This is a genomic window from Alphaproteobacteria bacterium, assembly GCA_033762625.1.
Taxonomy (GTDB): Bacteria; Pseudomonadota; Alphaproteobacteria; order UBA9219; family RGZA01; genus RGZA01.
Window position 1 is genome coordinate 1 of sequence record JANRLI010000019.1, and the last position, 57671, is coordinate 57671.

At 49.9% G+C, this 57671-nt stretch carries 43 protein-coding genes (1 of these 43 running past the window's edge); 32 read left to right on the forward strand and 11 right to left on the reverse strand.

What is annotated here, in order from left to right:
* The first annotated feature begins 145 nt into the window (after positions 1-145).
* From SFW65_08865 to trxA, 13 genes are all read left to right on the forward strand, one after another.
* Complete coding sequence (locus tag SFW65_08865; protein MDX1923224.1) at positions 146-571, forward strand: HPr kinase/phosphatase C-terminal domain-containing protein; 426 nt, start codon at positions 146-148, stop codon at positions 569-571.
* Entirely contained in the window at positions 564-1466 is a 903-nt protein-coding gene (gene rapZ, locus SFW65_08870; protein MDX1923225.1) for an RNase adapter RapZ, read from the forward strand. The genes SFW65_08865 and rapZ overlap by 8 nt, the downstream gene beginning before the upstream one ends.
* A 13-nt stretch (positions 1467-1479) precedes the next feature.
* On the forward strand, positions 1480-1887 hold the full coding sequence (locus SFW65_08875) for a PTS sugar transporter subunit IIA (protein ID MDX1923226.1): 408 nt from the start codon (positions 1480-1482) through the stop codon (positions 1885-1887).
* 11 nt (positions 1888-1898) lie between these two features.
* Positions 1899-2183 (forward strand): HPr family phosphocarrier protein, encoded by a 285-nt coding sequence (locus tag SFW65_08880; GenBank protein ID MDX1923227.1) that lies wholly within the window; start codon positions 1899-1901, stop codon positions 2181-2183.
* Positions 2176-3921 carry a phosphoenolpyruvate--protein phosphotransferase gene (ptsP, locus tag SFW65_08885; GenBank protein MDX1923228.1) on the forward strand — a complete coding sequence of 582 codons (1746 nt, stop codon included), beginning with the start codon at positions 2176-2178 and terminating at the stop codon, positions 3919-3921. Before SFW65_08880 ends, ptsP begins: the two co-directional genes overlap by 8 nt.
* A gap of 126 nt (positions 3922-4047) precedes the next feature.
* Positions 4048-5361, forward strand: a complete 1314-nt coding sequence (gene ahcY, locus SFW65_08890; GenBank protein MDX1923229.1) for an adenosylhomocysteinase — start codon at positions 4048-4050, stop codon at positions 5359-5361.
* An 84-nt stretch (positions 5362-5445) separates the two neighbouring features.
* A complete protein-coding gene (locus tag SFW65_08895) occupies positions 5446-7917 on the forward strand; it encodes a PAS-domain containing protein (protein ID MDX1923230.1) in 2472 nt (823 codons plus the stop codon).
* A gap of 1 nt (position 7918) precedes the next feature.
* Entirely contained in the window at positions 7919-8377 is a 459-nt protein-coding gene (gene tsaE / locus SFW65_08900; protein MDX1923231.1) for a tRNA (adenosine(37)-N6)-threonylcarbamoyltransferase complex ATPase subunit type 1 TsaE, read from the forward strand.
* Positions 8344-9354 (forward strand): phosphotransferase, encoded by a 1011-nt coding sequence (locus SFW65_08905; GenBank protein MDX1923232.1) that lies wholly within the window; start codon positions 8344-8346, stop codon positions 9352-9354. Before tsaE ends, SFW65_08905 begins: the two co-directional genes overlap by 34 nt.
* The gene (locus tag SFW65_08910) at positions 9351-10076 is read left to right on the forward strand and encodes a nucleotidyltransferase family protein (GenBank protein MDX1923233.1); all 726 of its coding nucleotides are present in this window, start codon (positions 9351-9353) and stop codon (positions 10074-10076) included. The genes SFW65_08905 and SFW65_08910 overlap by 4 nt, the downstream gene beginning before the upstream one ends.
* A gap of 1 nt (position 10077) precedes the next feature.
* Positions 10078-12996: a PD-(D/E)XK nuclease family protein gene (locus SFW65_08915; GenBank protein MDX1923234.1), complete on the forward strand. Its 2919-nt coding sequence runs from the start codon at positions 10078-10080 to the stop codon at positions 12994-12996.
* Positions 12993-16472, forward strand: coding sequence for a double-strand break repair helicase AddA (addA, locus tag SFW65_08920; GenBank protein MDX1923235.1), 3480 nt, complete (start codon positions 12993-12995; stop codon positions 16470-16472). The genes SFW65_08915 and addA overlap by 4 nt, the downstream gene beginning before the upstream one ends.
* Positions 16473-16550: 78 nt before the next feature.
* Positions 16551-16880, forward strand: coding sequence for a thioredoxin (trxA, locus tag SFW65_08925; protein MDX1923236.1), 330 nt, complete (start codon positions 16551-16553; stop codon positions 16878-16880).
* A 6-nt stretch (positions 16881-16886) separates the two neighbouring features.
* On the opposite strand, the gene SFW65_08930 is transcribed toward trxA, so the two are convergent.
* From SFW65_08930 to trpB, 5 genes are all read right to left on the reverse strand, one after another.
* Entirely contained in the window at positions 16887-17498 is a 612-nt protein-coding gene (locus SFW65_08930; GenBank protein ID MDX1923237.1) for a hypothetical protein, read from the reverse strand.
* Between the two features lie 93 nt (positions 17499-17591).
* Positions 17592-18893 (reverse strand): folylpolyglutamate synthase/dihydrofolate synthase family protein, encoded by a 1302-nt coding sequence (locus SFW65_08935; GenBank protein MDX1923238.1) that lies wholly within the window; start codon positions 18891-18893, stop codon positions 17592-17594.
* Entirely contained in the window at positions 18894-19787 is an 894-nt protein-coding gene (gene accD / locus SFW65_08940; protein MDX1923239.1) for an acetyl-CoA carboxylase, carboxyltransferase subunit beta, read from the reverse strand.
* 16 nt (positions 19788-19803) lie between these two features.
* Positions 19804-20631, reverse strand: a complete 828-nt coding sequence (gene trpA / locus SFW65_08945) for a tryptophan synthase subunit alpha (GenBank protein MDX1923240.1) — start codon at positions 20629-20631, stop codon at positions 19804-19806.
* Positions 20628-21845, reverse strand: a complete 1218-nt coding sequence (trpB, locus tag SFW65_08950; protein MDX1923241.1) for a tryptophan synthase subunit beta — start codon at positions 21843-21845, stop codon at positions 20628-20630. Before trpB ends, trpA begins: the two co-directional genes overlap by 4 nt.
* Before the next feature lie 227 nt (positions 21846-22072).
* Between trpB and hrcA the strand changes: the two genes are divergently transcribed.
* The 6 genes from hrcA (at position 22073) to dapB (ending at position 29039) form a co-directional block, all read left to right on the forward strand.
* Positions 22073-23128, forward strand: coding sequence for a heat-inducible transcriptional repressor HrcA (gene hrcA, locus SFW65_08955; GenBank protein MDX1923242.1), 1056 nt, complete (start codon positions 22073-22075; stop codon positions 23126-23128).
* A gap of 15 nt (positions 23129-23143) precedes the next feature.
* Positions 23144-23746 carry a nucleotide exchange factor GrpE gene (gene grpE / locus SFW65_08960; GenBank protein ID MDX1923243.1) on the forward strand — a complete coding sequence of 201 codons (603 nt, stop codon included), beginning with the start codon at positions 23144-23146 and terminating at the stop codon, positions 23744-23746.
* Positions 23747-23758: 12 nt separating this feature from the next.
* Complete coding sequence (locus SFW65_08965; GenBank protein MDX1923244.1) at positions 23759-24802, forward strand: NADP(H)-dependent aldo-keto reductase; 1044 nt, start codon at positions 23759-23761, stop codon at positions 24800-24802.
* A gap of 193 nt (positions 24803-24995) precedes the next feature.
* Positions 24996-26906, forward strand: a complete 1911-nt coding sequence (gene dnaK, locus SFW65_08970) for a molecular chaperone DnaK (protein MDX1923245.1) — start codon at positions 24996-24998, stop codon at positions 26904-26906.
* Between the two features lie 63 nt (positions 26907-26969).
* Complete coding sequence (gene dnaJ, locus SFW65_08975) at positions 26970-28193, forward strand: molecular chaperone DnaJ (protein ID MDX1923246.1); 1224 nt, start codon at positions 26970-26972, stop codon at positions 28191-28193.
* Between the two features lie 27 nt (positions 28194-28220).
* On the forward strand, positions 28221-29039 hold the full coding sequence (gene dapB, locus SFW65_08980; GenBank protein ID MDX1923247.1) for a 4-hydroxy-tetrahydrodipicolinate reductase: 819 nt from the start codon (positions 28221-28223) through the stop codon (positions 29037-29039).
* Here dapB and SFW65_08985 read toward each other — a convergent pair.
* Positions 29036-29455, reverse strand: a complete 420-nt coding sequence (locus tag SFW65_08985) for a hypothetical protein (GenBank protein ID MDX1923248.1) — start codon at positions 29453-29455, stop codon at positions 29036-29038. The genes dapB and SFW65_08985 overlap by 4 nt on opposite strands.
* A 91-nt stretch (positions 29456-29546) precedes the next feature.
* Here SFW65_08985 and nth point away from each other — a divergent pair, with 91 nt between their 5' ends.
* Positions 29547-30182, forward strand: coding sequence for an endonuclease III (gene nth / locus SFW65_08990; protein MDX1923249.1), 636 nt, complete (start codon positions 29547-29549; stop codon positions 30180-30182).
* On the opposite strand, the gene SFW65_08995 is transcribed toward nth, so the two are convergent.
* On the reverse strand, positions 30183-30830 hold the full coding sequence (locus SFW65_08995) for a polymer-forming cytoskeletal protein (GenBank protein MDX1923250.1): 648 nt from the start codon (positions 30828-30830) through the stop codon (positions 30183-30185).
* A gap of 158 nt (positions 30831-30988) precedes the next feature.
* Between SFW65_08995 and SFW65_09000 the strand changes: the two genes are divergently transcribed.
* Complete coding sequence (locus SFW65_09000) at positions 30989-32002, forward strand: adenosine kinase (GenBank protein ID MDX1923251.1); 1014 nt, start codon at positions 30989-30991, stop codon at positions 32000-32002.
* Positions 32003-32011: 9 nt separating this feature from the next.
* Here the strand turns inward: SFW65_09000 and SFW65_09005 are convergent, their stop codons facing one another.
* Genes SFW65_09005 through SFW65_09015 form a run of 3 tightly spaced genes read right to left on the reverse strand, consistent with a single transcriptional unit; the run spans position 32012 to position 35292 of the window.
* The gene (locus SFW65_09005; GenBank protein MDX1923252.1) at positions 32012-32923 is read right to left on the reverse strand and encodes an AAA family ATPase; all 912 of its coding nucleotides are present in this window, start codon (positions 32921-32923) and stop codon (positions 32012-32014) included.
* 58 nt (positions 32924-32981) lie between these two features.
* Positions 32982-34787, reverse strand: coding sequence for an extracellular solute-binding protein (locus tag SFW65_09010; GenBank protein ID MDX1923253.1), 1806 nt, complete (start codon positions 34785-34787; stop codon positions 32982-32984).
* Complete coding sequence (locus SFW65_09015) at positions 34777-35292, reverse strand: adenine phosphoribosyltransferase (protein MDX1923254.1); 516 nt, start codon at positions 35290-35292, stop codon at positions 34777-34779. Before SFW65_09015 ends, SFW65_09010 begins: the two co-directional genes overlap by 11 nt.
* A 96-nt stretch (positions 35293-35388) precedes the next feature.
* Here SFW65_09015 and SFW65_09020 point away from each other — a divergent pair, with 96 nt between their 5' ends.
* The 7 genes from SFW65_09020 to SFW65_09050 all read left to right on the forward strand — a co-directional run bounded on the left by SFW65_09020 (position 35389) and on the right by SFW65_09050 (position 51337).
* Positions 35389-36495: a DUF2336 domain-containing protein gene (locus tag SFW65_09020; GenBank protein ID MDX1923255.1), complete on the forward strand. Its 1107-nt coding sequence runs from the start codon at positions 35389-35391 to the stop codon at positions 36493-36495.
* A gap of 27 nt (positions 36496-36522) precedes the next feature.
* Complete coding sequence (locus tag SFW65_09025; GenBank protein ID MDX1923256.1) at positions 36523-37323, forward strand: undecaprenyl-diphosphate phosphatase; 801 nt, start codon at positions 36523-36525, stop codon at positions 37321-37323.
* 186 nt (positions 37324-37509) lie between these two features.
* Entirely contained in the window at positions 37510-47649 is a 10140-nt protein-coding gene (locus tag SFW65_09030; protein ID MDX1923257.1) for a tail fiber domain-containing protein, read from the forward strand.
* Between the two features lie 12 nt (positions 47650-47661).
* Positions 47662-48693: a hypothetical protein gene (locus SFW65_09035; GenBank protein ID MDX1923258.1), complete on the forward strand. Its 1032-nt coding sequence runs from the start codon at positions 47662-47664 to the stop codon at positions 48691-48693.
* A 26-nt stretch (positions 48694-48719) separates the two neighbouring features.
* Entirely contained in the window at positions 48720-49280 is a 561-nt protein-coding gene (locus SFW65_09040) for a hypothetical protein (GenBank protein MDX1923259.1), read from the forward strand.
* A 54-nt stretch (positions 49281-49334) separates the two neighbouring features.
* Positions 49335-50333, forward strand: a complete 999-nt coding sequence (locus SFW65_09045) for a cytochrome P460 family protein (GenBank protein ID MDX1923260.1) — start codon at positions 49335-49337, stop codon at positions 50331-50333.
* Positions 50334-50446: 113 nt separating this feature from the next.
* Positions 50447-51337 carry a cytochrome P460 family protein gene (locus tag SFW65_09050; protein ID MDX1923261.1) on the forward strand — a complete coding sequence of 297 codons (891 nt, stop codon included), beginning with the start codon at positions 50447-50449 and terminating at the stop codon, positions 51335-51337.
* On the opposite strand, the gene SFW65_09055 is transcribed toward SFW65_09050, so the two are convergent.
* Positions 51334-52566: a DUF1513 domain-containing protein gene (locus tag SFW65_09055; GenBank protein ID MDX1923262.1), complete on the reverse strand. Its 1233-nt coding sequence runs from the start codon at positions 52564-52566 to the stop codon at positions 51334-51336. The genes SFW65_09050 and SFW65_09055 overlap by 4 nt on opposite strands.
* A 120-nt stretch (positions 52567-52686) precedes the next feature.
* Here SFW65_09055 and SFW65_09060 point away from each other — a divergent pair, with 120 nt between their 5' ends.
* The 4 genes from SFW65_09060 to SFW65_09075 form a co-directional block, all read left to right on the forward strand.
* Positions 52687-54354 (forward strand): long-chain fatty acid--CoA ligase, encoded by a 1668-nt coding sequence (locus tag SFW65_09060; protein MDX1923263.1) that lies wholly within the window; start codon positions 52687-52689, stop codon positions 54352-54354.
* 8 nt (positions 54355-54362) lie between these two features.
* Entirely contained in the window at positions 54363-55367 is a 1005-nt protein-coding gene (locus SFW65_09065; protein MDX1923264.1) for a radical SAM protein, read from the forward strand.
* Between the two features lies 1 nt (position 55368).
* Positions 55369-56394 carry an FkbM family methyltransferase gene (locus SFW65_09070; protein ID MDX1923265.1) on the forward strand — a complete coding sequence of 342 codons (1026 nt, stop codon included), beginning with the start codon at positions 55369-55371 and terminating at the stop codon, positions 56392-56394.
* A 247-nt stretch (positions 56395-56641) separates the two neighbouring features.
* A protein-coding gene (locus SFW65_09075) for a thermonuclease family protein (protein ID MDX1923266.1) crosses the window boundary here: on the forward strand, positions 56642-57671 show its 5' portion. 809 nt of this gene lie beyond the right edge of the window; 1030 of the gene's 1839 nt are visible here — the first part of the coding sequence; its start codon is at positions 56642-56644; its stop codon lies off the right edge, out of view.

Sequence of the window (57671 nt, forward strand, 5' to 3'; positions counted from 1 at the left end):
GACATCAACCTCGATGAGGAAATTGTGAACAGCAAATTGGCTGATATTTCATACACGGCTAATGCCAAGGTTATTCAGGCACAGTTGAAAACCGAAAAAGAACTCCTCAATATACTCGCGTAAGTTTTTAAAAATTCAAAATCAAATGACTTCACCACTTCATGCCACAAGTGTTGTGTTTTGCGGGCGCGGCCTTTTACTTTGCGGCGCATCGGGCACTGGCAAATCGGATTTGGCGCTACGTATCATCGATGCGGGTGGCAGTCTTGTGTCGGATGATTACACCCAGCTCACGGTAAAAGAAAAACAACTCTTCGCTTCGCCGCCAGAGACAATCAAGGGAATGCTCGAAGTCAGTGGTGTCGGGCTGCTGAAAGTCGCCACTATTCCCAGTGCACGTATGGATTTTGTTGTCACCTGTGAATCGAAAGAGGCAATTGAACGACTGCCGCAACTGATTCACACCGAAATCGCAGGAATATGCTTGCCAGTACTTAAGCTTTATCCGTTTGAGGCTTCAGCGGTTGCGAAACTGCGGGCATTCCTGCAAAATAAGCTCACTCATGAATGATGCTATTGTAACCGAATTAAAACCCCGTAATACCAAGCGCCGCGTCGTGCTTATTTCCGGCATGTCAGGTGCTGGCCTTTCCTCGGTTTTAAAATCGCTCGAAGATTTGGGATACGAAGCGGTTGATAATCTCCGCCTCTCCATGGTGCCAACGCTGATTAAGGGCGCTAGCAAAAATAATAAACCGCTTGCGATTAGTGTGGATAGCCGCAACGCTGAATTCAACGCTGAAATGTTTTTGCGTTATGTTGGGGAGTTCAAACTCGATCCGCATCTTGATGCACGTCTTTTATTTTTAGACTGTGATGACGAAGCGCTGCTGCGCCGCTTTAATGAAACGCGCCGTCGCCATCCGCTCGCGGGCGACCGTCCGGTTAAGGAAGGTATCGCTATGGAGCGCAAAATGCTTGCGCCCGTGCAGGAAGCAGCCGATCACACGATTGATACATCCTTATTATCCGCACATGATTTGCGCCGTCTGCTGGTGGGCCATTATCGCACCGATAATAGCGGGTTAACGGTATCGGTTTCATCTTTTTCATATAAATACGGCGTCCCGCGCGAAGCCGACTTGATATTTGATGTCCGTTTTCTGAAAAATCCGCATTGGAATATGGAATTGCGCCAACTCACGGGGCGTGACCAGGCGGTTGCCGATTACATCAAATCTGATCCTGATTTTGATGCGTTTTTCATGAGCATGCTCAATTTTCTTTTCCCACTTTTGCCGCGCTACAAAGAGGAAGGAAAAAATTATCTCACCATCGCACTCGGATGCACAGGTGGACGACATCGCTCGGTGTTTGTCGCCGAACAGCTTGGTACCATGCTTGCCGCGCAAGGATATGTGGTCGCACTCACACACCGCGACATGGATAAAAAAGAAACAAAATGAAATGGAGGATAAGATGATTGGAATGGTTCTGGTAACGCATGGTGACTTAGGCAAGGAATTATTGCTCGCCACCCAGCATGTATGCGGTGAGCAAAAATTTGCGCAAGCCATTTCCATTGGTCCGGAAGATGATATGGAGCAGCGCCGTGCGGAGATTTTGGCAAGCGTCACGGCCAATGACCGTGGCAAAGGCGTTATTGTAATTACCGATATGTTTGGCGGTACACCCAGCAACCTTGCGCTGTCCATTATTGAGAAGGCGCATATCGAAGTGTTGGCAGGGGCGAATTTGCCGATGATGATTAAATTGGTCAGCGTGCGCGCAACCCATGCGCTTGATGAAGCAGTAGCCGAAGCGCAAGAAGCGGGCCGTAAATATATCACCGTTGCATCACAATTGCTCAACGCCAAAGCTTCCTGACTGGCCAGCGAATGTCCGAGCATCCCGAAATCTGCGAACAGGTCACAATTGTCAACCAAAAAGGGTTGCACGCCAGAGCCGCATCCAAATTCGTAAAATGCGTTTCTAATTTTGAAGCCGTGATGGAAGTCAGCCGCGGCGACATGAAGGTTGCCGCAACCAGTATCATGGGCCTTATGATGCTTGCCGCATCGAAGGGGACAACCTTGCGCATTTGTGCCTACGGCAAAGATGCGGAAGAAGCATTATCCGCCATTTGCCAACTCATTTCCGACAGGTTTGAAGAAGATGAGTGATGAACTGGTCTTGAAAGGCTTGGCGGTTTCAGCGGGGATTGCGATTGGCCCAGCCTTTATTCTGGATAGCGCACGCCTGCATGTTCCCGAATATGCGATTAAGGCCGATGGCGTTGCCGAAGAAACCCTGCGCTTTCAAGATTCTGTCACTAAATCCCTGCGCCAAATCAAACGCATCAAATCAAAAGCAGAAAATCTTCCCGCCGATGCTGCGGAAGAAATGAACATTCTGCTGGATGCACATATTGCGATGCTGTCGGGTTCGCGCCTGATACGCGGCGTTGAAAAACGCATTGCATCTGAAAAAATAAATGCCGATGCGGCGTTACAGCATGAAATTGCGCATCTTGCGCAAAGCTTCGCCTCGATGGATGATGCATATCTTGCCTCGCGCATGAAGGATATTCAGGAAGTGGGGCAACGACTGCTGCGCAACCTGCAAACCGAAAATGCCGATTTCACCATCAACATTCCCGAAGGCAGTGTCTTGGTTGCCGAAGACATTACGCCTGCCGATACTGCGCAAATCAATCCTGAGGCCGTGCAGGGCTTTGTTGCCGAGCTGGGTGGCGTTGACGGTCACACGGCGATTATGGCGCGTGCGCTTGATTTGCCATCGGTCCTTGGTGCCGCAGGATTAAAACTGCATTGCAAAGACGGCACGATGATTGCGGTCGATGGGCTCGAAGGCGAGATTATTATCAACCCGTCTGCGGCAACCCTCGCACGCCTTCGCAAAGCGCAACTGAAATTTAAAAAAGAACGCGAACAACTCAAAACGCTTAAACGCCTTCCAGCCATTACTAGCGATGGCGCCGAAGTCATGCTCATGGCCAATCTGGAATTGCCACGTGAATTGACCAAAGCATTAGATGCAGGCGCGCAGGGCGTTGGCCTGTTCCGCACCGAATTTATGTTCATGAACCGCAAAACATTACCTGATGAAGAAGAACAGTTCATCGCCTTGCGCGGCATGGTCGAGGGGCTGAAAGGCCGCGTCATGACCATTCGTACGCTTGATTTGGGCGGCGAAAAACTATCCTCTGCGCTGGGCGATGTGCATGGCGAAAGCACCAATCCCGCGCTGGGGCTGCGCGCTATTCGTTTGTGTCTCAAGCAACCCAAATTATTTGAAACGCAACTTGCCGCCATTTTACGCGCTGCCGTCTATGGGCCTGTGCGCATTTTGTTGCCAATGATTTCCAGTGTGGAGCAGGTAAAACAAGTGCGTGAAAAAGTACATCTGGTTGCCAAACGCCTGCAACGCCGCGGTGAGGAATTGCCGGACCCATTGCCGCCGGTTGGTGTGATGATTGAAATTCCGGGCGCGGCCTTGGCCGCTGATGCGCTTGCGCAGGTTTCTGATTTCTTTTCCATCGGCAGCAACGATTTAACGCAATACACGCTCGCGATTGACCGCAGCGATGAACAGGTTGCCGATTTATATAATCCCCTGCATCCAGCGGTACTGCGTCTTATTCAATTTAGTACCGAGGCAGCGCTGCGCGCGCGTATCCCAATCAGCCTTTGTGGTGAAATGGCTGGCAACCCCCAGCTGGCTGCATTTCTTATCGGCATTGGCATTCGCGAACTATCGATGTCACCGCCACGTTTGCCGGAAGTAAAACGAACTATTCGCGGACTTAGCCTTCTCGAATCCACCCGCCATGCTGCCAAAATAATGAGCAGTAGTGACGAAACCCTCATCAAGCAGGAAATGGCGAATAAGCAAGTCTAAACAATCCGATAAATTGCCTGTAAATCACTTGCGCGAATAGATGTTGTCACCATTTCCCCCCTGTGGCAAAAGGTGAGCATCTGTAAACGTATAGTATCCTAAATCACATTATATATAGAGAGCCCCATGCAAGCTGCCGCAGTAAATGCCGTAAAGAACGATTACAAAGTAAAAGACATCACGCTGGCTGATTGGGGCCGCAAAGAAATTGCGATTGCCGAAAGCGAAATGCCCGGCCTGATGGCGCTGCGCACCGAATTCAAATCCAAACAACCCTTAAAAGGCGCGCGCATTGTCGGCTGCCTGCACATGACTATTCAAACAGCGGTGTTAATCGAAACGCTGATCGAACTGGGCGCTACCGTACGCTGGTCATCCTGCAATATCTTTTCAACGCAAGACCAAGCGGCAGCGGCGATTGCTGCCAAAGGCATTCCTGTCTTTGCATGGAAAGGCATGACCGAAGAAGAATTCTGGTACTGCATTGAACAAACCTTGAAAGGTCCAGATGGCTGGACGCCAAATATGATTTTGGATGATGGCGGTGACGTAACCCAAATCATGCACGATAAGTATCCGGAAATGCTCAAAGACGTGAAAGGTTTGTCGGAAGAAACCACCACGGGCGTTCATCGTTTGTATGAAATGATGAAGGCAGGCAAATTAAAAGTGCCAGCCATTAACGTCAATGACAGCGTGACGAAATCGAAGTTCGATAATCTCTATGGCTGCCGTGAAAGTCTGGTGGATGGTATTAAACGTGCAACCGACGTAATGGTGGCAGGTAAGGTTGCTGTCGTGTGCGGTTATGGCGATGTGGGCAAAGGTTCTGCTGCGTCACTCCGCAGCCAAGGCGCGCGCGTGATGGTTACTGAAATTGATCCTATCAATGCGCTTCAAGCCGCGATGGAAGGCTATCAAGTTACCACGATGGAAGATGCAGCGCCGCTGGGCGATATCTTCGTAACGGCAACAGGCAACGTCGATGTTATTACGCTTGAACATATGCGCGCGATGAAAGACCGTTCGATTGTGTGCAATATCGGCCACTTCGATAGCGAAATTCAGATTGAATCCTTACGCAATTACAAATGGGAAGAGGTAAAGCCACAGGTTGATGAAGTGGTATTCCCGGATGGCAAGCGTTTGATTGTGTTGGCCCAGGGTCGTCTTGTGAATTTGGGCTGTGCAACGGGGCACCCCAGCTTTGTGATGAGTGCGTCGTTCAGCAATCAGGTCTTGGCGCAAATGGAATTGTGGAACAACCACAAAAACTACGAGAACAAGGTGTATGTTCTGCCCAAGCAGCTCGATGAAAAGGTAGCTCGCCTGCATCTTGAAAAGCTTGGCGTTAAGCTGACCAAGCTTAATGCAAAGCAGGCTGCCTACCTCAGCATTAATGAAGCAGGCCCATATAAGCCCGAACATTACCGTTACTAATTTTGGGCGAATCTACCTAAATCAAGTCTTAATCTTTATAAGATTTGGTAACATCGTTGACCAACGAAGGTAGGTTTAGATTCCGTGAGAGAGCTGTATCGACGATATACACCATTATTAGGGGTGCTGCTGCTTATAGTGGTCGCGTTCCTTATTGTGCTGTTTCGTGGTGGAAATACAGGGCAGGCAGCGGTTGGACTTAGCCATCTCTTTTTGCTTGCGGTCGTACTGCTGATTGGTACCGCAACCGTCATCTTTTTTGAACAAGCGCGTTCATCGCGCAAGGCTGCTGCAAAGCTTCAGGAAGAATCCCAGCTTAAAGATGTGCTGCTTTCAGTTTCACCGGATGCGTTTGTGATTTTAGGTTCGCAAGGTCAGGCACTGCGGTTGCACGGGACAGAAAAACTATTGGGTGTTGAGCGCGTTGGCGTTTTGCAAGATGTGTTATCTGCGCTGCAACCAGCCTCATCTGAGAAATTGCAGTTCCTGATTAAAGAGCTGTTGCAAAAAGGTGAAGAGTTCCGCTTGCAGGTGACCAGCATTTCCGGCGCGAAAGCGATTATGGTTCATGGCTCGCGCCGTCAACTGCCATCGCAGTCCCAACCGGTGGCATTATTGTGGTTGCGTGACACATCGCGTTTTGTAGAAGAAATTCGCCGCCAGAGCGAGAGTTTACAGCAAGCCAGCAACCAATTAGGTGAATTGCGCGCGGTACTAAACCAGGTGCCATACCCCTTATGGCTGCGCGCCAAGGATTTCAAGTTGCAATGGGTGAACGAAGCCTATGCAAAATCTGTCGGGGCCAGCGTTGAAAACATCATCGCCGAACAAATCGAACTGGTGCCTTCATCCCAGCGCGGTAAGGCCAAAACACTTTCACAAATGGCGTTCGAAAAAAATGGCGCGGAGCATGAACAGCGTTTCGTTGTGATTGAGGGCGAACGTCGCTTGCTCCACATCATGGAAAGCTATAACGGTCCTGACCGTTCGATGATTGGCTTTGCCACCGATATTACACGGGAGTCGGAGCTTGATGCGGAATTAAAGCGCCACATCAAAGCGCATGAGCAAGTGCTGGATCAGCTCGGCACGCCGATAGCCATTTATGGATCTGATACACGTATTAAATTCTTTAACCGTTCGTATTTGAAATTGTGGTCAAGCGATGAAGAATTCCTCAAGAGCGAGCCAACCTTCAGTGAAATTCTTGAAGATCTGCGTTCCCGCCGCCGTGCGCCAGAACAGGCGGATTTCCAGAAGTATAAGAAAGAACGCACCGCGCTCTTTACCTCATTGATTGAACAACGCGAAGATTTGATGCATCTGCCAGATGGGACAACGCTGCGCATTATGGCCGTGCCGCATCCGTTTGGCGGCATCATGTTCGTACATGAAGATGTGACCGATAAACTGGCGCTCGAATCCTCCTATAACACGCTTATCGCCGTGCAGCGTGAAACGCTGGATAATTTGGCCGAAGGCATCGCGGTCTATGGCGGCGATGGCAAGCTTAAACTTTATAATCCTGCCTTTGCCCGCATCTGGAAGATTGCGGATGATATGCTTGCGCCCCATCCACATATTAGTGAAGTAGTGGAATTGATGAAGCCCTTGCTGAACTATTCCGGCGATTGGGCAGAATTCAAACGCGATACAGTCTCCGAAACACTGGATCGAACAACGCGCGCCGGCCGCTATGAATGCCAGCAAGAACTCGTCATTGAATTCTCATGCGTGCCGTTACCGGATGGCGCGGTGTTGATTTCCTATCTGGATGTAAGCGATAGTGTTCGTGCTGAAAAAGCCTTGCGTGAAACTAACATCGCCCTTGCGGCTGCCGATAAACTCAAGTCAGAATTCGTTGCGAATGTATCGTATCAACTCCGCACGCCGCTTAATACCATCATGGGTTTTGCCGAAATTCTGGCAAACCAGTATTTTGGAGCGCTCAACGAACGTCAACTGGAATATGCGCGCACCATGATGGATGCAAGCAAGAAGCTGCTTGCGCTTATCAACGACGTCCTTGATTTGGCAACGATTGAAGCGGGCCGCATGGCCCTTAACCGCAAACCGGTTCCTGTGCGCAGTTTACTGGAAGGCACGGCGGATATGACACGTGAATGGACGCGCCAGCAATCCTTGAGCATGGACATTCAATGCAGCGACCTTATCGGCAGTTTCGAAGTTGATGAACACCGCATGAAACAGGTGATGTTCAATCTTATTAGCAACGCCATTCAATACACACCGCCAGGCGGTCATATTGTGTTATCGGCGGAACGTCAGGGTGATTGGGTATCGTTGTTTGTAACCGATGATGGCATGGGCATTCCCGAAGAAGACCAGTTGCGCGTGTTTGAAAAGTTCGAACGTACCAATCCACATGCCAAGCAGGGCGGGGCAGGGTTGGGTTTATCGCTCGTGAAAAGTTTTGTTGAATTGCATGGCGGTCGTATTTTAATTGACAGCACGAAGGGCAAGGGCACGCGTATTACCTGCACTTTGCCGGTGAAAGCGCCACAAGAACACCCACTTAAATCCATCACGGCCTGATATGCACATTTTGATACGTGAATGCGATGAACACCAGATGCAGAAGCTGGCAGAGGATTTGTCCGCGTTGCTTAAGGCGGGTGATTGCCTGACATTCCATGGCGATCTGGGGGCTGGCAAAACTACATTTATCCGTGCGGTTATCCAAAAACTGGCGGGGGCACAATCCGTACCCAGCCCTACCTTTACGCTGGTGCAGCACTATGATTCTCCCAAAGGCAATCTTTGGCATTTCGACCTCTACCGCCTAAAGACGGCGGAGGAGCTATATGAGCTTGGTTATGAAGAAGCCCTCATCAACAGTATTCTTTTTATCGAATGGCCTGAACGTGCAAAAGGCCTTTTACCGCCCAATCAACTACAGCTACACTTGGATCCGGCGCAGGATAATCAAAAGCGCAAGGTATCAATGACAGGTGATGATGTATGGGCACAACGGCTGAAGCCCCTCACGATATAAACGAACAGGAATTTTTTCTTAGCATTCATGGCTGGGAAAAAGCCCAGCGTACCCCTTTACCTGGTGATTTTTCTGCGCGGCATTACATCCGCTTATCCGATGCCAACCGTAAGGCATTGCTCATGGTTATGCCAAAACCTGAAGAGCTTGCCCCGTTTTTATCCATGCAATCGGTATTGCAGGCGGGCGGTATGCGTGTACCTGCCATTTACGCCGTTGATAAGCACAAAGGCTACGCCATTATCGAGGATTTGGGCGAAAATGACTTTGGCACCATTATCCGCAAATCTGCGCAGCCCGAACATTTATATTCCGTTGCCGTCGATGCATTACAGCATTTGCATGCGTCACGTGTGCCGCCAACTGACCATCTAACCCAATTCACGGCAGAATTATTTTTGCAGCAAGTGCGCTTTTTTTTAGATGCCTATGGCAGCTTCGTGATGAAACACGCGTTTTCGCCGCAAGCGGTTTCTGCATTCCAGCATTCATGGGAAAGTGCACTTCAAGAAGCCTGTGCCATTCCGCGTTCGGTGATGCTGCGGGATTATCATGCGGCTAATATTATGTATCTGGAATATGAAGAAGGGCACAGAAAAGCAGCTGCTATTGATTTTCAAGATGGCGGTATCGGCCCGATTTCCTACGATATTGCGTCATTGCTTGAAGATGCACGGCTAGATGTATCGCCTGTGTTGCGTGCCCATATGTTGAAAACCTACCTTGATGCGTCCACGTTTAAGGATAGGGTGCGGTTCATGACGTCTTATCATATTCTTGCCTGCCAACGGCACATGCGCATTTTAGGTATTCTGGCAAAACGCTGGGTAACGCAGGATAGTCCTGCAACCGAAGATTTTTTCAAGCGCACATGGGGCTTGCTCATGTTGCACACTGCCGAACCTGCGTTGGCTCCTGTCTATCAATGGCTTGATGAATATGTGCCCCCTAATTTTCGCGAGCATTGGAAGCCATGAGTTTTATTCCGCACACAGCTTTTGTATTGGCGGCCGGGCTTGGCATGCGTATGCGCCCGCTCACGCTTGAAACGCCAAAGCCATTGCTGAAAGTGGGCCGTGAAACCATGCTCGATCAGGTGTTAGACAGGCTGGTGGATGCTGGTGTAAAACGTGCCGTGGTTAATGCCCATTACAAAGCTGAACAAATTGAAGCGCATGTAAAATCAATCAATCGTTTGGAGATTATTTTATCGAAAGAAGACATATTGCTTGATACCGGCGGGGGTATAAAGAACGCGTTGCCGCATTTGGGTAATGACCCCATTTTTGCCATTAATTCCGATTTACCATGGCGCGACGGCGCCGTATCCGCGCTACAGCGCCTTGCAAACACCTTCAATCCGGAAACGATGGATTGCCTGTTACTGCTTATGCCGCTTGAAAAAGCGCTAGGTTTTAAAGGTGCCAAGGGTGATTTTTTTATGGCCACAGATGGCCGTATTACCCGAAAAGATACGGAGCCACCCCGTCCTTACGTCTTTATTTCTGCGCAGATTGTTAAACCATCCTTATTTCGCGACGTCACACAAACGGTTTTTTCCAATAATATTGTATGGGATGCCGCCGAAGCCAAAGGACGTTTATACGGCCTCGTCCATGATGGAACCTGTTTTCATGTCGGTACGCCCGAAGATTTAGCCGAAGCCAATCGCCGACTTGCTGACCATAGCGGGTGGTAACATGCCACCAAAATCCAGAACCATTTTTAATATTCCTGCCGGCGAACCGTTTCTTGAAAATCTGGTTGCAGGATTGAAAAAATTACCGCCGACTGAATTTCAATCTGCGCTAATTCTGCTGCCTACGCGCCGTGCATGCACGGCGCTACGCGATTTGTTTTTGGCCATGCAAAAAGATGGCGCGGCGATGTTGCTCCCAGCCATTCGCCAGCTTTCTGCGATTGATGAAGATGAATTGGTGTTGTCGGCCGATGCGGAATTGGCAAAAGCCGTGCTGGATATTCCTCCCGCCATTTCGCCAATGCGCCGCCGGCTGCTGCTCACACAGCTAATTATGGCACGAAAAGAACCAGATGTATCCCATACGCAAGCCTTTTTATTGGCAGGCGATCTTGGCCGCTTGATGGATCAGGTATTAATTGAAAATTGCGATTTCAAAAATCTCGCCAACGTGGTTCAAGAAAAAGAATTGGCGAAGCACTGGGAAACCATTGTCGCCTTCCTTGGTGTGATTACAGAAGTTTGGCCAAAAATTTTGGAAGAACAGAATGTGATCGAGGCGGTTGATCGACGCAAGCGTCTATTCGCGTTACAGATCGAGCATTGGAAGAAAAACCCGCCCAGCCATTATGTAATCGCTGCGGGTTCTACGGGTTCGCATCCATCCACGGCTGACTTATTGCAAACGATATCAACATTGCCAAAGGGAGCGGTTGTTCTGCCAGGGCTTGATGCTGCGCTGGATGAAGCAAGCTGGAATGCAATTAGCGAAACACATCCACAATATCTGCTGAAAAAACTGATTAAAAAATTAAATGTCGAGCGTGAAGATATCCCCATATGGGATGGCACACCGCAATCGCAGCCGCGTCAGCATTTCCTTTCGGAAATCATGCGCCCGGCAGAACACAGCGATGATTGGGAAAAATTGGCAAAAACCTTCGCTAACGCACAACCATGGCAGGGAATGCAGAGCCTGACCGCAGCGCATGACCAACATGAAGCCCAGCTTGCGGCCCTTATCTTGCGGCATGTACTGGAAACGCCTGATGAAACGGCTGCACTTGTAACGCCAGACCGTTCACTGGCAGTACGCGTTGCAACCCAGCTTCGGCGCTGGAATGTCGTAGTTGACGACAGTGCGGGCACGCCTCTATCTGAAACAGCACTGGCTGCTTATTTCACGTTGCTGCTCCATTTGCCACGCCATGATTTAAAACCGTCGGACGTAATGGCGTTTTTAAAGCATCCGCTAACGTCGCTGGGTCTTTCGCGTGAAGAATGTTTGCGACTTGCGCGCGAAATGGAAACTGATTTTTTTCGCCAGCAGATATGTGGGCATGGTATTGGTACTTGGCTTTCGATTATGCCTGCGAACAAGCCTTACGCAGTGCTGTTGCAAACCATCCGCAAAGGCATTTCTGAAATCACCAGCATCAACCATATAAAATCGTTCTCGCACTGGCTCGACATGCATCTAGCGCTTGCAAATGCGTGGTGCAAACAAGACGTATGGCAGGGCGAAGCAGCGGAGGTGCTTTCCCAGTATATGGACAGTCTTCGCGCGCATAGCCAGAATTACCAATGCAGTTTTGAAGATTATATAGGTATTTTCACAGCTGGCTTGCGCCAGGAGCCTGTCCGTCTGCGCTATGGGCAACACCCGCGTGTTCATATTCTGGGCCTTATCGAAGCGCGCATGTTGTCGTTTGACCATATGATACTGGCAGGCCTTAATGAGGGCTCCTGGCCGGAAGCGCCTATGCTGGACCCGTGGATGTCACCTGCGATGCGTAAAACCTTCGGGCTTCCTGTTCCTGATCAGCATATTGGGCAAACCGCGCATGACTTTATCCAGCTTGCCGCGCAGAAAAATGTAACGCTGCTCCGCAGTGAACGCAGCGGGGTTACTCCTACCAACCCATCACGCTGGCTGCTTCGTTTGCAGGCGGTTTTAAAAATGCTTGGCGCAGAACATGCACTAAAGCCTGTGATGCCTTGGCATGAATGGGCAAAGGAATTGGATAGGGTAGAAGATGTTGCGCCTTGTGAACCGCCCGCAGTCAGTGTTGTACATACTGCTTTGCCAGCAAAGCTTAGCGCAACAGATATCGAGCTTTGGGTGCGTGACCCTTACGCATTTTACGCAAAACGCGTGCTGGGCCTTAATGCACTTAAGGAACTGGATGCCGAACTCAGCGCAATGGACAGAGGAAATATTTTCCATGCCGTGCTCGATGCGCTTGCAAAAACTTATCCATTCAATTGGCCGGAAGATGCCAAGCATACATTTATGCACCTGCTAGGCGAAGGGTTTTTAAAGCACGGGGTCAGTGCCGATGAACTGCATATGATGCAGCCACGTCTTATGCTGCTTGCAGAAGAAGTATGGGAATATGAACGCGCGCGCCGCGCCGAGGTGACAGCCTTTTTTGCTGAAAAGCGCGGCGAAACAAAGCTCAATATTCAAAATTATCATCCGGTTGTCCATGCCAAGGCTGACCGCATTGATGTGCTGAACGATCATACGGTGCATATTTCCGATTATAAAACGGGTGCAATCCCAAGCAAAGCAGAGGTGGAAACTGCGCTAAAACCCCAATTGCTGGTGGAGGCAATTATTGCGTCCAATCAGGGTTTTCCAGATCTTGCGCAAACGCATGTCAGCAAAATTGGCTATGTGCGCATAACCGAAGGTGAAAAGTTACTAGATTCAAAAGCACCGATGAATTTGCATGCGGACGCCATCGTATTGCATCAAAATGGTCTAACGGCTTTTATCCAAGCCTTTTTACAAAAGAATGCGCTATTTCGTTCTGCGCCGCGCCAAAATCTTCTCGAAGCTTCGCCTGATTATGCGCGCCTTGCCCGTGTTGCCGAATGGTCGAAAGGCGAAATCGAGCAGGAGGATGCCGGATGAGCGCCACTGCCCAAAAAAATATACTGCCCCAATCATCGGAGCTTGCGCAGCAACAGGAAGCGCAGCGCTTGCGCGCATTAAATCCAGCGCAATCCGTTTGGGTTTCTGCATCGGCAGGCAGTGGCAAAACCACGTTGCTTACACAGCGCGTGCTGCGTTTATTGCTGCAAAACCGTATCGAAAAACGCACACATAAAAATAAAGTACTGCCCAATATCCTCTGCCTTACCTATACCAAGGCAGCAGCAGCAGAAATGCAAAACCGCATCCGCATGCAGCTGCAGCAATGGGCTATTTTACCGGAAGGTGATTTGCAAAACAGACTCGAAGAAACCTTTGCGCTCAAAACCAATCCCACGGTTTTAAAAGAAGCGCGTCGTTTATTTGCCTTTGCGCTGGAACGCCCCGATGCCATTCGCATTATGACGATGCATGCATTCTGCCAGATGATTTTAAACCGCTTCCCGCATGAAGCCGGTCTTGCGCCGCATTTCACGCTGCTAGAAGGCGAAGCAGAAAAATTATTCCATGAACAGGTGCTTTCCGAATTTTATGGGCAGATTAAAACCAGCCCTGCATTAAATGATGCGCTGACCACACTCGGATACAGCCAAGCAACATCCCGCACAAAGGAAATGCTGGGGGAGGTGTTTAAAAACTCCGGCAAATGGGCAGCGCATTTTGCTGCGCATCCAACGCCTGAAAATTTTGCAAAATCCCTGCAAACAAAGCTTAATCTTGTTTTTATTGGCAGTGAGCGCGAATTGCTCGAACAACAATCGGTGCCCGAAAATGAACTGCTACAGGCAGCAGATTGGCTACAGGCTGGCAGTAAGACCGACAAAGAACGCGGCGTAGCCATTTCTAAATGGGTGCATGATAAACAAAACCGCGCGCCACATTTTGATGAATACGCCTTGGCCTATCTCACTACCGAAGAAACGGTACGTGCCAAGTTATTTACCAAGGATATTGAAAAAAATAATCCATCCATCGCTGATATTTTGAATAGGGAAGCGCAGCGCGTGCTAGCACTCGTGCAAACCCGCAATGCCCTGCGTTTTTATCATCAGCACGTTGCATTTTACATTCTTGCGCAGCATCTATGGCAGCTGGTCAAGGACGTTAAGCGCCGTAATGCGCAGCTCACCTATGATGATTTGATTTTAACAACCCGTGATGTGTTTACGCAGCCCGAACTCGCGCCGTGGGTATTGTATAAGCTGGATGGTGGTATCGATCATATTTTAATTGATGAAGCGCAAGATACCAGCCCGGAACAATGGGACATCATCTTTGCTCTGCTCGATGAAGTTTTATCAGGACGCGGCGCCAGGGAGGATGAAGCCCGCACTTTATTTGTCGTGGGCGATGAAAAGCAATCCATCTACAGTTTTCAAGGTGCCAATCATCGTCATTATCTGGAAGTAAAAGCGCAGCTATTTGCACGGTTCAAGCATTTGTTAAAGCCGATGATTGAAGTTGACCGCATTCAATCCTTCCGCTCCACCTCCGCTGTTCTGGAATTTGTTGATGAAGTGTTCAGGCGCGATGAAATCCGCAAAGGGGTTAGCAATACAGCTTTGCGGCATTATCCATATCGCGCCATGCGCGGTATGGTGGAGCTGTGGTCGCCTGTAAAAACGGAAATGAAGCCGTTGCCGCAACCATGGGAAGCGCCGTTAGAACGCGATGATTCAAAGCATGCCTATGTGCGCTTGGCGCAACGCATTGCCGATACAATTGCAACCTGGCTATCACAAAGCTACCAGCTTAAAACACGCGAAGGGCAACAGCGCGCAGTAAAGCCGGATGACATCATCATTCTGCTGCAAAGGCGCAGTCATTTACTCTCGCCCATCATTCGCGCGCTAAAGGAACGCAATATTCCAGTAGCTGGCATTGACCGCATGGTTTTGCATAAGCAGCCGGCAGTGCAGGATGTGCTTAGCCTTTGCCGTTTCTTGCTGTTACCGCAAGATGATTTAACACTGGCGGAGGTGCTGCGCGGACCATTCATTCGCATCAGTGATGAACAGCTTTTTGCAATCGCGCATCGGCGCAGCGGCTCATTGTGGCAGGCATTACAAGACACACAAAGCCTGAATACAATATGTGATTACCTGAAACATTTGCTGGCTAAGGTTGATACGGTTTCATCCTTTGCCTTGCTATCACATATCTTCGTGATGCCGTGCCCCGGTAATCCGGCTGGCGGAAAAACCGCGCTTATCCATCGTTTGGGGATGGATGCCATAGACCCCTTGGAACAATTACTATCTGCTGCGCGTCAGCATGATGCACAGCATCCATTATCCTTGCAATTATTTGTGCGCGCGATTGCGCAGGACGACAGCGAATTAAAGCGCGAACAAAGCGAAGCCAACTGCGAAGTGCGCATCATGACCACCCACGGCGCAAAGGGGCTGGAAGCACCTATTATTATCATGCCTGATTTAATGCGTGACCCGCATAAGCAAGGAAAACAACCCTCGGTGTTTTGGGATAGTGACGGATTTGTATTTCCCGCAACACCCGTTGCAAAAAAAGTTCCAGCAGTCGAAGCGTGCAAGGCATTTTCAAAAGAAGCGCGCGATGAAGAACACCGGCGTCTGTTATACGTTGCCCTCACCAGAGCGGCAGATGTGTTGATATTATGCAGTGCAATCAAAGACGAAGAAGCCAAGCCCCAGCCATGGCAAGCCCATATCCAGGATGCCATGAACCAACTTGCGGCGGATGCTACCGAACTAAACGGCGAACCCATCTGGAAATTTGGTGATGTGCAAACATTATCGCCTCCGGTTGCGCCCGTGCCAAATATTACAACCGACCTTCACCAACCGCCCGCATGGCTTTTGCAGCCTATTCCCCCCATATCTGCAAAACAGCCGATTTACAATCCATCCATGCTGCAGCGTGGCGATGAAACGCAATTAAGTCCATCGGCATCCGGTACTGCGTCATCCTTTATGCGTGGGCGCTTATTGCACCGTCTGCTGCAACTGCTACCCAATATTCCCGATGACCAGCGCGAAGAAGCTGCGGCACGCTTTTTAATTCAAAGTAGTGGAAGCGATCGTGATGTCATGCTAAAGGATGTTCAGGAAGTTATGGCAGTACTGCGCAATCCTGTTTTCGCAGATGTTTTTTCAAAAGATGCGCAGGCCGAAGTTCCCATCATTGGCACAATCAATGGCAAATATTTTTCAGGGCAGATTGACCGCTTGCTGGTGACCGATACAGAAGTGCTCGTGATTGATTTTAAAACCAACCGCCCGCCGCCACGCACAACCGCCGACGTGGAGCATGGATATGCTGCGCAAATGGCATGTTATAAAATCCTGCTGGAGCAGATTTATAAGGGCCGCAAACTACGCGCGGGCTTGCTGTGGACACATAACCTTACCTTAATGGAGCTGGATGATGCCTCATTGCAGCGCGGCATGAGGATTCTGGACAATTTGAGCTCTTGATAGGCTCTTGACCCCAGTAAAACCAGCGCCATATAATTAAGACAGAGATTGTTTTTAAAGGACTTTTTGGAGAACCAAATGGGTAACAATACCATTGCCGTAAGCGACGCAAGTTTCGAAGCAGATGTTCTAAAATCAGAAAAACCTGTGCTGGTTGATTTCTGGGCGGAATGGTGCGGCCCATGCAAAACGATAGGCCCCTTTTTGGAAGAGATCGCCGGTGAAATGGGCGCAGAATTAAGCATCGCTAAGGTCAATATCGATGAAAATCCGATGACGCCAAGCAAATATGGCGTGCGCGGTATCCCAACCTTGATGTTGTTCAAAGGCGGCCAATTGGTGGAAACCAAAGTTGGCGCAATGCCAAAATCCCAGCTATCGGCATGGGTTAAGTCAAAGCTGGCTTAACTGCAATTAGAACTCTAATGGCGGTGGTGGATCGATCGGCACATTGAGGTCTTCGAGCAGAAGTTCCTCATCCGTCAATTCCATCAATCCATCGGGTGCAACGCGGATATTCGTTTTAAATAGCGCGTTTTTAAACACCACGCTGGCGGTCAATAAATAGCGGTTATCGCGTCCAATACCTTTATAGGTCACAGGCATCAAGCGGTCATTCACCTTTTGCATTTCTTCGGCGTTCGCATTATCCAGCCACGCCACATCATCTGGTTTCTCTACAATGATGAAACGGCCTAATTGGCCACGTACATAGTGGAAAAAGAATTTGGCATACGCGATAACATTTTTGCGATCCAAACGGATGGGCGCCTTGTCATTCACGCGGTAGATGATTTCATTGGTCCAGTTCAGTAATTCCGCATCACCTGGCTTGTACAGCATATACCGGGTTTGCTCATGATCCTGTAAAATATAGAATTTGAAATCTTCATACCATGGAAGGCTTGCTGCGCGGATATCCAGCGCATTCAAATTCATATTTTTTGCTTCCAGCAACGGTTTGATTTCCGCAATAATCGGCGCGGCCGCTTCTGCGTCTAATGGCTCTGGCTTCAGTTCTTTCATTGAATGTCTTTCTGGCGTGAACTGGGTATAAGGACTGGTAAAAGATAGAATAGGGGTGGTTAACACTCAATAAATATCGATTTATTACTTATATTATTTGTTCTTCTGCAATATTTGACCCGCCAAATAGAGCGAGCCGGTAATCAAAATGCGTGCAGGTTGCGGCGAAAGGCTGATGAGCCATTTCAATGCATCCTGCGCGTTTTGGTGGTTTTGTGTGATTTTGATGCCAGTTTCCCGCGCGGTTAATGCAAGGGTATCTGCGCTTTGTGTTTTTTCATTGGGAATGGGAATAGCCGCAAGCGCCGAAATATGCGATGCAAGTGATGCCAGAAATTCTTCCGGATGTTTGCTTGCCAACATCCCCAGAATAACCATCAATGGTTTTTTATCCTGCGCGGCCCAACTGGCGGCTTGAATTGCCAGCATATCCCCCGCGCTGTCATTATGTCCGCCATCCAGCCAAAGCTCATACCCTTGCGGCAGCAAATCCACCAAAGGTCCGTTTTTCAATTGTTGTAACCGTGCCGGCCATTCGGCGTGCTGAACACCGTGAGCAATTGCTGCATCATCAATGTTGAATTTGGTTTGTTGTTTTAAAACCGCAATCGCGGTTGCGGCGTTTGCGTATTGATGCATCCCGATTAAGTTGGGTTTTGGAAACTGGGTTGCTTTGCCATTCACAACAAACTCAAGGCCGGTGCTGTTGGGTGTGTATGACCAATCCGTGCCGTATGCATGTAACGGCGTTTGTGTGGCAGCTGCCTTTTCAATCAGTGTTTGCGTGACTTCTTGTGCAAATTGCGGGGCGATAATCGCGGGGATGTTTTTCCTGAAAATCCCGGCTTTTTCACTGGCGATTTCGTGAAGGCTGTTGCCTAAAAAATCGCGGTGATCATAGGAAATGCGGGTAATTACACTCGCCAATGGCTGGGAAATCATATTGGTGGCATCAAGCCGCCCGCCAAGCCCGACCTCAAGCAGCAATACATCCGCAGTCACGCGGGAAAAGGCAAGGAACGCGGCGGCGGTGGTGATTTCAAATTGGGTGACAGGTGCGCCGTCATTCAACCGTTCGCATTCCAGCAGCACGTCACATAAATCATCTTCGCTAATCAATTGACCAGCAAGCCGGATGCGTTCATGGAATGAGACTAGATGCGGGGATGTATATACATGAACCTTTAGCCCAGATGCTTCCAGCATCGCGCGCAAAAACGCAATGGTGGAACCTTTGCCGTTCGTGCCCGCAACGTGGATGATAGGTGGCAGCTTAAGTTGCGGATTACCTAACGCACCCAGCAATTGGGCATAGCTATCACGCAACGATAAATCGACATTAACCGAATGATACGCATTTAATCGCGCAAGTATGTCTTGCGAAGAATGCCGCATTTATCTGCCAGAAATAACAGGCAGATTTCTTTTTTTCTTCTTTTCTTTTTCCGGCATTAACAGGCTTAACACCTTAATCAGGGTGTCGCGCAAATCCTTGCGGTGAACCACAATATCAACCATGCCATGGTCACGCAAATATTCCGCGCGTTGGAAATCCTGCGGCAGGGTTTCGCGAATGGTGCTTTCAATCACGCGCGCGCCCGCAAATGCAATCTGCGCTCCTTTTTCGGCAATATGAATATCGCCTAACATTGCGAATGATGCCGTCACACCGCCCGTTGTTGGGTCGGTCAATACCACGATATAGGGAAGGCCAGCTTGCTTGACCATGTTCACGGCAATTGTTGTGCGCGGCATTTGCATCAGCGATAAAATGCCTTCTTGCATGCGCGCGCCGCCGGATGCCGGAATGATGACCAGCGGGGTTTTATTCGCAACGGCTTGCTTGGCGGCGGTAACGATACCTTCGCCAACAGCGGTACCCATGGAACCGCCCATGAAACCGAAATCGAATGCTGCGATGACAACAGGGCGCGCGGCCATCTTGCCTTCGGCGACAAAAATCGCATCGCGTTGCCCGGTGCGCTTGCGTGCATCGCGCATACGGTCGGAATATTTCTTCATGTCTTTAAAGTTAAGCGGGTCACTGACTGTTTTCGGCAAGGTCAATAATTTGAAATCCCCATCATCAAACAGCATATGCAGGCGACGCAGCGGCTCCAAACGCAAATGGTGGCCACAGGCGCGGCATACATTAAAATGATCTTCCAGTTCGCGCTTGAACAGCATAGCGCCGCAACCGGGGCATTTTTCCCAAAGATTATCCGGCACATCTTTTTTGGTAACCAATGCGCGAATTTTCGGGCGAACAAAATTACTGATCCAGTTCATGGGTTTCTTTCCTGTATTATGCCGCAGCTTTATTGCGGGCTTTGTGTACTGCTGCACTTAAATTTTCAACATAAGCGCATACGTTTTTGACGAGATCTTGTTTGGTTGGGATATTGGCTTCCACCTTTTGCACAATCGCGCTGCCTACAACTACGGCGTCAGCATGGCGTGCTACGGTTTGGGCTGCCGCTGCATCTTTAATGCCAAAGCCAACGGCAACCGGAAGGTTTGAATGCTGTTTCAGGCGTGATACCGCAGCTTGCACCTGTTGTTCGCTGGCGGTTGCTGCGCCAGTAATGCCAGTAATGGATACATAATATAAGAACCCGCCCGAATTGCTCAGCACCACCGGCAGACGTTTATCATGCGTCGTGGGTGTCGTCAGGCGAATAACATGCATGCCGGCCTTTTGCGCGGGCACACGAAATTCCTCATCTTCTTCGGGGGGTAAATCAACAATGATCAACCCGTCCACGCCAGCGGCGGCTGCATCGTGCGCGAATTTTTCTGCGCCATAGGAATAAATGGGGTTGTAATAACCCATGAGTACGATGGGTGTGGTTGAATTGGTTTTGCGGAATGCCTGTACCATGCCAAGTGTTTTGACTAATGTCATACCACCAGCTAGGGCACGTAAATCCGCAGCTTGAATGGCAGGACCATCGGCCATCGGGTCGGTGAATGGCATGCCCAGTTCAATTACATCAACGCCGGCAGCTGGAAGTGCTTCAAGCAGTTTTTGTGATGTTTCCAGATCAGGGTCGCCCGCAACGGTAAAGCTGATGAAGCCAGCCTGATTATTTTTGCGTAATTCTGCAAAGCGCGTGTCGAGACGGTTCGTCATAATGTAACCCCTAATTTTTCGGCCACATTGAAAATATCCTTATCGCCGCGTCCGCACAGGTTCATTACCAAAATATGATCTTTTGGCAGGGTTGGTGCAAGTTTGGTTACGTAAGCAAGCGCGTGTGATGGTTCAAGTGCAGGAATAATTCCTTCCATCTTGCAGCATAACTGGAACGCATCTAATGCTTCTTTGTCCGTCGCATAAACATATTTCACGCGCTTGGTATCGAACAGGTAGGAATGTTCTGGCCCAATTCCGGGGTAATCCAAACCAGCGGAGATGCTATCGCCTTCCAGAATCTGGCCATCTGAATCCTGAAGTAAGTAGGTGCGGTTGCCATGTAACACACCGGGGCGTCCACCATTTAATGATGCTGCATGCTTTCCGGTTTCAATTCCATGTCCACCTGCTTCAACGCCGTACATTTTAACATTTACGTCATCCAAAAAGTCATAGAACAGTCCAATGGCGTTGGAACCGCCGCCAATGCATGCTACCAAACTATCCGGTAAACGCCCTTCGGCCTTCATCATTTGCTGGCGCAATTCTTTGCCAATCACCGATTGAAAGTCGCGCACCATCGCAGGGTATGGATGCGGACCCGCGGCTGTGCCGATGATGTAGAATGTATCTTCCACATTGGTAACCCAGTCACGCAACGCTTCGTTCATGGCGTCTTTTAATGTGTGGGAGCCTGATTTAACCGGAACGACGGTTGCGCCCAACAGTTTCATACGGAATACATTCGGCTTTTGACGTTCAATATCTACCGCGCCCATATATACAGTGCAGGGCAGATCGAACAAGGCTGCAACGGTTGCTGTTGCCACACCATGTTGTCCAGCGCCGGTTTCGGCAATAATACGTTTCTTGCCCATGCGGCGTGCCAGCAAAATCTGCCCCATGCAGTTATTGATTTTATGGGAGCCAGTGTGGTTCAATTCGTCGCGCTTAAAATAAACCTTTGCACCACCCAAATGCGCGGTCAGGCGCTTTGCAAAATAGAGTGGGGAAGGGCGCCCCGCATAATGCTCTAGATAATAATCCAGCTCTTTTTGAAATTCGGGGTCGGCCTTGGCGGCGTTATAGGCTTTTTCAACTTCCAGAATGAGCGGCATCAAGGTTTCAGCCACAAACCGCCCGCCAAACAGCCCAAAATGCCCGCGTTCATCGGGGCCTTGGCGATACGAATTTGTTGCAGCTTTGGTCATACCTACGTCCTTTATCATACCAACGGCATCATCTCTTTATGTAGGCTCGTTGGTATGCCGAGCCGCCCCATTTATTTAATTGGCAAGGCGGCGGCTTATGCCGCCGAACCAATCCTAAAGAGGCGGCAGTTTGGCTTTTTTCTGCTGCCCTTGCAAGGGATGCCGGAAATCCCTAAATAAGTACGAATTAGCACGTAAAACCTTGTAATCAATGTTAAAAGCTTAACATGAGTGTTATCTCGAAAATGAACGAACGCAGCCGCGAAATTCTGCGGCAAATCGTGGATAGCTTCCTCGAAACGGGGGAGCCGATTGGCTCGCGTACACTATCGCGCCGCCTTGCACATTCCCCGGTGGGTAATTTATCACCCGCCAGCATCCGAAATGTCATGGCGGACTTGGAAGATCTAGGATTATTGGAAGCGCGTCATACCTCAGCGGGCCGTCTGCCCAGCGAAGCGGGCATGCGGCTATTCGTAGATGGCATTCTGGAAGTTGGTGCAATCAGCGATGATGAACGCCGCGAACTGGAAAGCCTGACCGCCCCAAAGGGAAAGAATCTCAATCAGGCGCTGGATGAAATGACGCGCACATTGTCGGGCTTATCATCCTGCGCGGGCATGGTGGTTGTGCCAAAGGCAGAAGAACGCCCGCTTAAACAAATCGAATTTGTCAGCCTTGCACCTGACCGCGTGCTGGTCGTTCTGGTCAGTGAAGGCGGGCTGGTTGAAAACCGTGTGATTGATTTGCCTTATACTTTACCCGCGCACTCACTCACCCTTGCCGCAAATTTCATCAACGCGCATCTGTCGGGGCGCGGGTTAAGCGAAGCGCGCAAAATCATCAGTGAAGAAATGGCAAAACAACGCAACGAGCTGGATAGCTTGACTGCAAAAGTTGTCGAAGCAGGACTTGCCATATGGTCCGGCGAAGTGGGCGGCGGGCATCTGATTGTACGCGGTCAGTCCAAACTGCTTGAGGATGTAAATGCGGTGGAGGATCTGGAGCGCATCAGGGGCTTGTTCGAGGTATTGGAGACCCGCGAAACGATGCTGAAACTGCTGGATGCAACGCAAGTCGCGGAAGGCGTGCAGATTTATATCGGTGCAGAAAATCGCTTGTTTAAGGGTAGCGGTTGCAGCATGATTGTCTCGCCCTATATGAACAGCAAAGAAAAAATTATCGGTGCAATCGGTGTCATTGGCCCGATGCGTATGAATTATGCGCGAATTATTCCAATGGTGGATTATACCGCAAAACTAATTGGTAAAATGGTAGGTTAAGTTAAAAGGTGAGTCATGAGTGATAGCAACGCAGCAGAAAATCTTCCCGAAGACGGCACACCGGAAGTGCAGCCAGCTGAAACCAAGCAGGATGCAAAAGCATCGGCTGATCCAAAAGCGCGAATTGCCGAATTGGAAAAGCAATTGGCCGATATGAAAAATGAAGCCTTGCGTTATCTGGCGGATGCTGAAAACACCCGCCGCCGCGCCGCCAAGGAAAAAGAAGATACCGCGAAATATGCTGTCTCCAAATTCTCCCGTGATTTATTGGATGTTGCTGACAACATGCAGCGCGCGCTGCAATCGGTAACACCGGATATGCAAAACAATGCCAGCGTGAAGAATTTGTGTGTGGGCATCGAAGCAACCGCGCAGCAGCTTTCATCGGTATTTGAACGCTACGGCATTCAAAAGAACGACCCCATGGGCCAGATGTTTGACCCCAATCTGCATCAGGTGGTCAGCGAAGTGGATGCGCCAGATAAAGTTCCTGGTACCGTCGTGCAGGTTCTGCAAACCGGTTATATGATTCAAGGCCGCCTGCTGCGCGAAGCAATGGTTGCCGTTGCCAAGGGCGGTCAGGCCGCGCCGCCCCAACATGTCGATCAAAAAGTCTAAACTATAATCCTTATGCAATATCGTCCGCTTGGAACATCGGGTCTGCAAGTCAGCGCTATCTGTCTGGGTACCATGACATGGGGCGAACAAAATTCCGAACGCGACGCCCACGAACAGATGGATATGGCTGTGGCGGCAGGTATTAATTTTTTCGATGCCGCCGAAATGTATCCCGTGCCCCCCAAACCGGAAACCTATGGCCGCACCGAAGAATATATTGGCACATGGTTTGCGGCGCGTAAAAATCGCGACAAGGTTATTTTGGCTACAAAGGTGTTTGGTCGTTCCGAAGCATATAATTATGCGCGTGGCGGCAAACCCACCATGCTTGACCACAAGAACATCACGGCGGCGCTGGAAGCAAGCCTAAAGCGTCTGCAAACGGATTATGTGGATTTATATCAGCTGCACTGGCCTGACCGGAATATTAATGCCTTTGGCCAGCTGGGCTATACGCATATCGAAAACGAAGCATCTATTCCTTTGGAAGAAACCCTGGGCGTTCTTCAAGATTTGGTGGAAGCAGGAAAAATCCGTCATGTCGCGCTTTCCAATGAAACGCCCTATGGGGTTGCGGCTTATCTGCACCTTGCCCAGACCAAAAAATTTCCGCGCATGCAATCGGTTCAAAACCCTTACAGTCTTTTGAACCGCACATACGAAATCGGCCTTGCCGAAATTTCCATTCGTCAACAATGCGGGCTTCTTGCCTATTCACCATTGGCAATGGGTGTCTTGTCTGGAAAATATCTTGGCGGACAAAAACCGGCGGGTTCGCGCATGGCCCTGTTCACGCGGTTTCAGCGTTATAATAATCCGCGTGCCGAAGCGGCAACCCAGCGTTATGTGAATATCGCAAAAGAAGCAGGGCTTTCCCCTGCACAAATGGCATTGGCATTTGTGAACCAGCAACGGTTTGTGACCAGCAACATCATCGGCGCCACGACGCTGGAGCAGTTAAAAAGCAACATCGAAAGCATTCATGTTAAACTGGGCGCGGAAGTGCTAAATGCCATCGATATTGTCCACCGCGACATACCCAATCCGTGCCCTTAACGGTCTAGCAAAAAACCTTTATTTCCAAGCAAATAGACCCGTTGCGGCGCGGTGTCACATGTCCTATATATACGGGCATGGAGGACTGGCAAAAACATCCGGTCCGCTCTAAATTATTCAATGAAAAGAAGTCCATCGGGGTGCTGCGATTGCGGGCCTTGATAATCACTTGCTTAACAACAGGAGAAAAAATATGGGTAAAGTTATTGGTATCGATCTTGGAACCACCAATTCATGCGTCGCAGTCATGGAAGGCAGCAGCGCAAAGGTAATCGAAAATTCCGAAGGCGCGCGCACAACGCCGTCCATTGTGGCATTTTCGTCTGCCAATGAACGTCTGGTCGGTCAGCCTGCAAAACGCCAAGCCGTGACCAACCCCGAAAACACATTCTATGCCATCAAGCGCCTGATTGGCCGCAACTTCGATGATCCGATGGTCAAGAAGGATATCGGTCTTGTTCCTTACAAGATCATCAAGAATGACAATGGCGATGCTTGGGTTGAATCGAACGGCAAGAAATACAGCCCGTCGGAAATCTCGGCATTCATTCTGACCAAAATGAAGGAAACGGCTGAAAACTATCTTGGCGAAAAAGTTTCACAGGCGGTTATCACCGTTCCTGCCTATTTTAACGACGCGCAGCGTCAGGCAACCAAAGACGCTGGCCGCGTTGCAGGCCTTGAAGTTTTACGTATCATTAACGAACCAACTGCAGCCGCATTGGCATACGGTATGGAAAAGAAGGGCAGCGGCATTGTGGCCGTGTATGACCTTGGCGGTGGTACGTTCGACGTTTCCATTCTCGAAATCGGCGATGGCGTGTTCGAAGTAAAATCCACCAACGGCGATACATTCCTTGGCGGCGAAGATTTCGACAGCCGCATCATCGATTTCTTGGCTGATGAATTCAAACGCGAACAGGGTATTGATTTGCGTAAAGACAAACTCGCGCTGCAACGTCTGAAGGAAGCAGCCGAAAAAGCAAAAATTGAATTGTCGTCCACCATGCAAACCGATGTGAACTTGCCGTTCATCACCGCAGACGCATCGGGTCCAAAACACTTAAATGTGAAGTTGACCCGTGCGAAGCTTGAAGCGCTGGTTGATGACCTCATCAAGAAAACCGTGGAACCATGCAAAGCTGCACTGAAAGACGCAGGCATCAAGCCTTCCGATGTTCAGGAAGTGATCTTGGTTGGCGGTATGACCCGCATGCCAAAGATTATGGAAACAGTGAAGGAATTCTTTGGCCGTGATCCACACCGCGGCGTAAACCCTGATGAAGTTGTTGCAATTGGTGCTGCTATTCAGGCCGGTGTACTTAAGGGCGAAGTGAAGGATGTGTTGCTGCTCGACGTAACGCCATTGTCCTTAGGCATTGAAACCTTGGGCGGTGTGTTCACGCGTCTCATTGACCGCAACACCACCATCCCGACGCGCAAGTCTCAGGTGTTCTCAACTGCCGAAGACAATCAGAACGCAGTGACCATTCGCGTATCCCAAGGTGAGCGCGAAATGGCCGCCGATAACAAATTGCTCGGCCAGTTCGATTTAGTGGGTATCGCGCCCGCACCGCGCGGTATGCCGCAAATCGAAGTGACCTTCGATATCGACGCAAACGGTATCGTGAGCGTGACCGCCAAAGACAAGGCGACAAACAAGGAACATCAAATCCGCATTCAGGCATCGGGTGGTCTTTCCGAAGCCGATATCCAGCGCATGGTGAAAGAAGCCGAAGCGCATGCGGGTGATGACAAGAAACGCCGCGAATTGGTGGATGCACGCAATCAGGCTGATTTGCTTGCGCATTCAACGGAAAAGACGCTGAAGGAAAACGAAGGCAAAATCCCAGCTGCTGATAAGGAAGCGATTTTGGCAGCCGTTGCCGAACTTCGCACAGCGACAGGTGCTGATGATGCAGCAGCAATCAAATCGAAGATTGATGCATTGAACCAAGTTGCCATGAAGATGGGCGAAGCCTTGTATAGCCAGCAGCAAGCAGGCGGCCCAGCACCCGGCGCAACCGAACAGCCAGCTGATCCTGGCGTGGTGGATGCCGAATTCACGGAAGTGAAAGACAAAGACGGTAAGAAGTCTGCGTAATGCAACATGAGGCGAGGCTAAATCCCTCGCCTCATTTTTCAATTCCTACCTGTTCTTTAAAACATGGCGACGAAAACCGATTATTATGAATTGCTTTCTGTGTCCCGTGATGCCAGCGGCGACGAGGTGAAACGCGCGTATCGTAAACTGGCTATGCAATATCATCCGGATAAAAATCCGGGCGATAAAACAGCCGAAGTTAAATTCCGTGAAATTACCGAAGCCTATCAGATTTTATCCGACGACCAGAAACGCGCGGCCTATGACCGCTATGGTCATGCCGCCTTTGAACAAGGCAGCCCGTTTGGCGGGGGCGGTATGGGTGGTTTTGATTTCAACGGCTTTCCCGGCGGGCTATCCGACATTTTAAACGAAGTGTTCGGCGAAATGATGGGTGGCGGCCAAGGGCGTTCGCCTACCGGCGCGCAGCGCGGCAATGATGTGCGCTATGATTTAGAAATCACGCTCGAAGAAGCGTTTAAGGGCATTGAAAAAAATATCAAGGTTGCAACACCGCTGACCTGCGAAACCTGCAAGGGTAATGGCGCGAAACCTGGCACAACGCCATCCACCTGCAAACAATGCGGCGGCGCTGGCAAGGTACGAATCCAGCAGGGATTCTTTTTGATGGAACGCACCTGTCCGGTTTGCTCGGGCGCTGGCCGCGTCATTGAAGATGCATGCAAGGATTGTCGTGGCCAAGGCCGCGTGCGCAAGGAACGCACATTAAAAATTTCAGTTCCTGCTGGCGTCGATACCGGCACGCGTATCCGTATTGCAGGTGAGGGGGAGGCAGGATTGCGCGGAGGCGCAATGGGTGACCTCTATGTGTTCATCACCGTAAAGCCGCACGCATTTTTACATCGCGAAGGCGCAAACCTGCTCGCTCGCATGCCGGTCAGTTTTGTCCTCGCATCCCTTGGTGGCACGCTGGAAGTCCCGACCCTGGATGGCAGGCCAGCGAATCTCACCCTTCCCGAAGGGGCGCAAAATGGCCAGCAATTCCGCCTAAAAGGGCAGGGAATGACCACCTTGCAGCAAGCCCGTACGCGCGGCGAGGTGACACGCGGCGATTTATTTGTTGAGATAAGTATCGAAACGCCCGTTAATTTAACCGCAAAGCAAAAACAGCTTCTTGAAGAATTCGATACCTTATCTGAAGCCAAGAAAAACAACCCGGTCACACACGGGTTTTTGGAAAAGGTAAAAACATTCTTTGCCAAGCAAAAAGAAACTGCCGAGCAAGAGCATAGAACTGGCGAACAACGACAGGGCGCCCAAAAGTAGGGTAAAGCCCAAAAACAGGATAAGGATATGACGATCAAGATCGGTATTTTTGGGGCAACAGGCCGTATGGGTAAAATGCTTGCCCGCGAAATCCTTGATGACCCACAATGCACCTTTGTGGGCGGCACGGTTCGTGAAGGCAGTCCGTTTATGGACAAATCATTGAACGATGTTCTGGGGCTGCCTGCCAGCGTGGTGTTACCAAAACATGCCATCAACACCATCTCGCCGGAAAAGTTATTGGCGACATGCGATGTGGCGATTGATTTTACGCGCGCTGAAGTTTCCGTGCATCATGCTTATGTTGCCGCTGCAATGGGTAAGCCGATTGTCATTGGCACAACCGGCTTCAATCAGGAACAGGTCCAAATGCTGGCTGATGCCGCTAACCACATTCCCATCGTGCTGGCCCCGAATATGAGCGTAGGCGTTACATTGCTAACCGCAATTACTGAAATTGTCGCGCAAACGCTTGATGCTAAATATGATATTGAAATCGTTGAAATGCATCATCGTCACAAGATCGATGCGCCATCTGGCACCGCGCTATTGCTTGGTGAAGCAGCCGCGCAAGGCCGCAGCATCAATCTGAAGAACCGCGCGGTCTATGACCGCAAGGGAAATTCCGGGCCTAGAAAACGTGGTGATATCGGTTTTGCCACGCTGCGTGGCGGCGATGTGGTCGGCGAACACACCGTTATTTTTGCTAATGATGGTGAACGCGTGGAACTGACGCATAAAGCATCCGACCGCCGCATTTTTGCACAAGGCGCTGTCGTTGCCGCAAAATGGGTTGTGGCCCATCCGGCGGGCCGTTATTCGATGAAAGATGTATTGGGCATTTAGGCCGCGTTTGGCCGCTTAACCAGCCTTGTTACTTCCGCATAGCTCATGGCTTGCCCTTGCGGCATTTTCAGCATCGCTTTCAACACATTCAACTGGAACGATGCGCCATATAACGCAAAGGTGGCGGGGCTTATATTCTGCGGGTTCATCTGGCTGATGCGGCACGCATAGGGTGCAGTGCGCGCTGAATCGGGAACAAATTCCGTATCCGGCCATTCATCCTTCCAGGCTGAAAGGTCGTAAAGTGTGCCATAACCGGATGAGAACCCGATTTTGCATAACCCTTCATCTTCACTTATCCCCAACATTATGGGGCCCATTGGGCTATCATGGCAGCCCCAAAATACGCGTGTGGGAATGGATTCCAAAGCATCTTGGCTGGTAAGGCACTCAACTTGTTTGGCAATTGCCATCATCCGCGTTAAAACCTGAATTCCTTAATAAACGGCTCAAACCGATTCGCTGGGCCGCATGTGTATCAATGAATCAGAAGTTAAAAACTTGTCAATGAACAAAGAATCCGCGCTGCGCTTTTTCACCGCTCTTGCGGCACAGATGCCGCAACCCAAGACCGAATTGCACTATTTGAATCCCTATACCCTCTTGGTGGCTGTGTCTTTGTCAGCACAGGCGACCGATGTAAGCGTGAACAAGGCAACCGCGCCGCTCTTTAAAAAAGTCAAAACACCGCAAGCGATGCTTGCATATGGTTTGGACAATCTGCGCGAGCAAATCAAACGTATTGGTCTTTTCAATACCAAAGCCAAAAACATTATTGAAATGTCAAAAATACTGATTGATGAATTCGGCGGGGAAGTGCCGCGTGATTTGAATGCGCTTCAAACGCTGCCGGGCGTTGGTCGTAAAACCGCGAATGTTGTGATGAACGAAGCGTTCGGGGTTCCGACCATCGCGGTAGATACGCATGTATTCCGGGTAGCCAACCGCACGGGCCTTGCGCCCGGAAAAACGCCGCGTGAGGTCGAAGAAAAATTGATGAAGGTCGTGCCGAAAAAATTTTTAAGCGGCGCGCATCACTGGCTCATTCTGCATGGGCGCTATGTCTGCAAAGCGCGCAAGCCCGATTGCCCCAATTGCGTGGTACGAAAAGACTGTAAATATAAGGATAAAACGGTGATTTAGTTATTCACCGGCTAAGCGGTCATTCGTCGTGTCTTCATCATCTTGTGAAGAAGAATTATACGATGATGTTACGTTCGGGCGAACACTTGGCTGCATGCCTTGCAACTCACCATTCACTTGTCCACCTGCATTGATTTCAATTTCGCCGTAGCGCACCGTGCCGGTAATGCGGCCGGTCGGGCGAATGGTCAAACGACCACGCACAACAACAACGCCTTCAAAGTTACCGGCGATTTCTGCGGTATCTACTTCAATCGAACCGTTGAATGAACCGCCTTCAGTAACTTCCAAGGCTTGGCCATCATAACGCATGCCCTCAACGCCGCCTTCAACCACAAGGTAGTCGCATTTTGAAATCTGCCCGGCAAGGGTAATGTCCTTGGCAACGACCATGCGGCGGCCTTCACCACCACTGGTTCCAAAGCGAGGGCCATCGGCTGGTGGGCGGCGCATGCTTGGGCCTGATGGCATATCCACGACGCGGCGAACAGATGTTGGCGGGGTTGCGCGTAATCCTTGGCGCGGCGCTTCGCCGCTGCCGTTACGTAGCGCTGGTCCGGCGCTGCCCACATTCGGATTGCTTGATGCGTTGTTATTATTCGGATTGGTCGGTGAAGTTTCGGAGCGCGGATCGAGTGGGCGATTCATGGCGTTTTTCCTATAAATACAACTATAAAAATCGGTGCATGCGTGAGGCTTGTAACATCATCACAAGCAAGGTTAACTTAGCACGTTTTCCGAAACGGATTCAACAACAGACCACAACTGATTTGTGCCCTAATTTAAGCCCACCAGAAGGATATAGAATGCCTGAATTGAAATATGATGTCGTTGGCATCGGTAATGCGATTGTCGATATTCTGGCGCAAGCGGAGGATGACTTCCTGCGCCGCGAAGATATCCATAAGGGTTCCATGACGTTGATTCATGCTGCAAGGGCCGCTGATTTATTTGATAAAATAGGGCCGACGACTACTGTTTCCGGTGGCTCTGCCGCCAATACGGTGGCGGGTATTGCGGGGCTTGGTGGCAACGCCGCCTATATTGGCCGTGTGCATGATGACCAGCTGGGCAAAGGCTTTGCGCATGATATGAAGGCACTAAAGATACACTACCCCACAAAAGCAGCAACAACAGGCGCCCCAACCGCTTGCTGTATCATTATGGTAACGCCCGATGGCCAGCGCAGTATGAATACCTTTTTAGGCGCCAGCACTGATTTCAGTGCCAGCGATGTCGATGAAGATACCATAGCAGCATCACAGGTTACGTATCTTGAAGGATACCTTTTTGATAAGCCGCCGGCGATGGAAGCATTTTATCTAGCAGTGAAACTTGCGCACAAACATGGCCGCAAAGTTGCGTTGACGTTGTCAGATGGATTTTGTGTGGACCGGCACCGCGCCGAATTTCAAGCCCTGCTTAAACAGGGCGTTGATATTTTATTTGCCAATGAAGTCGAAGCGATGGCGCTCTATGAAAAAAACAACCTTGAAGAAGCATTACCGCTGATTGCCGATGCTTGCCCGCTCACCATCATCACGCGCTCTGAAAAAGGCGCATATATTCTAAGTGGCGGGCGAACCATCACGGTTCATGCTGAACCGGTTGCCAAGGTTGTCGATACCACAGGCGCGGGAGATAGTTTTGCCGCAGGGTTCCTTTATGGCCTGACCCATGGACACGCCTTACCGGATTGCGGACGTATCGCATCCATTTGCGCTGCCGAAGTGATTAGTCATCTCGGCCCGCGCCCGCAGACAAATCTGCAAAAACTGGTGGAAAGCAAAATGGGCGTCGCGTTTAGTAAAGCGTCTTGAATAAGCGCGCTAAATCAATGCACTCGCAATAATACCGGATTCATGGCCGAGTGACTCGCGCACATCATCCATATCCAGCTCGGTTTTGCCCGCCATAACGGAACGTGCGCAAGCTTGGTCTAACATCAAAATCGCCTTATCAGGGTGGTTTCTGCGGCGCAGGTATTTCGATGTTAAATACACAATCTGGTCGCACACTTCATCCGACACATTCAAATCATAATGCGTTGCAAAGCGTTGCTTCAATCCACGCAGAATGACTTTGCATTCTTCTTCCGATGGCGGGTCCATGTAAATTTTCTGGAAGCGGCGGTCAAGCGCAGGGTCAGCCTTCACATAATCATCATATTCATCGCGCGTCGTCGCGCCAATCATCAGCAAATCGCCGGTGGTCAAATACGGTTTCATCAAGTCGGCAACACCCGCCGCGCCTGATGCGATACAGGTTGGCATAATCATGTGAATTTCGTCGATGCAAAGGATAATTGGCGGGAACATCTTTGATGCGTTGCGTTCGGCAACGCCCTTAATCATCGGAACAAAACGGCCTTCGAAATCGGAACGTGAACCGGCGCCAGCAGAAAGCGAAGACATTTCAAGTTCCAGAATGCGCGCACCCGCCAGTTTTTTTGGCACTTCGTTTTTAAAAATCTTTTGTGCAAGGCCAACGAACAATGCGGTCTTACCCACACCAGCACCCGCGAGCAACAACACGTTCTTGCGTTCACGTTGCAGCAAAATCATCACAAGGTCATACAGTTCCTTGTCACGGCCAATGATGGGGTCAAAACGGTCACGCGCAACCTGCGCGGAAATATCGCGGGAGAATTTGAAAACCAGATCTTCCAACTGCGCATCGCTTACCTTGAATTTGGGCGCGCCTTTGGCATCTTTGGTGGGGGCTAAATCGGAAATATCCATGGTCTTTTTCTACCGCAAAATTGTGTAGAAAAGATTGAGTTAATCGCTTGTTAAGTCCTTAAGGCGAAGCGGCCCACCAACTTTCAACGACAGGGCCGTAAAGCGGGGTTTGTTGCGGCGTCATAACATTTTGCCAAATCGCGAATAAATCTGTTCCACGATAGAAAAGCGGCACCACGTAATACCCTGATAACAAGACGCGGTCGAGTGCATGCAGCGCTGCCCGCAGCTCATCGCGGGTATGTGCGGCCGTAATCTTGCGCGTCATATCATCCACGACCGCACTTTTAATGCCTGCGTAATTGCGACTGCCTTTTATGTCGGCCGCGGTGCTGCCCCAATACTGCGCCTGTTCATTTCCGGGCGAAAGGCTGTTGACCCATTTGAACAACACCATGTCGTAATCGAAATCGGAAAGCCGTGCTTGAAATTGTGATGCATCTACCGTACGCACCCGCGCAGTAATCCCGATACGTTGCAAAGTACGCGCATATTCCAGCGCGATTTTTTCTTCCTGCGGATCGGATAATAAAATTTCAAAAACAAACGGTTCGCCTTTTGCATTTTTTAATATGCCATTCTGGATTTTATATCCGGCTTCGTCGAGTAATCCGCTGGCAGCGCGTAAATTATCGCGCAGCGGGTGTGTATCATCCGTGCGCGGCAGCGCGAATGGTTTGGTAAACAATTCTACGGGCAAATTGTTTTTCCATGGAGCAAGCAGTTTTAATTCCGCGTCACTTGGAAGCCCGCTGCTCGCCAAATCCGAATTGGCAAAATAGCTATCCAGCCATTTATATGCGCCGTGGAATAGCGTGCGGTTGATCCATTCAAAATCGAACGCGTAGGAAAGCGCCTTGCGTACGCGCACATCGCTAAAGTTGGTTCTGCGCGTGTTAAAAATGAACCCACGAATGGGTTCGGGGCGGTGATGCGTAAAGGCCGTGGTGCGAAACGCATTTTTCTTTTCGGATGATATGCGCTGTAATTCGGCCCAGCGTTTGGGGTCGGTTTCCCTGCGGGCATCCAAGGCATGCGCGGTGAATGCTTCCTGCGCTACATTTTCATCGCGGTAATAATCATACCGGATCGTATCAAAATTACATGTGCCGCGCCGCGCTGGTAAATCCTTGCCCCAGTAATTCGTATCGCGTTCAAATACCATGCTGCGTCCCGGCTGCACATCTTTTACGCGGTATGGTCCGCTAGCAATCGGCGGAACCAAGGTGGTTTCATCAAACGGTTTATTCTGGAACATATGCTTGGGAAGAATTGGCATCAGCCCGAGGATAAGCGGCATTTCACGGTCAATGCTGCCGTCATCATTTTTCTTGAACAAAAACGTGATGGTGTGGGTATCATTCACCGTTGCGCTCAAAACTTTCTTGTAATAGCTGCGGTGGGTGGGTTTGCCCTTATCGCGTAAACTTTGCCACGAAAAATAAACATCATCCGCCGTTACGTCTTTGCCATCTTGCCATTTGGCTTTGGGGTTGATGTGAAAGCGAATACCGGAACGGTCGGATTTCACATCAATTTTCTCAGCCAGCAGCGGGTAGAGTGTAAACGGTTCATCCTGCGTTCGTGCCAGCAACGTCTCATATACATAAGTGAGGCCTTCTGCCGGACGCCCTTTGACAATGTATGGATGCAAACTGTCAAACGTACCAACGATATTGAGGCGCAATGTGCCACCTTTGGGCGCATCGGGATTTACATAATTGAAATGCGTGAAGCCTTCACTTTCCTTGGGTGTGCCATGCATGGAAATCGCAGTCGCACTTATCCATTCCTGTGCAAAAAGCAGGGTCGGCGCTGCAAGCAACAGCATAAAAACAATCGCGGATAAAACCCTAGCTATCATATTGAAGAAGGCTCATTTGCGGTACGTGCAGCTTCTTTGAACCATTTAAAAATGTCAGTTCGATGATGAAGGCTGCCAGCTTTACATCGCCGCCAAGCTTTTTAATCAGCGTGATGGCTGCTTCCATCGTGCCGCCCGTCGCCAGCAAATCATCAACCAGCACAATCTTTTGTCCCTTCAATACCGCATCAGCCTGTACTTCGATGATGTCTTGACCATATTCCAGCGCATAGGCATGCGAAATAACCGGACCTGGCAATTTGTTTTTTTTTCGGATCATTGCAAATCCACATCCCAGTTTGTAGGCAACGGCAGCGGCCACCATCAGCCCGCGGGATTCAATTCCCAGAATGCGGTCGGGTTTTTCTTTTGCAATACCTTCCGCCAGCGCATTGACCGCGTGTTCCCACGCCTTGCCATTCATCAAAAGCGTCGAAATGTCATAAAACAGGATACCTGGCTTTGGAAAATCAGGAATGGAACGGATATGTTCTTTTAGGTTCATGGAATACCTGCATATAGGGTGGAGGCCGTATCTTATCGGAGAGTATGCGAATCTTCGATATTGAAAAATTAACGAAACTGGTGGCAAACTATCCATATGGAACTTACAAAAGAAGACGTTACCCGCCTGATGACCCAGCCATCTGCCGAAGCACGGGCTGAAGTGGCATCCAAAATCGGCCGCACACTTGATGATGCGGGGTTGTCGGAAACCGAACTGAAATTAGCGCAGGATATTATCCGCCACATGGCTGCGGATATTGCGGTGCAGGTTCGCGCAACTTTGGCGAGCAGCGTCAAGAATGCCAAAAAACTTCCCCATGATGTGGCGATGAAACTCGCGAAGGATGTTGAGGAAGTATCATTGCCGGTGCTTGAATACTCATCCTTATTCAGCGATGAAGATTTGATTTCCATCGTCAAAAGCCAATCGCCTGCAAAGCAGGAAGCGATTGCGCGCCGTGAAACGATTTCGGAAAAAGTCGCACACGTCATCGTGGAAGAGGGCGGGGAAAAAGCCGTCACCACACTGGTCGGTAACAAGAATGCGCAGATCAATGAACGATCATTGGAGCGCGTGACCGAACGCTTTGCCGATAACCAGAATATCAATAATACAATGGCAAAGCGTGATCATCTGCCGCTGGCTGTTGCTGAACGCTTGGTGGGTAAAGTGTCGGATGCGCTAAAAGAATATATCGTCTCGCGCCATGCTTTACCGGATGCGATTGTCAGCCAGGTTATTTCGCAAAGCCGTGAACAATCAACGGCCAGCTTGCTCGGCGCAAGCAAGAATGAAGAAGAATTGGAAAAGCTGGTGCATCAATTGCAAAGCAGCGCGCGGCTGACGCCAAGTCTCATCGTGCGTGCCCTGTGCGTGGGCGATGTTCCGTTCTTTGAAATGTGCATGTCGGTATTGGGCGGGGTGCCGCTGCACAATGCGCGGGTGCTGTTGCATGATGCGGGCAAGCTGGGGCTTAAATCCATTTATGATAAAACGAATTTGCCGCAGGGCATGTTCCCGATAATCCGCGTGGCACTGGAAGTTGTTAAAGAAATCCAGCTGGATGGCGCAGATCATGATCAGGTACGTTACCGCGCAAAAGTGATTGAACGCATCTTGACCCAGTATCAGGATTTTAATGCGGATGATTTGAATTATCTGCTTGATAAGCTCAGCGATTTGGTTGAAGTAGCTGCATAAGCTTCAGCTATAGTTGAGTCGTATATCATGGAATTTTCCCTTTACGTAAAAGCCATTCTCATGGGCCTTGTCGAAGGCCTGACTGAATTCCTGCCTGTATCATCCACGGGGCATCTCATTTTATTTGGCGATGCCATCAAGTTCAATACCGCCAGTGCATCGGTGTTCGATGTAGTTATTCAAATGGGCGCGATTGCTGCTGTCCTCATCGCCTATTTCAAACGCTTTTCACATGTTGCGGTTTCGTTTTTTACTGAAAAGAAGTCGCAACATTTCATGGTGCTGCTCTTGCTTGCGTTTCTTCCGGCCGCTGTGTTTGGTGCCTTGCTCCATTCCGCAATAAAAGAACATTTATTCAATCCGGCTGTGGTTGCCTACAGCTTGATTGTTGGCGGTGTTATCATGCTGGCCATCGACCGCTTGCCGCTTAACATCAAGGTGAATGATGTAGACAGCATGACCCTCTGGGATGCTATCAAAATTGGTTTCTATCAATGCCTTGCTATGATTCCAGGGGTGTCACGTTCCGGAGCCACAATCATTGGCGGCATGTTATCTGGTCTTGATAAAAAGACTGCCGCTGAATTTTCCTTCTTTCTTGCGGTTCCAACCCTTTCAGCTGCCGCGCTATATGACCTTTATAAAAGCTGGTCGTCATTGACCATGGATGATTTAGGTTTGATGGCCACCGGGTTTGTTTCATCATTCGTATTTGCGATGCTTGTCATAACTTTTTTTATCAAGCTCATCGTTCGTTTCGGGTTCACGCCTTTCGCGCTCTACCGTATTGTTTTGGGGGCGGTTATTTTGTGGTTGATTCCGGCTTAAAAACAGCTTGCTGGGCGGGGTGGTTGCCATGACCCCGCCATAATTTTTTTGATGATTTATTAGCTATATTATTGGTGTTTTTGGCGGTTTTTGTGCAAAAAAATACTTCGGTTTTCAAAGCAAATTAACTGCAATTAGATTGCAATTTAACAAAGTTAAACCACTTCTTAAAGCTTTCCGCCGAACATGGTCGATATTGCGGATGTGTTCTCCGCTAAAACCATGTGCGCATTGATGGAAACTGTGTTGAGAAATCAACCGAATAAACAATCCGGCTTTATGCTGGCACCTTTGCTTTATATGTTGGCATTGGGCGGTATTGGCGCGGCCGTGATGTTCTCCGGATATTCCCAAGTCTTGCGCAGTAATGCGGAAATGACTGCCGTTAATACGGTTCGCCAACAACTCAACTCCGCAGGACAAACCTTATCTGCTTCCGCTGCGTTAGATAGTGCGACCAGCACTATCGTACAACCACCCAACGTACAATTATTCAGCGCTGTCACCGATACAAGCCGTCTTCCTGGAAACTATGCCGCCGTAAACGCGACAGGTACCCCGCATGATTACGGTGTGATTGATGTGAGCAGTGGTGTGCGCCAACTTGACCCGTGGGGTAAATATTATGTGTATTGCCGCTGGGAAAATCCTGTTTCAAATGCTTCCGCACCATCCATCATGGTCATCTCCGGTGGTCCTGACGGATTGCTTGGAACAAAATGCGGCGATACAGTTGCGCAAGGCGATGACCGTATCAATAAGTTAACCGTCGCCGAAGCCATCAACCGCGCCAATGTGTGGCAAGTCAACAGCTCCAGTCAGGTGAAATTCGGTATTCAGGCCGATGCCGTAAAGGTCAATGATGACGGTTCAATGCAGGCAAAAAGCCTTACGCTTTCAACACCGCTTGCGATCACTTCGGGCGGTACGGGTGCAGCCGATGCAGCAACCGCACGCACCAATTTAAGCGTGCCAAGCAATACCGGTAGCGGCGCAAGCGGTACATGGAACATCGACATATCGGGCAATGCGGCAACCGCAACAGTACTTCAAACCGCGCGTAATTTCTCAATCGCGGGTTCAACGGGTTTAACTGCGCCAACCGTTTCGTTTGACGGTTCGGGCAACGTCGCGCTTGCACTTACCGGAACACTTGCACTGGCAAATGGTGGTACAGGTGCAACCACAGCGCCGGGTGCGCGTACTAATTTAGGTTCAACGGCAGTGGGTGATGCACTGTTCACTGCCGCATCGGCATCAGCAGGTCGCGGAACCTTGGGCGCAACAGCAATCGGTGATGCGTTATTCACTGCGGCTACGGCTGCTGCCGCACGCTCCACCCTTGGGCTTGGTACCATGGCCGTTCAGGATGCAAGCAATGTTGCAATTACGGGCGGTACGATTACCGGTGTAACCATCAGCGGTTCAACCATCAATGGTAACGTAAATGGTAATGCAACCTCCGCCAGCTCTGTTCCAGCATCGGGTATCACCGGTGTTGTTTCGATTGCCCAAGGTGGTACAGGCCAGACGACAGCTGGCGCAGCGCTTATTGCACTTGGCGGTAATAATGCATCAAACCTTACAACGGGTACTTTAAACCCTGCGTTGTTACCGGTTATCAGCCCGACATCAGCTGGCATGTATAACTGGGGTACGGTTGATATTTATGGCCGCGTGACTGCTGCAAATAATCTTTCGACCAATTCTATTTCCCAAGGCAATTCCGGCGTGTCCGTTTCCGATACGGGAACTGATGGCACCGTGACCATTTCAACCGAAGGGTTAGCACGCCTCACCATCGATCAAAACGGCAATGTGGGTATCGGTACGATAACGCCAGCTGATAAACTTGATGTAAATGGTAATATTCGTGTGCGCGGCGCAGCGGGTACTGACCGCTCATTATTCTTCTCGACACTAAGTAACAAACGCTGGGCGCTTTCCGAAAACAATGTGGCGGAAAGCGGCAGCAATCTGGGTTCAAACTTTGTTATCACCCGTTATGATGATGCGGGCACATCACTTGGTAACGCACTTGCGATTGCACGTAACACCGGCGCAATTTCAACATCAGGCGATTTAACCATTGGCGGCGCCGCCACGGCAACAGGCGGTTTCTTTGGTAGCTTCAGCGGTACATTCAACGGCACCTTCACAGGAACGGTTGCAGCAGCGGGTTCCGATAAACAGGTGCAGTTCAACAGCGGCGGTAACCTTGGCGCCGACAGCAATTTCAACTGGGATAATACCAATAAGCGTTTGGGGCTTGGTACGGCGACAGTAACAACACCGCTTGACGTAAAAGTTGATGGTGCTGGTAGCGGTATAAAAGTAGTGGGAACAAACGGAAATCTATTAGTACAAGCTGGCGGTGTAAATGGTGCTGGATTAATTTCCCAATCAAATACATCTACTAACGGCTTTGTAATTGGGACTGATTCAGGCTCGAATGCTGCTGGCTCTGTGCTACGTTTTCAAACTGCTGGTAATAATGTAGCGATAATTGATAACGCTGGAAAATTCGGAATTGGCACAACAGCACCAAATAGCTTGCTGCAGGTAAATCAAAGCGCGCCGATAACCAGTACATATTTCCTTGGTTCAAATTATGGCTGGACTACATCCGGCGGTGCTGCCTCGGTGGTCACGTATCGTAGTGCAGGTACGCAAACAGGTCTAACATCTGCCTTCGCAGCACAAAATCTTGCATATCCAACTGGCGCGGGTATGACATTCGCATCCGGTATACTTGGTGAGCTTGCGCATGGTTCAGGCACAACCGATTTCCAAAACGGCTATGGTGTATATGGTAATTGGTCGGGTGGTAGCCAAACTAATACATTCACAAATGTAGCGGCGCTGGGTGCTGGCTTCCGCGTTGGCGGCGGCACAGTGACCAATGCTTATGGCTTGCGCATCACCGACTTTGCAAATGCGAATAACGGTACCTTAACAAATACCTACGGTGTATATGTCGGCGATATAACGCCAGCCAGTGTTACACAAACGAATACACCATTTTCATTTTATGCATCCGACGCAAATGCCTATAACTATTTTGCGGGTAATGTAGGTATCGGCACAAGCGCGCCTGTTGGTAAGCTAGACATCAGTGGCCGTGAACAACATTTTGACACCAGCTTCAGCGTGTCGTCTGCGCAAGGTAGCTACACCGAATTCTTTGACGTTGCAAGCAGCAATAACAATGGTGCAATCAATCTAAGCGTTCGTTTAATCGGTGGAGGGTATGCTCATTACAGTGAATTCTATCATATCTCCATGAACTATGACGATATGGGTGCCGCAGTAGGCACTGTGTATCGCTTATTGCCCGTAAACTCTACGGGTAGACGTACTTCAGCAACTTCGGGTTGGGGTAGCGGTGATTTTGCATTAGAAATGGTAAAAGCAAACATATCGACATGGACGTTCCGTGTTCGTCAGGTCGGTGCTACTGACCAAGCAAGCGGTATGGGTTATGACGCAATTATCATTGGTGATAAAACTGCAATCACCACTAAAAGTGTTACAGGCAGTGATACAAGCAATTATGCATATAATATTTTCCGTGGCACACAGCTGACAGCAACTAATAGTGGTGTAGGTATCGGCACTGCAAACCCCGCAGCGAATTTAGATATCGGTGCACCTGGCGCAAGCCCAAGCCTGCGTCTAACGGGTACAGGCAGCATGGAATTCTACCGCCCCGCGCAAAGCCATTGGAAATTCCAGCATATGAATAATGGCTTTACATTGCAGAACAGCTGGACGGGTGCTGGCTATAATAGTGTGATTTCATTGGATGACGGATTGGGCATCGCAACAACGCCTACGTTGCGTATGGCATATGATGCGCTTGGTAACCGTGTGGGTATCAATACCGCCACGCCAGCCGCCAGCGCGGTGATGGATCTGACATCCACCACCAAAGGCTTCTTGATGCCGCGCGTGACGACTGTTCAGCGCGATGCCATCGCATCCCCCGCAACCGGTTTGATGGTGTATAACACCACCACCAACCTTGTGAACATTTATAACGGTTCGGCGTGGAGTGTGGCTGGCAATGATGGCACCACTGCATTCAGCTTCCCGCAGGGAACCGTTACCGCGCCCGGCTTATATGTGACCGGTGACAGCGATACGGGCTTCTATCAATCCTCTGCGAATAAACTTTCAGTGACTGCCGGCGGCACAGAAGTCATGCGTTGGAACACGCTGGCATCTGCCGTGAATTATTTCAGTGCAACACCCGCAATCACGGGCGGTGGCCCAACCTTGGCCGTTGATGGCAGTGATACGAATATCAATATGAATATCTCGCCCAAAGGCACCGGATCAGTAATTGTAAATCCGCAGGCTGCCGGCGCAGTTGGATTAACGGTTAAAGCAACCGCATCACAAACCGCAGATTTGTTGCAAATTCAAAATTCATCCAGCGTTGCATTAGCTGAATTCAATTCATCAGGTTATCTGGGCATCGGTACCACCACGGTCGCTTCTACCGCGATGCTAGATTTGGTTTCAACCACCAAAGGTATGCTTATTCCGCGCATGACTACGGTGCAACGCAACGCCATTGCAACCCCTGCAACCGGTTTAATGGTGTATAACACCACCACCAATACCAGTGATTATTATAATGGTACGTCATGGGTATCATCGCTTGCCAACGCAAGTGGCGGTGAACTTGATCCCAAAGTGGGTGCGCTCACTTCCAACAATTTCTGCACGGCCAATGCCGGCGCAACCGCCATCGTGTGCAGCACCAGCGTGATTCCGGTTGCCAATCTGGGTACGGGCACGCCATCTGCTGCAACCTATCTTCGCGGCGATGGCACATGGGTAAATACGTCCACCATTCAAAGCTTGCCTGCGGGTTCAACCGGCCAAGTGCAATTCAATAACGCCAACGCCTTCGCAGCCGATGCAGCATTCAATTGGGATAACACCAATAAACGTCTGGGCATTGGCACGGCAACGCCAGCATCAGCATTGCACGTTCAAGGTGCTTCACCTCGACTAACAATTCGTAATACTACGGCTAATGATGCTTCCATCGTTCTACAAAACAACACGCCAACGGATATCTTTAGTATCGTGACAGATACAGGCGCAACGACTGCATTAACATCATATGGCTATATGACACTTAATGCTTCGGGCGCTTCAAGTATGATGATGTTTAAGACAGGTGGTGGCACTGAACGTATGCGTATTACAGATACTGGCAGTGTCGGTATCGGTTCAACTACACCTGCTGCATCATCGCTTCTTGATATGGCTTCCACCTCCAAAGGCTTCCTGCCACCACGCATGACCACCGCGCAGCGCGATGCGATCGCATCGCCCGCAACCGGTTTGCAGATTTATAACAGCACCACCGGAGCGATCAATGTTTACAACGGAACCGCATGGACCGAATTAGGCGCTAGTGGTGGCACGCTTGTTACAAATGTTAGCGCATGGACAACCGCAACCTGCCCTGCAGGTTATCAGGTTTTAACATGTAACAGCTCTGCATATAATTCGGGCGGTAATGCGGTGTGCGGCGCATCGATTTCCGGTAATACATGTACTTCGGGTTGCGGTGGTGGGCCATATATGGTTACGGCAACCTGTTATCAAAACATGTCACCCATCGGCGGGCAATGGGGCACAGCAACTAACGACCTTTATTATACTACCGGATCTGTGGGCATCGGAACCAACGCTCCATCAGCTAAAGCGGTGCTTGATTTGACCAGCACCACCAAAGGTTTCTTGCCACCGCGCATGACCACCGCACAACGCGATGCGATTGCATCGCCCGCAACGGGTTTGAATATATTCAATACAACCACCAATCAAATGAACGTATATGACGGGTCGGCATGGGCTGCTGTTGGTGCGGGTGCGAGTGGTGGAGCAAGCATCGCATGGTCGGTCGTAAATGTAACGGGTTCCAGCCAGTCGTGTAACACGATGTGTGCAAGCTCCGGAAAATTATGCGCCGCATCCTTCTATCAGGATGAAAGCTATACAGGTAATGGTACTGAAGTAACGCGTTACCCAGTTGCATGTTCAGGCACAATGCCAGCAGTTGGAGCGGGTGCGCATGGTTCGTGTCTTTGCTATACTGGCGGCACGGGTGCAGGTCCAGGTGGAGGCACGGGGCTTGTACAATACAATAATGGTGGCACTTTTACAGGGGCAGCTACACTTATATGGGATAGTATAAACAGTGCGCTCGGCATCGGCACGGCAACACCATCGACCAAAGCGGTGCTTGATTTAACCAGCACCACCAAAGGCTTCCTGCCGCCCCGTATGACCACCGCGCAGCGCGATGCAATCGCTTCACCAGCCGCTGGTTTGCAGATCTATAACACCACCACCAACGCATTGAACCTTTACAATGGTACATCATGGGGCGGTGTAGGCGGCGGAACCTTGGCATCGTTAACTGATGCAACCATCACATCGCCAGCCAACAGCGATATTCTGCAATATAACAGTGGCACATCTAAATGGGTGAATACGCCACTTGTATCAGCGGTCGCTGGCGCGGCAGGGCCAAGCTTCTCAGCATATATAGCTAGCGATCAGACTATTTCTGCTTCGACGTGGACAAAAGTTACGCTCGGCACAGAAGAATTTGATACCAATAACAATTTTGCGACTGGCCGATTTACACCTACGGTTGCAGGAAAATATCAACTGTCTGGAACATGTAATATCAATACACTAAATTCAGGCAACACGGTTTACTGCGCTATCTATAAAAATGGCAGCCTTGCAAAACGCTCTGTTAACTTACAAGGATCTAGCAACTCAGAGTTAAGCGCATCGGTAACGGCTATTGTTGATGCCAACGGAACAACAGATTATTTTGAATTGTATGTCTGGTCGCAAAACACCAATCTTTATGGTGGCAGCAATGTTACCTATTTCACCGGTGGTATGCTTGCTCCACTTGCATCTGGTACTGTGGCCGGTACTGGTTCAGCAGGGTATGTTCCTGTGTGGACATCGGGCAACGCCATTACCTATGACAGCACGGCGGGCGGTCAATTCGCATGGGATTTAACAAATCACAGCCTTGGCATCGGCACGGCAACACCATCGACCAAAGCGGTGCTTGATTTAACCAGCACCACCAAAGGCTTCCTGCCGCCCCGTATGACGACGGTTCAACGCGATGCGATTGCATCGCCAGTTGCAGGGTTGCAGATCTATAACACCACCACAAACGCCGTGAACGTCTATAATGGCACCGCATGGGGCGCTGTTGGCGGCGGCGGGGGTTCGATTGCAACCGATACCGACGTAGCACTGACCAGTGTCGCCAATAACGACATTCTGCGTTATGACAGCGGGACATCGAAATGGAAGAACGTGAACATCGGCACCGCGATGAGCACCACGACGATGGTGGCGAACTGGCCGGATGCAATTTACTGCCTTGACGGTGCAAGCGAAAATGTAGTCGCGATTGCCACAACTATTCCAGACTCCAATGGTCAATACCGTTATGATCTTGCAAAAGGTCCTGGCAATTACATGCTATTTAATGCCGATGGCACCTTCAACACTCAGGTCAGTCATAACTTTGGCAGCTGTAATGGTCAATCCATCACACAGTTATATGCAGCCGGAAAAGCATTCAACTTCATCGGCTCATCGCTTGCGTCGGCTGCTGCGCCTGCGGGCGGGTTGCAATTCAACAATGGTTCTGGCGTACTTGCAGGTGACTCTGCGATTATCTGGGATAACTCTAATAAAGCTCTTGGTATCGGCACGGCAACGCCATCCACCAAAGCAGTGCTTGATTTAACCAGCACGACCAAAGGCTTCTTGCCACCACGCATGACCACCGCGCAGCGCGATGCAATTGCATCGCCAGTGGCAGGTTTGCAGGTTTATAACACAACAACAAACGCATTAAACCTTTACAATGGTACGTCGTGGGGCGGTGTTGGCGGCGGAACCTTGGCGTCACTGACTGATGCAACCATCACAACGCCTGCGAATAATGACATTCTGCAATATAACAGCGGTACTTCCAAATGGGTGAATACGCCTTTGACTGCCGCTGTTGCTGGTGCATCCGGGCCCAGTTTCTTGGTCAACAGAAACGGGGTGAACCAAACCGTATCAACCGGTGGATGGACTAAGATCCAATTCACCAATGAAGTATTCGATACGAATAATAACTTCGATAATACAACTAATTATCGTTTTACGCCAACGGTAGCTGGCAAGTACATATTTGTGTTGAATGTAAGTTCACCCAGTGACTCGACTTTGGCTGCTGCAATATTCAAAAATGGCGTTGTTCAGTCCGTTCAATCCAGCACTTATTATCGCAATGCAGTATCCATCGTGTTGGATATGAATGGCACAACCGACTATGTCGAAGGTAACATATACAACTACGGTGGCTCAACATTGTATGGGTTATCTTCAGAAACAAATTTTTCGGGTTCGCTTTTAGTGCCATTGGCTTCGGGTACTGTTGCTGGTACGGGTAGCGCGGGCTATGTCCCTGTATGGACCAGTGGCAACGCCGTTACCTATGATAGCACAGCGGGCGGTCAATTCGCATGGGATCTAACCAACCATAGCCTTGGTATCGGTACCAATGCTCCATCGACCAAAGCCGTTTTGGATTTGACCAGCACCACCAAAGGTTTCTTGCCACCGCGCATGACCACCGCGCAGCGCGATGCGATCGCATCGCCAACAGCCGGGTTGCAGATCTATAACACCACCACAAACGCCGTGAACGTCTATAACGGCACCGCATGGGGCGCGGTTGGCGGCGGCGGTGGTTCGATTGCAACCGATACCGACGTAACGCTGACCAGCGTCGCCAATAACGACATCCTGCGTTACGACAGCGGGACATCGAAATGGAAGAACGTAAACATCGGCACCGCGATGAGCACGACGACGATGCAGTCAACATGGCCGGATGCCATTCAGTGTTATGGAACAACAGGATCATCAACTGCTTATTATAAATGGCGCAACACTTCAACAGGCCAAGTCAACTATAATATCGGGTATGGTGCCAGCGGCGCAGAACTGATAATTAGTTTCAACAGCAGCGGTACTGTGACTTCAGCTAACGATGTTTTAGGTTCGTCATGGAGCGGCTGGTATGAAACAAACTGCTCTGTTGGCGCAACAATCACAAATTTATATGCTACAGGCCGTGCCTTCAACTTCATCGGCTCCTCGCTGGCATCTGCCGCTGCGCCTTCGGGTGGTATCCAGTTTAACAACGGCTCTGGCGTATTGGCGGGTGATACTTCGTTCATTTGGGATAACACCAATAAGCGTTTGGGGATTGGTACGGCAACGCCAAGTCAATTGCTTGAAGTGCGTAAAGATCAAGCAGGCGCTGCAACAATTGCCAAAGTTATTAATGCAAATGCAACATCGGGTTCGCAAGCAAGATTTGATTTGGCCACAGTAACTGCAAACGCATACTCCATAATGAGTATGACAGAAAACGGTGGTGGTGTGGCTTCATTTGAAATATCAACGGGTGATGGTGTAACAAACGGAATGTACTTCACCGCCGGTTCAACGGTAACCAATCAACCCATAATATTCCGCCAAGCCACGAACGAGCGTATGAGGATTAATTCTTCAGGTGCAGTAGGCATCGGCACGAACGCCCCAGTTGCATCTGCATTGCTTGATATTACCAGCACCGCAAAAGGTTTCTTGCCGCCGCGCATGACCACCGCGCAACGTGATGCGATTGCTTCACCAGTGGCTGGTCTTGAAATCTATAATACCACCACCAACGCGCCGAACTATTACAACGGCACCGCATGGAGTGCGGTTGGCGGTGGTGGCTCCAGCCAGTGGACAACCGGTGCGGGCAACGTCATTTATTATAACACCGCCAATGTGGGTATCGGTACGGCAACACCGGCCGCCGCGCTGGATGTAGTGGGCGATATTCAATATACCGGCGTGATCACCGATATTTCCGATAAACGCCTGAAAACCAATATCAACCCGCTGGCCGATGGCTCGCTTGAAAAAATATTGAAGCTGCGTCCCGTTTCATTCAATATGAAGAGCGATTTAACCGCGCTTGAATTTGGTTTCATTGCCCAAGAAGTGGAAGACGTATTCCCCGATCTGGTCAAGACCGCCAAAGACAAGGATCAAACCAAATCTGTCAATTACATTGGGTTGATTGCACCATTGGTAAAATCGGTTCAGGAATTGAACGCCACCGTTCAGGATCTGAAGAGAGAAAACGAATTACTCAAGGCCCGTCTCAATTCGATTGAAACAAAGCAAATTGAAACAAAGCACTAGGAACTGCGCGTTATGAAAAGAATTCTACTTCTTATTGCAGCGTTTATCTTTGCTTCACCGGCAGCTTTTGCGGCATGCACATCGCCCGCGGGTGTCCTTGGCTCTATGAACTGGGGTGGTGGATCGTTCCAATATTGTGATGGCACGAACTGGACAGCGTTCAGCTCCGCATCGCCTGCATCGACGCCATCGGCATACAGCTTCACCAACGTCACCGGCCAGCCACTTAATGCGGTTATAACATCGAATACCATCACCATTTCTGGTCTTGGTGTTGTGCCGGTGCTTGTTACCGCATCGGGCGCTGGCTCGCCGCAGGTGAGTGTGGGCGGCGGCGCATGGGCAACCAGCGCAATCTTGTTTAACGGGCAAACCTTGCAGGTTCGCCAAACCTCATCCACATCCATTTTAACTGCGCGCACGGCAACCATAAATGTGGGATCTGGTACAACAACATGGACTGTTACCACCGTTGGCGTGGTGCCCGGTTCGCAAACATTCACATCTTCTGGCACATTTACTGTTCCTGCCTTCAACTCCCTCACCGTGACTGTAAAAGGTGGTGGTTCAGGCGGGCAAGGTGGTAATGGCGCATCTTATCCATGCGGTTACAGCTCATGTTCGAATCCTGGGGGTGCTGGTGGCTCTGGCGGAAACAGCAGCTTCAATGGAACGGTGTTCGGTAATGGAGGCGTATTCGGTGCGAATGGTACAGCATCGGGCGGTGATACCAATACGGCTGGTGCGGGTGCTGCGGCAGGTGGCGGTGGTACAGGCGGATGCCGCAGTTATGGCTGCGGCTACAGCACATGTACCACATGTGGCAGTAATGGCTCGGCAGGCAACCCCGGCGGACAGGCCGTTAAAACATATACGCCGGCCATGTTGACGGGTGGCAGTTCTATCAGTGTAGTGGTTGGCGGCGGTGGCGCTGGTGGTGCAGGTGGATGTTACAGCTATGGCTGTGGTTACAGCACATGCACCAGTTGTGCAGGCAACGGTGGAAACGGAACTGCGGGCAGTGTCGCTATCACTTGGAACTAGTAATTTAGCCGTGTCGGGAGTATTTCATGGTCAAAGCTAAAGTTTTATCCCTAGTCCTTGCTTGCGGCGTTTGCATCACAATTGCTGGACCTGCTTTCGCGCAGGCTCAACCCGCTGCGGATGTCAAACAAGAGCAATTAACAACCATAAAAGATGAAAAGGTGCCTGAGCCGGTTGTTGTCTTAAAACAGGACCCATCCGAGGATCCTCCAAAAGTTACCCGCAAAATGCGCAAAATGGGCATGGGCACGAATGGCGGCGATCGTACAGGTGGCGCTGCGCAAGCGTTGCAGCAATCGATCTTCGCATTTCCTGGTACCAAATGCCCCGCAGGCTCAAGCATTTACAAGGGGCCGGAAACCAAAATGGCGGCCGCTGACAATGCGGTTTATTGTGTATTCACCAAAGAAGTCATCGTGCTTCCAAAAAGCGCAAGGGAATGCAAAGGCCGTCTAAAGCCCTATAAGGATGATTCTGTAAAACCTGATGATGATGTGATCTGGTGCAAAAAGTCTATGGACTTCTTGAAGGATGCCGCTGTCAAGTCGGGTGGTAAGTTCGAAGAAAAAAAAGATAATCGAAGATAATCAACCTCGTTACGCTACAGCCCTTCATTCTGACCAATCATCCTTGGAGACATCATGGCGTCGCATAAAAAGCTGTTGCTTTTGGCTTTGATGTTTCTGGCTTTTTTTACATTCGAACATGCGAATGCGGCAGGTGATGCTGCGCAGGCTCCATTAAAAAACAAAGCCGTACCGCACGATCCGCATGCTGGCCTCGACCGCATGAATGGCTACAGCATCAAGGACGTTGCGGATTTCACATCCAAATGGGCATTCGTCACTGTGCGCTACCGCAAGGATACGGGTGAAATGCGCCTTACCTATGCGAATGACAGCGCATGGAAAGCGTTGCAAGAGGGAAAAACCGATTATCCTGATGGTGCCATGTTCGCCAAGATCGGTTTGATGACCGCCGATGATCCGGGCTTCGTTTCTTCGCTCGTTCCATCGGGCGCAAAGCGTTACCAGTTGATGGTGATGGACAGGGCAAAGAACAAAGACACCGATGGCTGGGGTTATGCCGTTTTCGATGCGAATGGCAAAACATTCGGCGATGACCCCATTGAAAAACAAAATGCATGTCATGCATGTCACAAAATGGTGCCGGAACGTGGCTATGTGTTTTCACAACCTGTAAAACTGAATATGGGCTTGCCCATGCAGTTAAAGATCAGCGCCAAAGACGATGCGGATAAGATCCTTTCCAGTCGTTTGGTGTTTGAAACCGTTGGTCTTGATGCCTTGCCGGAAAAACTGAAAAAGGAATTACCTGATGGCACAACTAAACTGCGTCAATTGCGCGGTGAGCTGGAAAAAACATTCTTTGTAGGTACATTTGGCGAAATTCGCCCTTCCTTGGCGAAGGAAGCACTGAAAAGCGATATGCCCGCCGCCTTGGTCAGTAATGATGGACGGTTTTTTTCTCTGGCATTCAAGGAGCCGAATAAACCTGCCTGTGATTTACCTAATGGTAAAAAGGGTGTGATGATGAAGGTGTTGTTCGTAGAAATCCAACGCGGCGATAAAAAAGATACCGACATAATCGACCGCCAATCCTATTGTGATGGGCTTTGATGCGACTGATGAAATCCACTCATGCATCGATCTCTGCGGCATTTTTTCTCTTCGCACTGATGCCTGCAATGCTAATGGCTGAGGAAAAGCCCGCGCAAATAGCGTCCTCACATATGCCCGCTATGCATCATGACCAATTTGGCGGTCTGGATTCCATGAACGGGTTCAAGTTCAAGGATTATTCCGATTTTGCGACCAAATGGAATTACGTCACCGTGCGCTACCGCAAGGATACCGGCGAAATGCGCCTGACCTATGCCAATGATGCGGCGTGGAAAACACTCATGTCGGGCAGTATCGATTATCCAAAGGATGCCGCCTTTGCAAAGATCGGTCTGATGACCGCGGATGATCCCGGCTTTACCAGTTCGCTGGTGCCATCGGGCGCACAGCGTTACCAGTTGATGGTGATGGATAAGGAAAAATTCAAAGACACCGATGGTTGGGGGTATGCGCTGTTCGATGAAAACGGCAAAACCTTTGATGGTGATCCAACCGAAAAATCCGCTGCATGCCATGCCTGCCATAAAATGGTGCCGGATCGCGGCTATGTGTTTTCACAGCCAGTAAAATTGAATATGGGATTGCCGTTCAATATCAAAATGAAGATAGCAACGCCCGAACAAACTGTTGCTGCACGCGTCACTTTTGAAACGGTAAAGGTGGATACGTTGCCCGAAAAACTGAAAAAGCAGGTCCCAGCAGAATTCAAAGAGGTTCGCCTGCTACGCGGGGAAATGGAAAATGCCATCTTCTATGGCACCATTGATGAAATACGCCCGACACTTGCCGTTGAATTGCTGCGCAGCAAATTGCCAACCGCACTGGTGGGGAAGGATGGCAAACTGTTCTCATTGGTCATAAAAGGCCAAAAGACTGAATGCGAATTGCCTGATGGTAAAAAAGGGATGCCGGTACGCGGTATTTTCACCGATGTTGTGCGCGGTGAAAAGAATCCCAAACTTTTTGTGCGCGATCTTGCGTTCTGCGAGCCAACGCCTTAACCCAGACACATATGGCTATGTTCGCCAAGAGCCACGGTGAATGAACGCTCCGGCACAAATTCGTGTGTGCTGCGTTTGAATGTCATGAACCCGTTGGTGCATGATGCGATATAATGGATCCCATCGGGGTGGAATGCCAATCCTTGCGGCTTTTTATACGCATTGAATGCAGTGGGTGCGGACTTCTTCATCTCTTGCGGTGTGCTCAATGCCCCGTATGACATCGCGCTCTCACGTGTATTGGCCAAGATGAATTGTTGATGTGTATCATCCACTACCACGGTCGTTCCTGTTCCTCTAAGACGATGCTGGCTGAACATCTCCGTTGTACATATCTTATTTTCCGTGCCTTCCGCATAAACAGGGTTTTGCATTTCATCGCCTCTGCGCATCAGAAATGGCGGAAGGCGCGTTAAAAAAACCTGCCCCGTTGATGATGGTGCTAAGTGCCCCTGCGGGCCGTTGCGGTCACTGCTTTGGCGGTCGATCAATGTTTTGTTGTCCAAGCTGATGGCGCTGACACTGCCAGGATAAAACGTCATGGGCTTTGCCTGACCATCGGGTGCACGTAGCCTTATCTCGTTTTGCTGCGCCAGATGCTTATACGGACCGGAAGAATAGTTCGAGCCATAATGCCCGACATATAACGTCTTTTTATCAGGGGTCAGGGCCAATTCATGCGCCTGAAACCCGTATGAATTGATCTGTTCGATCTTCTTCAATGTGGTTGCATCATATACATCCACGCGGTCATATGCACCTTCGCGCTGGATGTTGACAGTGATGGCAACTTGTCCGTCATTCATCCACGGGATCATGTGCCCGCCGAATAATGTGCCGCTTTCAGGGAATACAACACTGGCAGGTTGTAATGTTTCTGTGTCCAGCGCATAAAAATATCCGGGATTGCCGCGCGTCAGACATAAAATAGTTGTGCCGCTAAACATTGCATTGTGCAGTGACCCGGGCACAAAAACGCGGCGAATGCGTTTACCGTCTTCATCGGCAACGGTAAGCAGTGTGCGTTGGGTTTTATAGTCACTTTCCGGGATTTGCGCGAAGGGAATGGCTTGAATTGATTCTCCGGCAGCCAATCCATTATTCATGGGAAGGGGCGTTGGCGACAAATCATCCATGTAAGGCGATGTCACACAATACCGGATGGGTTGCCCTGCCTTCGCGTATGCAACATTATTGCCGGCGGCAAGAAACACAGCGCTTGCAGCCATAAATTGTCGGCGTGATATCGTAAAGCCAGCTTTGAATCCCATCATTCGAAAATCATATAAAAACCTTAACATTTAGTCAAAGCTGGGTATGATACGAATACAGAGTATGAAAGGCTTTTGATGACTTATCCTGCCGGCGTCAACTGGAACGCCCCGTTACCCGAATATCCCGCCCATGAAATGCTGATCAAGGCATCGGCACGTTTTCCGCGCCGCATCGCGCTGGATTTTTTTGATAAAGTCACGACCTATGCACAACTTGAAAGTCAGGTGGAGCATGCCGCCAAAGGCTTGCAGGAACTGGGTGTGAAAAAAGGAACGCGCGTCGGGTTGCTGCTTCCGAATACGCCATACTCGGTGATTTTCTATTATGCGATTTTAATGGCGGGCGGGGTAGTTGTGAATCTCAATCCGCTTTATGCTGCGCGTGAACTTGAACATTTGATTGCAGATAGCGAAATGGAAATTGCCATTACGCTGGATTTAAAAATTACCTATGAAAAAATTGGCAAGATGGTTGGCAAGACTGCGTTAAAGCGCCTCGTCGTGTGCAAGCTATCCGATGCCTTGCCGCCGGTGAAAGGTTTTCTATTTGGTCTTTTGAAGAAAGGCGAATGCTCCTTCATTCCGCGTGATAATTATCATGTGACCTATGACGCGCTCATGAATAATGACGGAATGCCGCAAGCGGTCGCAATTGACGCGCATAATGATGTCGCGGTGCTGCAATATACGGGCGGAACCACGGGTATCCCAAAGGCCGCGATGCTAACACACGGTAATCTTACCGTGAATGCGCAGCAATCACGCCTGTGGTTCACCATGGCCAAGGAGGGGGAGGAAGTTTTACTAGGCGTGCTGCCATTCTTCCATGTCTTTGCCATGACGGTTGCAATGAATTTGGGAATTCTGATTGGCGCCACGATTGTCGTTGTGCCGCGTTTTGAATTAAAGCAGGTCGTCCATTTAATTCACCGCAAGAAACCCACATTGTTTCCTGCGGTACCCACCATTTATGCGGCGATCAGTAATTTCCGCCGCTTGGGCGATTATGATATTTCATCAGTCAAATATTGTATCTCCGGCGGCGCGGGGCTGCCGATTGACATCAAGCGCGCCTTTGAAGCCGTCACGGGATGTGTTGTGGCAGAAGGATACGGTCTGACCGAAAGCTCACCCGTTGCTACATGCAACCCGCTGGAAGGAATAAACAAGGCTGGTTCAATCGGTCTGCCATTACCCGGCACGCGTATTGAAATCGTTAGCCTTGAAGATAAAAAAACCGTATTGCCCATGGGGGAACGCGGCGAGGTTTGCATTCTTGGTCCGCAGGTTATGAAGGCTTATTGGAAGAATGAAGCTGAAACCGCAGATACGCTCATCCCCACAGATAAAGGCATGCGCCTTCACACCGGCGATGTGGGCTATATCGACGAAGATGGATATATTTTTATCGTTGATCGCATCAAGGATATGATTTTATGCGGCGGTTATAATGTGTATCCCCGCAATGTGGAGGAGGCGATTTATCTGCATGCATCGGTTGCCGAATGCGTTGTTGCAGGGTTGCCCGACCCTTACCGTGGTCAGACTGTAAAAGCATACATTGCCTTGAAACCCGGAACCAGCTTAACGCGTGATGAGTTGATGGCGTTTTTATCCGATAAGCTGTCACCCATTGAAATGCCAAAGCTAATTGAATTCCGCGACAGCCTGCCAAAAACCATGATCGGAAAATTATCGCGCAAAGCATTGCTGGATGAAGAGAAGCAGAAAAAAACCGGATAAGGTGTGCCATGCTGAAACTGCCTACGCTTGATGGGTTGAAAATCAAAAAAGCCAAGCATGCGTTGCAGCCGGGTGAAACCGGCATTGACCTTCATGCGTTGACCACTGCGCCGTTCCAGGCGAAAACCAAACGTGCGCCAAATTTTGCACCCGGCGCAATCACCACCAATGAAGTGTGTAATCTTTCCTGCGTCATGTGCCATTTCAACGGCCCTAATGCCGTAAAAAAGGGGAAATTGCTAAAACCTGAACTCGTTCGAAAAGCGATGGATGAATATCCGGCTGGTTCGCATATCTATCTCGCATCCACCGGCGAGTTTTTCCTTGATCCCAATTCGCTTGACCATTTGCGCTATGCCATTTCGCGTGGTCTTAAACCACAGGTGTTAAGCCACGGGCAATTTTATACACCAAAACTAATTGATGAGTTGCTGGCAATTGGCCTGCGTTCCTTCCGCATCAGCTGCGATGCGATTGATGCCAGCCACTATGAACGTATCCGCCGCGGCGGAAAGTTTCAGGTTATTCTCGATGCGCTGGCATATATCAACACGCGCCGCGCTGAATTTCCTGATCTTGATATTGAAATTGGCTGTACGCTATTTAAAACAAATTTCCATCTGCAACCGGAATACGAAGCATTCTGGCGTGAACACGGTGTAGACAAAGTGCATTTCAATGCCGAGTACTTTGATACCTTCCGTTACCGCAATTTGCTGGCCACCCCAAAAAAGCGTGTCGATTGCGCCATTCAGACCTATGTGTTGCCATCGGGCAAGGTTGCGCCATGTTGCGCGATGATTGTCTATGCCCATGACCACGATGTGAGCTGGCTCCCTGATTTAGAAACCCATACGCTGAAAGAATCCTACGATAAGCTGTGTGATATGTATGATGACCCCAAAAGCGAGCTTTCAAAGTTATGCGCAAAATGCGATTGGTGGATCATGTTTGATCAGGATCCCGCAGGAAACAGCCCATATTTCCGCACCGCCATATTGAAAAAGAGGTAACATGGCAACCCGAGACATCGTTTACAACCCTGTATTGCCTTACAGTTTTCGCAATATTGGTAATTTTGGCCTTCCGGATTTCATGTTTCTGGATATAGGGGCGAGTGGAGGGGTGGAACAACACTGGCTATCCCTGGGCGATAAATTTAATGCGATAGGGTTTGATGTGATTGTGGAAGAAGTCGCACGTCTTAATTCGATCAATCAAAATCCGCGTATCAAGTATGAGAATTATTTTGTCGGTTTTGAAGGCTATGAAGAACTGCTTTCCCAAAAGCTGTTCGCTGACCCCATCGCATCGCGCACCAACGATCCACAAAAACGCACCAGCTATGAGCGGGCATGGAAGGCGATGAATATCAACTACACCGACACCTATTTTAACAACAATCAGAAAACAACGCTGACTGATAAACGGATATCGATTGATGCCTATGTTGAACAGCATGGCATCAAAGATGTGGATTTTATCAAAATCGATACCGATGGGCATGATTACGAAGTGCTGCTGGGCGCTGAAAAAACGCTCAAAAGCAGCGTGCTGGGCGCATCAATCGAGGTGCCGTTTCATGGCCCCGCGCACCCGCATGCCAACGTCTTTTGCAACATTGACCGCTTCATGCGGGATTTAGGTTTTTCATTATATGTGCTGGATAGTTATCCGTGCAGCAAAGGCGCACTGCCTGCGCAATTTACCTATAAGCTTCCGGCGCAAACCATCAAAGGACAAATCCAGTGGGGGGATGCAATCTATTTCCGTGATGGCGGCGATATAACCTATTCGGATAAATGGAAATTTGATTTTGACCGAACGCGCCTTCACAAACTGTGCTGCCTTTTTGAAATTGCAGGGCTGGGTGATTGCGCAGCAGAAGTTCTGCTTCATTTGCGTGATACAACGGAATTCAAATATGAATACAATGCGATGCTCGATTTATTGACGCGCGGCTTTGCGCAAAGCTTGCTCAGCTATGATAACTACATCAAAGCATTCGATACAGACCCAACCCGTCTTTATCCGAAGTAAGGCCAAGGCGCGCGTAAAAACGGAAAAATGGTCTTGATTCCAAGCGAATAGCGCATTCAAGACTCTTCCATTTTGTTCCTGCGATTTGCTATAGTGTCCGTTAATGATTTGGGGCATTCCTGAATCGTTAAGTTTTTGTGCAAATTTTTTCGCCAGTTTTGGAACAATTTTCATGCGCGTTTTGGCAGTCACTTTCGCAGCTTTGCTAAGCCTATCCACGGCTCATGCATTCGCAAAAAGTGATGTTATGCCCGCACCGCACAAAGCACCCCGCGAACCCGTTCAACAAGTTACGCTTTACGAAGCCGCTCCTGATTATACGCCGCCCCCCAAACCAACAGGTTCGCTTAGCAATGCAATAAAGGTTGCCGCAAAGACAGCACTCTCAACCGATCCCAATGCGTCGAAACCAAGCAAGCAATCTGCCAAGGAAATGGCCAAGGAAAGCATTGCCAAGGCAAACGCCAAGCAATTGGCCAAGCAAAGTACGGTGGCCAAGGAACCTAAAGAATTTGAAGGTGTTGCCAAGGCTTTGGACGGTGAGCGCCTGATGATTGGCGAAAAGGAAATTCGCCTGTTTGGTATCGTAACCCCTGGGATTTCATCGAATTATGGACCTCAAGCCCGCCAGAAGCTTGATGCGATTATCAAGGGCGCCGTGCTCTGCAAAGTAACCGACAAGGATAAGGATGGTCGCCCCATCGCATTCTGCGGAACCGTAGATACGCCTGATTTATCCTACGAAATGCTCCGCCAAGGTTGGGCAATGGTTGACAGAAAAGCATTGAAAAACAATTCACTCGCCGAAGTTTATGAGAAAGTGGAACAAGAAGCGCAATCGTTGAACAAAGGGTTGTTTGCTCCCATGCCGATGGTGAATTCGGTTCCGCTCAGCAACCCTTCCAACACCGTAACCGTTCCGCTTGTTGCCCCGACAACTGCGCAGGCGGTCCAAGCGGCAGCACAACAATCTGCGGCAACTAACGCCCAGCCTACAGCCCAGCCCATTACAGCCATGGGTGCAAAAGTTGAAACCATCAAGGGCGGCTCGCGCCCGGCAGAAAGAGACCCTGTTGCACGGGGCGAAGAACCACGCACTGCACTTTCATTGATTGTGCCTGAAACCAGTGTAGCGACACCTGCGCCTAAGCAAGCCGAAACAGCAACAGCTCAAGCTGCGCCGCAACCTGCTGCACAACCGGCAACCAAACCTGCCCAACCTCAACCGGCTGCAGTAGCGCCGAATGCTGCTGCAGCAAATGCATCAGCGCAAGGCG

What these genes read in the sequence shown, in the direction of transcription:
- SFW65_09005 (MDX1923252.1), bottom strand. Translation starts at nt 32,923, where the DNA reads ATGGATATTTCCGATTTAGCCCCCACCAAAGATGCCAAAGGCGCGCCC.
- SFW65_08910 (MDX1923233.1), top strand. Translation starts at nt 9,351, where the DNA reads ATGAGTTTTATTCCGCACACAGCTTTTGTATTGGCGGCCGGGCTTGGC.
- SFW65_09015 (MDX1923254.1), bottom strand. Translation starts at nt 35,292, where the DNA reads ATGAACCTAAAAGAACATATCCGTTCCATTCCTGATTTTCCAAAGCCA.
- hrcA (MDX1923242.1), top strand. Translation starts at nt 22,073, where the DNA reads ATGAGTGTTATCTCGAAAATGAACGAACGCAGCCGCGAAATTCTGCGG.
- dapB (MDX1923247.1), top strand. Translation starts at nt 28,221, where the DNA reads ATGACGATCAAGATCGGTATTTTTGGGGCAACAGGCCGTATGGGTAAA.
- trpA (MDX1923240.1), bottom strand. Translation starts at nt 20,631, where the DNA reads ATGACGAACCGTCTCGACACGCGCTTTGCAGAATTACGCAAAAATAAT.
- SFW65_09045 (MDX1923260.1), top strand. Translation starts at nt 49,335, where the DNA reads ATGGCGTCGCATAAAAAGCTGTTGCTTTTGGCTTTGATGTTTCTGGCT.
- SFW65_09065 (MDX1923264.1), top strand. Translation starts at nt 54,363, where the DNA reads ATGCTGAAACTGCCTACGCTTGATGGGTTGAAAATCAAAAAAGCCAAG.
- dnaJ (MDX1923246.1), top strand. Translation starts at nt 26,970, where the DNA reads ATGGCGACGAAAACCGATTATTATGAATTGCTTTCTGTGTCCCGTGAT.
- addA (MDX1923235.1), top strand. Translation starts at nt 12,993, where the DNA reads ATGAGCGCCACTGCCCAAAAAAATATACTGCCCCAATCATCGGAGCTT.
- SFW65_08915 (MDX1923234.1), top strand. Translation starts at nt 10,078, where the DNA reads ATGCCACCAAAATCCAGAACCATTTTTAATATTCCTGCCGGCGAACCG.
- nth (MDX1923249.1), top strand. Translation starts at nt 29,547, where the DNA reads ATGAACAAAGAATCCGCGCTGCGCTTTTTCACCGCTCTTGCGGCACAG.
- SFW65_08935 (MDX1923238.1), bottom strand. Translation starts at nt 18,893, where the DNA reads ATGCGGCATTCTTCGCAAGACATACTTGCGCGATTAAATGCGTATCAT.
- SFW65_08865 (MDX1923224.1), top strand. Translation starts at nt 146, where the DNA reads ATGACTTCACCACTTCATGCCACAAGTGTTGTGTTTTGCGGGCGCGGC.
- SFW65_08985 (MDX1923248.1), bottom strand. Translation starts at nt 29,455, where the DNA reads ATGATGGCAATTGCCAAACAAGTTGAGTGCCTTACCAGCCAAGATGCT.
- rapZ (MDX1923225.1), top strand. Translation starts at nt 564, where the DNA reads ATGAATGATGCTATTGTAACCGAATTAAAACCCCGTAATACCAAGCGC.
- SFW65_09050 (MDX1923261.1), top strand. Translation starts at nt 50,447, where the DNA reads ATGCCCGCTATGCATCATGACCAATTTGGCGGTCTGGATTCCATGAAC.
- SFW65_08930 (MDX1923237.1), bottom strand. Translation starts at nt 17,498, where the DNA reads ATGAAAGAACTGAAGCCAGAGCCATTAGACGCAGAAGCGGCCGCGCCG.
- SFW65_08995 (MDX1923250.1), bottom strand. Translation starts at nt 30,830, where the DNA reads ATGAATCGCCCACTCGATCCGCGCTCCGAAACTTCACCGACCAATCCG.
- tsaE (MDX1923231.1), top strand. Translation starts at nt 7,919, where the DNA reads ATGCACATTTTGATACGTGAATGCGATGAACACCAGATGCAGAAGCTG.
- trxA (MDX1923236.1), top strand. Translation starts at nt 16,551, where the DNA reads ATGGGTAACAATACCATTGCCGTAAGCGACGCAAGTTTCGAAGCAGAT.
- SFW65_08880 (MDX1923227.1), top strand. Translation starts at nt 1,899, where the DNA reads ATGTCCGAGCATCCCGAAATCTGCGAACAGGTCACAATTGTCAACCAA.
- trpB (MDX1923241.1), bottom strand. Translation starts at nt 21,845, where the DNA reads ATGACCAAAGCTGCAACAAATTCGTATCGCCAAGGCCCCGATGAACGC.
- SFW65_09000 (MDX1923251.1), top strand. Translation starts at nt 30,989, where the DNA reads ATGCCTGAATTGAAATATGATGTCGTTGGCATCGGTAATGCGATTGTC.
- SFW65_09025 (MDX1923256.1), top strand. Translation starts at nt 36,523, where the DNA reads ATGGAATTTTCCCTTTACGTAAAAGCCATTCTCATGGGCCTTGTCGAA.
- SFW65_09030 (MDX1923257.1), top strand. Translation starts at nt 37,510, where the DNA reads ATGGTCGATATTGCGGATGTGTTCTCCGCTAAAACCATGTGCGCATTG.
- ptsP (MDX1923228.1), top strand. Translation starts at nt 2,176, where the DNA reads ATGAGTGATGAACTGGTCTTGAAAGGCTTGGCGGTTTCAGCGGGGATT.
- grpE (MDX1923243.1), top strand. Translation starts at nt 23,144, where the DNA reads ATGAGTGATAGCAACGCAGCAGAAAATCTTCCCGAAGACGGCACACCG.
- dnaK (MDX1923245.1), top strand. Translation starts at nt 24,996, where the DNA reads ATGGGTAAAGTTATTGGTATCGATCTTGGAACCACCAATTCATGCGTC.
- ahcY (MDX1923229.1), top strand. Translation starts at nt 4,048, where the DNA reads ATGCAAGCTGCCGCAGTAAATGCCGTAAAGAACGATTACAAAGTAAAA.
- accD (MDX1923239.1), bottom strand. Translation starts at nt 19,787, where the DNA reads ATGAACTGGATCAGTAATTTTGTTCGCCCGAAAATTCGCGCATTGGTT.
- SFW65_08875 (MDX1923226.1), top strand. Translation starts at nt 1,480, where the DNA reads ATGATTGGAATGGTTCTGGTAACGCATGGTGACTTAGGCAAGGAATTA.
- SFW65_09060 (MDX1923263.1), top strand. Translation starts at nt 52,687, where the DNA reads ATGACTTATCCTGCCGGCGTCAACTGGAACGCCCCGTTACCCGAATAT.
- SFW65_08965 (MDX1923244.1), top strand. Translation starts at nt 23,759, where the DNA reads ATGCAATATCGTCCGCTTGGAACATCGGGTCTGCAAGTCAGCGCTATC.
- SFW65_09035 (MDX1923258.1), top strand. Translation starts at nt 47,662, where the DNA reads ATGAAAAGAATTCTACTTCTTATTGCAGCGTTTATCTTTGCTTCACCG.
- SFW65_09040 (MDX1923259.1), top strand. Translation starts at nt 48,720, where the DNA reads ATGGTCAAAGCTAAAGTTTTATCCCTAGTCCTTGCTTGCGGCGTTTGC.
- SFW65_09020 (MDX1923255.1), top strand. Translation starts at nt 35,389, where the DNA reads ATGGAACTTACAAAAGAAGACGTTACCCGCCTGATGACCCAGCCATCT.
- SFW65_09070 (MDX1923265.1), top strand. Translation starts at nt 55,369, where the DNA reads ATGGCAACCCGAGACATCGTTTACAACCCTGTATTGCCTTACAGTTTT.
- SFW65_08905 (MDX1923232.1), top strand. Translation starts at nt 8,344, where the DNA reads ATGGGCACAACGGCTGAAGCCCCTCACGATATAAACGAACAGGAATTT.
- SFW65_09010 (MDX1923253.1), bottom strand. Translation starts at nt 34,787, where the DNA reads ATGATAGCTAGGGTTTTATCCGCGATTGTTTTTATGCTGTTGCTTGCA.
- SFW65_09055 (MDX1923262.1), bottom strand. Translation starts at nt 52,566, where the DNA reads ATGGCTGCAAGCGCTGTGTTTCTTGCCGCCGGCAATAATGTTGCATAC.